The 54979-nt window shown below is 66.5% G+C and carries 60 protein-coding genes and 6 pseudogenes (1 of these 66 cut by a window edge); 25 read left to right on the forward strand and 41 right to left on the reverse strand.

Translation table 11 applies throughout. The features are described 5' to 3' along the window. Positions 1 to 1123: 1123 nt before the first annotated feature. Positions 1124 to 1484: pseudogene (locus tag GFS60_RS34555) on the reverse strand (thioredoxin family protein). Between the two features lie 41 nt (positions 1485 to 1525). Further along, positions 1526 to 2905, reverse strand: a complete 1380-nt coding sequence (locus GFS60_RS34560; protein WP_159929172.1) for an MBL fold metallo-hydrolase — start codon at positions 2903 to 2905, stop codon at positions 1526 to 1528. 377 nt (positions 2906 to 3282) lie between these two features. On the opposite strand from GFS60_RS34560, the pseudogene GFS60_RS34565 reads away from it, so the two are divergent. From GFS60_RS34565 to GFS60_RS34600, 8 genes and pseudogenes are all read left to right on the forward strand, one after another. Beyond that, positions 3283 to 3598, forward strand: a pseudogene (locus GFS60_RS34565) (rhodanese-like domain-containing protein). A 76-nt stretch (positions 3599 to 3674) separates the two neighbouring features. Continuing rightward, complete coding sequence (locus GFS60_RS34570) at positions 3675 to 5831, forward strand: MMPL family transporter (protein ID WP_159929174.1); 2157 nt, start codon at positions 3675 to 3677, stop codon at positions 5829 to 5831. Positions 5832 to 5926: 95 nt separating this feature from the next. Beyond that, positions 5927 to 6196: a metal-sensitive transcriptional regulator gene (locus tag GFS60_RS34575; protein ID WP_054249022.1), complete on the forward strand. Its 270-nt coding sequence runs from the start codon at positions 5927 to 5929 to the stop codon at positions 6194 to 6196. A gap of 46 nt (positions 6197 to 6242) precedes the next feature. Further along, positions 6243 to 6491, forward strand: coding sequence for a YgaP family membrane protein (locus GFS60_RS34580; RefSeq protein WP_054249023.1), 249 nt, complete (start codon positions 6243 to 6245; stop codon positions 6489 to 6491). Positions 6492 to 6551: 60 nt separating this feature from the next. Further along, positions 6552 to 6965, forward strand: coding sequence for a DUF302 domain-containing protein (locus GFS60_RS34585; protein ID WP_128644098.1), 414 nt, complete (start codon positions 6552 to 6554; stop codon positions 6963 to 6965). 40 nt (positions 6966 to 7005) lie between these two features. Then, a complete protein-coding gene (locus GFS60_RS34590) occupies positions 7006 to 7779 on the forward strand; it encodes a sulfite exporter TauE/SafE family protein (protein WP_159929176.1) in 774 nt (257 codons plus the stop codon). Positions 7780 to 7866: 87 nt separating this feature from the next. Beyond that, entirely contained in the window at positions 7867 to 9219 is a 1353-nt protein-coding gene (locus GFS60_RS34595) for an MBL fold metallo-hydrolase (protein ID WP_128644096.1), read from the forward strand. 386 nt (positions 9220 to 9605) lie between these two features. Next, positions 9606 to 10135, forward strand: a pseudogene (locus GFS60_RS34600) (DinB family protein). Positions 10136 to 10157: 22 nt separating this feature from the next. On the opposite strand, the gene GFS60_RS34605 reads toward GFS60_RS34600, so the two are convergent. Then, positions 10158 to 10811, reverse strand: coding sequence for an ArsR/SmtB family transcription factor (locus GFS60_RS34605; RefSeq protein WP_128644095.1), 654 nt, complete (start codon positions 10809 to 10811; stop codon positions 10158 to 10160). 89 nt (positions 10812 to 10900) lie between these two features. Here GFS60_RS34605 and GFS60_RS34610 point away from each other — a divergent pair, with 89 nt between their 5' ends. Together GFS60_RS34610 and GFS60_RS34615 are read left to right on the forward strand one after the other, a co-directional pair. Beyond that, positions 10901 to 12262 (forward strand): MBL fold metallo-hydrolase, encoded by a 1362-nt coding sequence (locus GFS60_RS34610; RefSeq protein ID WP_128644094.1) that lies wholly within the window; start codon positions 10901 to 10903, stop codon positions 12260 to 12262. Continuing rightward, positions 12259 to 13557 carry an MFS transporter gene (locus GFS60_RS34615; protein ID WP_159929179.1) on the forward strand — a complete coding sequence of 433 codons (1299 nt, stop codon included), beginning with the start codon at positions 12259 to 12261 and terminating at the stop codon, positions 13555 to 13557. Before GFS60_RS34610 ends, GFS60_RS34615 begins: the two co-directional genes overlap by 4 nt. A 27-nt stretch (positions 13558 to 13584) precedes the next feature. On the opposite strand, the gene GFS60_RS34620 is transcribed toward GFS60_RS34615, so the two are convergent. The 6 genes and pseudogenes from GFS60_RS34620 to mihF form a co-directional block, all read right to left on the reverse strand. Next, complete coding sequence (locus GFS60_RS34620; protein WP_159929181.1) at positions 13585 to 14043, reverse strand: SRPBCC family protein; 459 nt, start codon at positions 14041 to 14043, stop codon at positions 13585 to 13587. Next, entirely contained in the window at positions 14043 to 14528 is a 486-nt protein-coding gene (locus GFS60_RS34625) for an SRPBCC family protein (RefSeq protein WP_201453718.1), read from the reverse strand. The genes GFS60_RS34620 and GFS60_RS34625 overlap by 1 nt, the downstream gene beginning before the upstream one ends. A gap of 18 nt (positions 14529 to 14546) precedes the next feature. After that, positions 14547 to 14846: pseudogene (locus tag GFS60_RS38830) on the reverse strand (ArsR/SmtB family transcription factor); the annotation flags it as partial. 101 nt (positions 14847 to 14947) lie between these two features. Beyond that, a pseudogene (locus GFS60_RS34630) lies at positions 14948 to 15564 on the reverse strand (hypothetical protein). A gap of 416 nt (positions 15565 to 15980) precedes the next feature. Next, positions 15981 to 16487: a hypothetical protein gene (locus GFS60_RS34635; RefSeq protein WP_063786613.1), complete on the reverse strand. Its 507-nt coding sequence runs from the start codon at positions 16485 to 16487 to the stop codon at positions 15981 to 15983. A gap of 87 nt (positions 16488 to 16574) precedes the next feature. After that, complete coding sequence (mihF, locus tag GFS60_RS40205; protein ID WP_063786612.1) at positions 16575 to 17384, reverse strand: integration host factor, actinobacterial type; 810 nt, start codon at positions 17382 to 17384, stop codon at positions 16575 to 16577. Positions 17385 to 17633: 249 nt separating this feature from the next. Between mihF and GFS60_RS34645 the strand changes: the two genes are divergently transcribed. Both GFS60_RS34645 and GFS60_RS34650 read left to right on the forward strand, forming a co-directional pair. Beyond that, positions 17634 to 17945, forward strand: coding sequence for a hypothetical protein (locus tag GFS60_RS34645; RefSeq protein WP_054247271.1), 312 nt, complete (start codon positions 17634 to 17636; stop codon positions 17943 to 17945). A gap of 383 nt (positions 17946 to 18328) precedes the next feature. Further along, on the forward strand, positions 18329 to 18535 hold the full coding sequence (locus GFS60_RS34650; RefSeq protein ID WP_054247269.1) for a hypothetical protein: 207 nt from the start codon (positions 18329 to 18331) through the stop codon (positions 18533 to 18535). Positions 18536 to 19064: 529 nt separating this feature from the next. On the opposite strand, the gene GFS60_RS40525 is transcribed toward GFS60_RS34650, so the two are convergent. Next, on the reverse strand, positions 19065 to 19472 hold the full coding sequence (locus GFS60_RS40525; protein ID WP_054247268.1) for a hypothetical protein: 408 nt from the start codon (positions 19470 to 19472) through the stop codon (positions 19065 to 19067). Between the two features lie 7 nt (positions 19473 to 19479). On the opposite strand from GFS60_RS40525, the gene GFS60_RS34660 reads away from it, so the two are divergent. From GFS60_RS34660 to GFS60_RS34680, 5 genes are all read left to right on the forward strand, one after another. Further along, the gene (locus tag GFS60_RS34660) at positions 19480 to 19722 is read left to right on the forward strand and encodes a hypothetical protein (RefSeq protein WP_054247266.1); all 243 of its coding nucleotides are present in this window, start codon (positions 19480 to 19482) and stop codon (positions 19720 to 19722) included. Positions 19723 to 20103: 381 nt separating this feature from the next. Next, complete coding sequence (locus GFS60_RS34665; protein WP_054247264.1) at positions 20104 to 20322, forward strand: hypothetical protein; 219 nt, start codon at positions 20104 to 20106, stop codon at positions 20320 to 20322. 211 nt (positions 20323 to 20533) lie between these two features. After that, complete coding sequence (locus GFS60_RS34670) at positions 20534 to 21505, forward strand: hypothetical protein (RefSeq protein ID WP_159929183.1); 972 nt, start codon at positions 20534 to 20536, stop codon at positions 21503 to 21505. Between the two features lie 225 nt (positions 21506 to 21730). Then, the gene (locus GFS60_RS34675; protein ID WP_236603670.1) at positions 21731 to 23521 is read left to right on the forward strand and encodes an IS30 family transposase; all 1791 of its coding nucleotides are present in this window, start codon (positions 21731 to 21733) and stop codon (positions 23519 to 23521) included. 351 nt (positions 23522 to 23872) lie between these two features. Further along, a complete protein-coding gene (locus tag GFS60_RS34680; protein ID WP_054247260.1) occupies positions 23873 to 24166 on the forward strand; it encodes a hypothetical protein in 294 nt (97 codons plus the stop codon). Between the two features lie 93 nt (positions 24167 to 24259). Here GFS60_RS34680 and GFS60_RS34685 read toward each other — a convergent pair whose 3' ends face one another. Genes GFS60_RS34685 through GFS60_RS34695 form a run of 3 tightly spaced genes read right to left on the reverse strand, consistent with a single transcriptional unit; the run spans position 24260 to position 25661 of the window. Further along, entirely contained in the window at positions 24260 to 24796 is a 537-nt protein-coding gene (locus GFS60_RS34685) for a universal stress protein (RefSeq protein WP_054247257.1), read from the reverse strand. An 11-nt stretch (positions 24797 to 24807) separates the two neighbouring features. After that, positions 24808 to 25173, reverse strand: a complete 366-nt coding sequence (gene crcB, locus GFS60_RS34690; RefSeq protein WP_054247256.1) for a fluoride efflux transporter CrcB — start codon at positions 25171 to 25173, stop codon at positions 24808 to 24810. Continuing rightward, positions 25170 to 25661 carry a fluoride efflux transporter FluC gene (locus GFS60_RS34695; RefSeq protein WP_054247254.1) on the reverse strand — a complete coding sequence of 164 codons (492 nt, stop codon included), beginning with the start codon at positions 25659 to 25661 and terminating at the stop codon, positions 25170 to 25172. Before GFS60_RS34695 ends, crcB begins: the two co-directional genes overlap by 4 nt. A 496-nt stretch (positions 25662 to 26157) precedes the next feature. Here GFS60_RS34695 and GFS60_RS40040 point away from each other — a divergent pair, with 496 nt between their 5' ends. From GFS60_RS40040 to GFS60_RS34715, 5 genes are all read left to right on the forward strand, one after another. Beyond that, entirely contained in the window at positions 26158 to 26280 is a 123-nt protein-coding gene (locus GFS60_RS40040) for a hypothetical protein (RefSeq protein WP_268962676.1), read from the forward strand. A 240-nt stretch (positions 26281 to 26520) separates the two neighbouring features. Further along, a complete protein-coding gene (locus GFS60_RS34700) occupies positions 26521 to 28020 on the forward strand; it encodes a SulP family inorganic anion transporter (protein ID WP_054247252.1) in 1500 nt (499 codons plus the stop codon). Between the two features lie 40 nt (positions 28021 to 28060). After that, entirely contained in the window at positions 28061 to 28468 is a 408-nt protein-coding gene (locus GFS60_RS34705; protein ID WP_054247289.1) for a MerR family transcriptional regulator, read from the forward strand. 280 nt (positions 28469 to 28748) lie between these two features. Next, the gene (locus GFS60_RS34710) at positions 28749 to 29003 is read left to right on the forward strand and encodes a hypothetical protein (protein ID WP_054247250.1); all 255 of its coding nucleotides are present in this window, start codon (positions 28749 to 28751) and stop codon (positions 29001 to 29003) included. Between the two features lie 111 nt (positions 29004 to 29114). Beyond that, positions 29115 to 29696, forward strand: a complete 582-nt coding sequence (locus GFS60_RS34715; RefSeq protein WP_236603671.1) for a recombinase family protein — start codon at positions 29115 to 29117, stop codon at positions 29694 to 29696. 430 nt (positions 29697 to 30126) lie between these two features. Here the strand turns inward: GFS60_RS34715 and GFS60_RS34725 are convergent, their stop codons facing one another. The 5 genes from GFS60_RS34725 to GFS60_RS34745 all read right to left on the reverse strand — a co-directional run bounded on the left by GFS60_RS34725 (position 30127) and on the right by GFS60_RS34745 (position 33379). Then, positions 30127 to 31425, reverse strand: coding sequence for a vWA domain-containing protein (locus tag GFS60_RS34725; protein ID WP_054247248.1), 1299 nt, complete (start codon positions 31423 to 31425; stop codon positions 30127 to 30129). Positions 31426 to 31600: 175 nt separating this feature from the next. Then, positions 31601 to 31942 (reverse strand): hypothetical protein, encoded by a 342-nt coding sequence (locus tag GFS60_RS34730; RefSeq protein ID WP_054247246.1) that lies wholly within the window; start codon positions 31940 to 31942, stop codon positions 31601 to 31603. Between the two features lie 80 nt (positions 31943 to 32022). Continuing rightward, positions 32023 to 32268 (reverse strand): hypothetical protein, encoded by a 246-nt coding sequence (locus GFS60_RS34735; protein WP_236603672.1) that lies wholly within the window; start codon positions 32266 to 32268, stop codon positions 32023 to 32025. Positions 32269 to 32318: 50 nt separating this feature from the next. After that, complete coding sequence (locus GFS60_RS34740; RefSeq protein ID WP_082359791.1) at positions 32319 to 32921, reverse strand: 3'-5' exonuclease; 603 nt, start codon at positions 32919 to 32921, stop codon at positions 32319 to 32321. A gap of 56 nt (positions 32922 to 32977) precedes the next feature. Next, complete coding sequence (locus tag GFS60_RS34745; RefSeq protein ID WP_054247242.1) at positions 32978 to 33379, reverse strand: hypothetical protein; 402 nt, start codon at positions 33377 to 33379, stop codon at positions 32978 to 32980. 332 nt (positions 33380 to 33711) lie between these two features. On the opposite strand from GFS60_RS34745, the gene GFS60_RS34750 reads away from it, so the two are divergent. Next, positions 33712 to 33957 carry a helix-turn-helix transcriptional regulator gene (locus GFS60_RS34750; RefSeq protein WP_054247240.1) on the forward strand — a complete coding sequence of 82 codons (246 nt, stop codon included), beginning with the start codon at positions 33712 to 33714 and terminating at the stop codon, positions 33955 to 33957. A 46-nt stretch (positions 33958 to 34003) separates the two neighbouring features. Here GFS60_RS34750 and GFS60_RS34755 read toward each other — a convergent pair whose 3' ends face one another. Beyond that, the gene (locus tag GFS60_RS34755) at positions 34004 to 34282 is read right to left on the reverse strand and encodes a hypothetical protein (protein WP_054247239.1); all 279 of its coding nucleotides are present in this window, start codon (positions 34280 to 34282) and stop codon (positions 34004 to 34006) included. A 145-nt stretch (positions 34283 to 34427) separates the two neighbouring features. Here GFS60_RS34755 and GFS60_RS34760 point away from each other — a divergent pair, with 145 nt between their 5' ends. After that, positions 34428 to 34568, forward strand: coding sequence for a hypothetical protein (locus tag GFS60_RS34760; protein ID WP_159929187.1), 141 nt, complete (start codon positions 34428 to 34430; stop codon positions 34566 to 34568). A gap of 100 nt (positions 34569 to 34668) precedes the next feature. On the opposite strand, the gene GFS60_RS34765 is transcribed toward GFS60_RS34760, so the two are convergent. The 5 genes from GFS60_RS34765 to GFS60_RS34785 all read right to left on the reverse strand — a co-directional run bounded on the left by GFS60_RS34765 (position 34669) and on the right by GFS60_RS34785 (position 37996). Beyond that, positions 34669 to 34998 carry a DUF2510 domain-containing protein gene (locus tag GFS60_RS34765; protein ID WP_054247237.1) on the reverse strand — a complete coding sequence of 110 codons (330 nt, stop codon included), beginning with the start codon at positions 34996 to 34998 and terminating at the stop codon, positions 34669 to 34671. A gap of 138 nt (positions 34999 to 35136) precedes the next feature. After that, on the reverse strand, positions 35137 to 35565 hold the full coding sequence (locus tag GFS60_RS40530; RefSeq protein ID WP_082359786.1) for a helix-turn-helix domain-containing protein: 429 nt from the start codon (positions 35563 to 35565) through the stop codon (positions 35137 to 35139). Between the two features lie 224 nt (positions 35566 to 35789). Continuing rightward, positions 35790 to 36305, reverse strand: a complete 516-nt coding sequence (locus GFS60_RS34775; RefSeq protein ID WP_159929189.1) for a hypothetical protein — start codon at positions 36303 to 36305, stop codon at positions 35790 to 35792. Between the two features lie 111 nt (positions 36306 to 36416). Beyond that, complete coding sequence (locus GFS60_RS34780; protein WP_054247231.1) at positions 36417 to 36704, reverse strand: hypothetical protein; 288 nt, start codon at positions 36702 to 36704, stop codon at positions 36417 to 36419. Positions 36705 to 36748: 44 nt separating this feature from the next. Further along, positions 36749 to 37996 (reverse strand): hypothetical protein, encoded by a 1248-nt coding sequence (locus GFS60_RS34785; protein ID WP_236603673.1) that lies wholly within the window; start codon positions 37994 to 37996, stop codon positions 36749 to 36751. A 364-nt stretch (positions 37997 to 38360) separates the two neighbouring features. On the opposite strand from GFS60_RS34785, the pseudogene GFS60_RS34790 reads away from it, so the two are divergent. Continuing rightward, positions 38361 to 39290: pseudogene (locus tag GFS60_RS34790) on the forward strand (phosphatidylserine/phosphatidylglycerophosphate/cardiolipin synthase family protein). A 290-nt stretch (positions 39291 to 39580) separates the two neighbouring features. Here the strand turns inward: GFS60_RS34790 and GFS60_RS34795 are convergent. From GFS60_RS34795 to GFS60_RS34870, 17 genes are all read right to left on the reverse strand, one after another. Beyond that, positions 39581 to 39724, reverse strand: coding sequence for a hypothetical protein (locus GFS60_RS34795; protein WP_159929191.1), 144 nt, complete (start codon positions 39722 to 39724; stop codon positions 39581 to 39583). A 53-nt stretch (positions 39725 to 39777) separates the two neighbouring features. Further along, positions 39778 to 40101 carry a hypothetical protein gene (locus GFS60_RS34800; protein ID WP_236603674.1) on the reverse strand — a complete coding sequence of 108 codons (324 nt, stop codon included), beginning with the start codon at positions 40099 to 40101 and terminating at the stop codon, positions 39778 to 39780. A 15-nt stretch (positions 40102 to 40116) separates the two neighbouring features. After that, a complete protein-coding gene (locus GFS60_RS34805; RefSeq protein WP_054247229.1) occupies positions 40117 to 40476 on the reverse strand; it encodes a histone-like nucleoid-structuring protein Lsr2 in 360 nt (119 codons plus the stop codon). A 338-nt stretch (positions 40477 to 40814) separates the two neighbouring features. Next, positions 40815 to 42125: a CopG family transcriptional regulator gene (locus GFS60_RS34810; RefSeq protein WP_054247226.1), complete on the reverse strand. Its 1311-nt coding sequence runs from the start codon at positions 42123 to 42125 to the stop codon at positions 40815 to 40817. Between the two features lie 212 nt (positions 42126 to 42337). Then, entirely contained in the window at positions 42338 to 43429 is a 1092-nt protein-coding gene (locus GFS60_RS34815; protein WP_236603675.1) for an ADP-ribosylglycohydrolase family protein, read from the reverse strand. Beyond that, on the reverse strand, positions 43426 to 43593 hold the full coding sequence (locus tag GFS60_RS38835) for a hypothetical protein (RefSeq protein WP_164709553.1): 168 nt from the start codon (positions 43591 to 43593) through the stop codon (positions 43426 to 43428). Before GFS60_RS38835 ends, GFS60_RS34815 begins: the two co-directional genes overlap by 4 nt. A gap of 91 nt (positions 43594 to 43684) precedes the next feature. Beyond that, a complete protein-coding gene (locus GFS60_RS34820; RefSeq protein ID WP_082359785.1) occupies positions 43685 to 45832 on the reverse strand; it encodes an ADP-ribosyltransferase in 2148 nt (715 codons plus the stop codon). A 493-nt stretch (positions 45833 to 46325) separates the two neighbouring features. Next, positions 46326 to 46667: a hypothetical protein gene (locus GFS60_RS34825; protein WP_236603676.1), complete on the reverse strand. Its 342-nt coding sequence runs from the start codon at positions 46665 to 46667 to the stop codon at positions 46326 to 46328. A gap of 330 nt (positions 46668 to 46997) precedes the next feature. Next, positions 46998 to 48998 carry a cutinase family protein gene (locus GFS60_RS34830; RefSeq protein ID WP_054247224.1) on the reverse strand — a complete coding sequence of 667 codons (2001 nt, stop codon included), beginning with the start codon at positions 48996 to 48998 and terminating at the stop codon, positions 46998 to 47000. A 203-nt stretch (positions 48999 to 49201) separates the two neighbouring features. Continuing rightward, positions 49202 to 49393, reverse strand: a complete 192-nt coding sequence (locus tag GFS60_RS34835; RefSeq protein ID WP_054247223.1) for a hypothetical protein — start codon at positions 49391 to 49393, stop codon at positions 49202 to 49204. 60 nt (positions 49394 to 49453) lie between these two features. Continuing rightward, positions 49454 to 49732 carry a hypothetical protein gene (locus GFS60_RS34840; RefSeq protein ID WP_054247221.1) on the reverse strand — a complete coding sequence of 93 codons (279 nt, stop codon included), beginning with the start codon at positions 49730 to 49732 and terminating at the stop codon, positions 49454 to 49456. Positions 49733 to 49749: 17 nt separating this feature from the next. Beyond that, positions 49750 to 50235, reverse strand: a complete 486-nt coding sequence (locus GFS60_RS34845) for a hypothetical protein (RefSeq protein WP_236603677.1) — start codon at positions 50233 to 50235, stop codon at positions 49750 to 49752. Between the two features lie 79 nt (positions 50236 to 50314). Next, positions 50315 to 51022, reverse strand: coding sequence for a hypothetical protein (locus GFS60_RS34850; protein WP_122975598.1), 708 nt, complete (start codon positions 51020 to 51022; stop codon positions 50315 to 50317). Between the two features lie 24 nt (positions 51023 to 51046). Then, positions 51047 to 52261: an insoluble domain protein gene (locus GFS60_RS34855; RefSeq protein WP_159929193.1), complete on the reverse strand. Its 1215-nt coding sequence runs from the start codon at positions 52259 to 52261 to the stop codon at positions 51047 to 51049. A gap of 49 nt (positions 52262 to 52310) precedes the next feature. Beyond that, on the reverse strand, positions 52311 to 53804 hold the full coding sequence (locus tag GFS60_RS34860) for a ParA family protein (RefSeq protein ID WP_063786591.1): 1494 nt from the start codon (positions 53802 to 53804) through the stop codon (positions 52311 to 52313). A 2-nt stretch (positions 53805 to 53806) separates the two neighbouring features. Then, positions 53807 to 54154, reverse strand: a complete 348-nt coding sequence (locus GFS60_RS34865; RefSeq protein WP_054246128.1) for a hypothetical protein — start codon at positions 54152 to 54154, stop codon at positions 53807 to 53809. Between the two features lie 88 nt (positions 54155 to 54242). Next, a protein-coding gene (locus tag GFS60_RS34870) for an FtsK/SpoIIIE domain-containing protein (RefSeq protein WP_054246129.1) crosses the window boundary here: on the reverse strand, positions 54243 to 54979 show its final stretch. Its footprint extends 1408 nt past the window's final position; the window shows 737 of its 2145 coding nt (coding positions 1409-2145); its start codon lies beyond the right edge, outside the window; the stop codon is at positions 54243 to 54245.

Raw genomic sequence — 54979 nt, forward strand, 5'->3', positions numbered from 1 at the left:
CCGCGGCGCTGCTCCCGGCGCTCCGCGCCGGGAGACGGAGCGAGTCGCTTCGCTCCCCGCCAGGGAGCCGCTGCGCGGCTCGCAGTGAGCTGTCCCGTTGCCGTCGATCGAGTCGCTTCGCTCCTCTGAGTTTCCAAGATTAGGTTCTCACCTGCATCTTTCATCGTCCCGTTCGATCCGGTCCCCCACACCTCAACGAGGCTGGGGAAGCGGGGGTGCGCCCGACCCACCGCCAACTCGCCTTCCCTCACCGCTCCATGTCATACCCACAGCATACCACCCCACCCTCCACCAAACCCAAACAGACTAAAATCTCGAAACACCCAAGCTTGTTGATTAACAAGAGATTCCGAACCTTACAAGCTCACATATGTGCACAACACACGTAAACACCTACTCACCAATCTATTACCGAAACATGTTGTAAATCAGCATATTTCAAAAACACCACCAAACCGGATGAACCGGACACCGGCGCGCCGCCGACACCCCGGCGCCGGCACTCCCCCGGCACCCCACATCACAAACCGGGGACATGTCATCACACCAGGTCACAGCACCATCACACCCGGTAAAACCGACCCGTCACCCCCTAGCCTGGAAAGCCTGGGAGAACAAACATCGGCACAGAAACTCCGAATTACCTCCGGAAACCGCGTCCGCAGTGGGGCACCCTGTGAAGGTAACTCCGTCAAGGCCGACATCGCCTGCAACACGCCTAGACCTTCGGGGAACGTCGGTGAGCAGCCGAGAACCTGTGTTGGGTCGTGGGAGTTCCAGGCGTTGCCCCAGCGCTCGGCGAACTCGTCCTGGTCCGAACGTTCGCTCGCGCGTTGCACGTGCTAACCATCGAGAACGACAACCTCTGCCGCGGCTCACGCAGCCGACCGTTCGGCTGGCGGTCAGCGGCGGAAGAATGAACGCAGGGTGTGGCGCTGGTCCTAGACCGGGGTGGTGTCCTGACGGCAGGTGCAGCGATCGGCGGTAGGCACGGAGCGCATGACGGTGTCGACGTGTCGGCCGCAGCCGCCCCATCCGGTGTTGCCGCAGTTCGGGCAGGTGACGGGGTAACACATGGGGATCCTCCTGGGTACGGGTGCGGGGCTCGGGTGAACGGTTCGGGTCAGGCGCCGGCGACTGCGCGTCGTTCGGCGACCGTCGCGTGCACCCGAGCCATGTCGAGGGCCTTCACCTGGCCGATCAGGTCGTCGAGGGCGGGCAGTGCGCCGGCCGGGAGTAGACGAGCACGCCTTCGCGGAAGGCCATGATGGTGGGGATCGACCGGATGTTCGCCATGGCGGCGAGTTGCTGCTCGGCTCCGGTGTCGACCTTGGCGTGCACGATATCTGGATGCGTGGCCGAGGACTTCTCGAGTGCCGGGCGAAGACGCGGCAGGGTCCGCACCAGGAGGCCCGGAAGTCAGCGAGCCCGCTGTCGGCGATCGTGGACTCGAAGTCCACGATCGGTGAGGTTTTCGTTGCGATCGGTTGGGCTCCTTCGTCGATCGGGACTGCGTGTGGCCTGATCAAGCGGGGACGTGCGCCTCGGCCCAGGAGTTGTAGCCGCCGAGCAGGTCGGACACGGTCTCGAAGCCCTGCGCCCGCAGCAGCGACGCGGCGACACTCGACCGCCAGCCGCCGGCGCAGTGCACCACGATCGGCTTGCCTGTGGGTATCTGCTCGAGCCGGGTATGCAACTGCGCCAGCGGGATCGGCACCGCCCCCGGTATCGTCCCGAACTCCCGCTCACCCGGATTGCGGATGTCGACCAGGGTCACCGTATCGGCGGTGAGCAGAGCGTCGAGCTCGTCGATGGTGGTGCGGCGCGCCGACTGCACGAGATCAGTCAGCTCGGCGGGAAAGAGTCCGTCGCGGCCGACGGTGAGGTAGCCGATCGTATCGTCCGAGCCGATCCGCGCCAGCCGAACTGCCGCGTCCTGCTCCTCGCCCGGGTAGGTGATCAACACCAGCTTCTCGCCCACTTCGGCGACCATCCCGCCGGTTTCGGCGAACCGGCCGTCGAACCCGACATTGACCGAGCCGCGCAGATGCCCTGCTGCGAAGTCGTCCACGCTGCGCGCGTCGACCACCCGGATACCGGCGACGAGTTCGGCGCGCACCCGCTGTGGCGAGAGTTCGGGGATCGCCCGGTCTCGGGCGAGGAGAGGATGAACCCGCTTGTTCATCGCGACGTCGACGGAGAAGTAGGACGGCGCCGCGGGTTGGCCCTCGGTGACCAGCGCGACAAAGACGTCCTCACTCATCGGCTGCACCGACGGATTGGTGGCGCGCTGCTCCCCGATAGTCGAGGTCAGCTCGGTCGAAAGGTTCTTCCCGCAGGACGAGCCGGCACCGTGGGCGGGCATGACGGTAACCCGATCGGGCAAGGTCAGCAGCTTCTCGTGCACCGTGCGGTACATCGCCCGGGCCAGGTCTCTGTTGAATCCGTGGCCGAGGTTGACCAGGTCCGGCCGGCCGACGTCGCCGATGAACAGTGAGTCGCCGGTCAGCACCGCGGTCGGGGTCGCACCCGCCCGCTCGCGCACCAGTACCGAGATCGACTCCCAAGTGTGTCCCGGGGTCGACAGGATCTCGAGCTCGACCTCGCCGAGGCGGATTCGCTCGCCGTCGCGTAGGCGGCGGATCGGGTAGTCGGTCTCGGCGGCCTCGCCGAACCCGATCCACGCCCCGGTTGCCTCGACCAATTCGAGGTGGCCGGAGACGAAGTCCGCGTGGAAGTGGGTGTTGATCACACCCACGATTCGCAACCCGTGCTGGTCGGCGTCGTCCAGGTACTCGCCGATGTCACGGCGCGGATCGACCACCACCGCTCGGCCGGCGCTCTCGTCACCGATCAGGTACGACGCGTGCGACAGGCACTCGATGTAGTACTGCTCGAGAATCATGCGTTCCTCCATCGGGTCGATGTCCTCGGTATAAGCAACATGGTGCCATATACCCCATAGGGTATGTCAAATACCCCTTGGGGTATCAATCCTCGCTCGATTCGCCGCCGGGCGAAAACGGCGCATGGCTGCGCGACGGCCGCCTGGGCCGAAAACGCTGACCCTTTCCTATTCGATCCCTCACCCGTCCAGCCCCGTATCCGCACGCCTGCGCGAGGTTCCCATGACTGCACCGCCGAGCCGAACCGCCGCGGATCCTCCTCATCCCGTTGCTCGCTCACGTCGCGGGCAGCTGGCACACTTGCGTACCGGCATACCCCCTGGGGTACAGTGAGCGAGCTGCCACAGATACCCCCTAGGGTATGAAGGAGTTTGATATGCGCGAGGTAGACCTCGGTGAATTCGCCGTGCGCTGGGCCGACGGAATTCCCGTCGTGGATGTGCGCGAGCGGTGGGAGTACGTCGACGGGCACGTACCTGGTGCGCTGTTGATGCCGCTCGGCCAACTCGCCGCTCACACCGCGGAGATTCCCGCGGGGGGACGTCGTCTACGTGATTTGTGCGTCCGGTAACCGCAGCCGGGAGGGGGCCCGCATCGTCGAGGCCGCCGGCCGCGGCGCGGTCTCGGTCGCCGGGGGCACCTCGGGCTGGGCCGCCCTGGGCCGGCCGCTCGACACCGGAGACGGATCGTGAGCAAACCCTCACGCCCGACCTCGCCGATACGCGCTGCCAGCGCTTTCGTTCGGCCATCACCTCGAGGAGGACTTGTATGACCCGCAGTACGGCATTGGACGGCAACGCCCCGACGGCCGAGCCGATCACCAACGGCGGTGTGCTCGGCCGCATGGGCGCCGCCATGGCCGGGCACGCGAAATGGGTGTTCGCCATCTGGCTGATCCTGCTGGTCGCGCTCGGCGCGGCCGCGCCGTCGGTGTTCAGCTCGCTGGCCGGTGCCGGGTGGCAGGCCAACGGATCGGAGTCGGTGCAGGTCCGTGAGCTCGCGGAGCAGCATTTCGGGGGTAACTCCTCGGCCGCGGTGCAGGTGGTCGTGCACTCGGATACCCAGACCATCGACAGCCCGCAGATGCAGCAGACCCTGGCCGACGTCGGGACCGTCTTCGCGGGCGACCCGCGGTTCGGTGCGGTGATCGCACCGCAGCCGGGAATGTCGATCAGCCCGGACGGGCACACCGGCATTCTCATTGCGGGCGCGAACGCGAGCACCGACGACATGGTCAAGGCCGTCGACGAACACAAAGCGGAACTGACCGCCCTCGCCGGCGACGGAATCGAGGTGTACCCGACCGGCGCATCCGCACTGTGGAGCGACTTCAACAAGGCAAACCACGACGCGATGATTCAGGCCGAATTGTTCTCCTGGCCGGTGACGTTGGCGATCATGGTGCTCGCGTTCGGCTCGCTGGTCGCCGCCGGGCTGCCGCTGCTGTTGACCCTGGCCGGGCTCGTCGCCTCGGCGGGCGGCCTGGTGCTGCTCAACCAGGTCACCCCGATCTCGGTGTGGGCGATGAACTTCGCGATGATGTTCGCCCTCGCCCTGGGTATCGACTACGCGTTGTTCGTCGTCGCCCGCTTCCGCGACGCGATCCGTCACGCCTCCTCACCGCGTTCCGCGGTGGCCGAAACCATGGAGACCGCGGGCAAGGCCGTCGTCCTGTCCGGAATCACGGTGCTGGTCAGCCTGTCCGCCGTTCTCCTCGTGCCCGCGCCGGCCGTGCGGACGATGGCCGTCGGGATCATGCTCGCGGTGTTCTTCGTCTTGCTGGCCTCGATGACGCTTCTGCCCGCCGCCCTGGCCGCGCTGGGCGGCAAGGTCAACGCCGGCTCCCTGCCCTACTCCAAGCGGCAAACACACCGTTCGCCGCGGTTCGCCGCCTGGGGCGAACTACTGCATCGTCACCCGTGGCCGTTCGCGATCGGTTCCCTCCTGGTGCTGATCGCGCTGTCGATCCCCGTGCTCGGACTGAAGGTCGCGATGCCCTCGATCGAGGTCGTTCCCACCGACGCCCCGGTCCGCCAGGGCTATGAACTCGTCCAGGCCCAGATGGGCGAGGGCGCACCGGGCATGCTGCAGATCATCACCCCCGCCGCCGAGGGTGCCGAGACCGCCGCAGCGGCCGCGGCCACGGCCGGTATCGCCATGGTGACCCCGCCGCAGCCCGCACCGGACGGCAGTGGCTACGTGATGCTGCAGGCCATGCCGACCGTCGATCCCTCCGACGCACGAATGGGCACTATCCTCGCCACCCTGCGCGCGGATCTGCCCCCAGACGCGTTGGTCGGCGGGGCGCCCGCGGAGAACCTGGACCTGCAGCAGGCCCTGAACGACTACCTCCCGCTGATCGTCGCCATCATCCTGATCCTGGGGTTCGCGCTGCTACTGGTGGCGCTGCAGGCCCCGTTGATCGCGCTCCTCGGCACCGTGGTCAGCCTGCTCTCGACCGCCGCCGCATTCGGAGTCGCGAAGCTGATCTTCCAGGACGGTCACGGTGCGAGTCTGCTCGGCTTCACCCCCCAGGGCTTCCTCGACGGGTGGGGACCGGTGTTCTTCTTCGCGATGATCTTCGCAATCGCCATGGACTACACCGTGTTCCTGCTGGCCACCGCGAAGGAACACTACGAACGTTCCGCGGATCCGAAGGTCGCGCACGTCGACGGTCTGGCGCATTCGGGACGGGTGATCTTCGCTGCGGCCGCGGTGATGGTCGCGGTATTCTTCACCTTCGCCCTCGCCGACCCGTTGCCCCCGAAAGAGATGGGCATCATCCTCGGCGTCGCCGTCCTCCTCGACGCGGTGTTGATCCGGCTGATCCTGCTGCCGGTACTGCTGCGCCTGACCGGGCACGCCGCCTGGTGGTCACCGGCCTGGCTGCGCAAGGTCCTGCCGAAGATCAATTTCTCGCACTGAGGCCGGTGCGGAGGCGGGCCGGCGCGCCCCTTACCCGCCCCCGCACCGATACCCCGGGGGGTACAGTGGTGGAAGGTCTAGGAAAGGAAACCGCCATGGTCGGCGACGAAGACAGCATTGCATTGGTACTCAACCGGCTCCGCCGCGCCCACGGGCAGCTCGCCGGGGTGATCTCGATGATCGAGCAGGGACGCGACTGCAAGGACGTCGTCACCCAACTCGCCGCAGTCTCCCGCGCCCTGGATCGCGCCGGGTTCAAGATCGTTGCCACCGGGCTACGGGAATGCCTCACCGGCGAGCCCGAGGACGGCAAGAAACCGATGACCGAGGCCGAACTCGAGAAGCTCTTCCTCGCCCTCGCCTGAGCCTCGTTCACCCTGACCTCCCGTTCGACGTCGACGAAAGGTGACCATGACCGACGAACTCCCCGCCCGCGACTGGACGATCGAGCGGGTGGTCCCGTTGCTGGCCGGAACGATGGTGCTCGCGAGCGCCGCGCTCACCCTGGCCTTTTCGTCGTGGTGGCTGCTGCTCACCGGGTTCGTCGGCGCCAACCTGCTGCTGTTCGGCGCGGTGGGATGGTGCCCGGCGAGTCTGTTGCTGCACCGCCTCGGCGTACCGCGCCTGGCCGCGCCGTGTCCCGCCCCATCGGGACGATGACCGGCTCAGGTGACCGACCGATCCCATCCATATTCTCCGAGAGAAGGGCAGCACACGCTCATGACGCTCGCACTGTCGACCACCCTGCACACCTCGTTCGCCGACGCGGTGGACCGCACCCGCAAAGCCCTGGCCGACCAAGGCTTCGGGATCCTCACCGAAATCGACATGAAGGCCACCCTGAAGCAGAAACTCGATGAGGACATGGAGGACTATCTGATCCTCGGTGCCTGCAATCCGCCGCTGGCGCATCGCGCGGTCACCGTGGACCGGCAGATCGGGCTGCTGCTGCCGTGCAACGTCGTCGTCCGCGCCGACCCGAATAATCCGGGTGCGGTGCTGATCGATGCGATGAACCCGCAGGTGATGGTTCAGGTCGCCGACCAACCCGGGCTCGGGGCGGTCGCCGACGACGCCACCGCCGCATTGCAGGCCGCCATCGACTCCTTGGGCGCGGGCGCAGCGAAGGACTGACACCGCACCTGCCCATTCCCGTTGACGGAAAGGAGGATCGGTGACTCTGACCGTCGCGCTCGCCCTCGGAGCGATCATCGGCGTGCTGCTCGGACTCCTCGGCGGCGGCGGATCAATTCTGGCCGTCCCCGCGCTGGTCTTCGGCCTCGGTCTCGACCTCGAACAGGCCATTCCGATCTCCCTGCTGGTGATCGGCATTGCCTCCCTCGCCGGCGCCGTCCCGAAAATTCGCGAGCACCAAGTGAATTGGCGCATGGCCGGGGTATTCGCCGCCTGCGGCATTCCCGCCACCTTCGCCGGCAGCGCGGTCGGGCGCCTGCTGCCGCAATCGGTGGTGATGGTCGGTTTCGCCGCCGTGATGGTCGTCGCCGGGATCCGGATGCTGATGGATCGTGGTGACACCGGCACCGCCTGCGAGGTCGGGGACTCGGGGATCGACTGGCGCCGCTGCGCCCCCCGATCCATCCCTGCCGGAGTCGCGGTGGGCTTTTTGACCGGCCTGTTCGGTGTCGGCGGCGGCTTCTTGATCATCCCGGCCCTGGTGCTGATGCTCGGTCTGGACATGTCGGTCGCAATCGGCACCTCGCTGGTTATCATCGTCGCGAACTCGGCGGCCGGTCTCATCTCGCACCTGAGCGGCGCGAGCATCGACTGGGCGATCACCGCCGCGTTCGCGGGCACTGCCATCGCCGGGTCCCTGATCGCCGGTCATTTCGGCTCCAAGGTCGTCACCGACCGGCTGCAGCGGTGGTTCGCCTATCTCGTCTTCGCCGTCGCCGCCTATGTGCTGGTCGACACGATCTTGCTGCGCTGATGCCGCGGGCGGCTTGCGTCACACCGTTGCACCTATGCCCTCCCGGGTATGCGAACACCAGAGAATATGTGAGGAAGGAAACGAGTCATGGACGTGTCGATCATCGAGACCTCGAGCCTGGGCGATCGCAGTTACCTGATCAGCGACGGTGCCGTCGGCGTCGTCGTCGACCCGCAACGCGACATCGACCGGGTACTGGCCCTGGCCCACGACCGCGGCGTGCGGATCACCCACGTCCTCGAGACCCACATCCACAACGACTACGTCACCGGCGGGCTCGAGCTCTCCCGCACCACAGGTGCCGAGTACGTCGTCCCCGCCGGTGACGACGTCGGATACCAGCGGCGCGCCGTCGGTGACGGCGACGTCATCGACGCCGGACCCATCCTGCTACAGGTCATGCACACCCCCGGCCACACCCACCACCACGTCAGCTACGTGCTGCGCGAGACCACCGGCGGCATCCGCGGAGTCTTCACCGGTGGATCGATGCTCTTCGGCACCACCGGCCGCACCGACCTCCTCGGCAACGATCACACCCGGGAACTGACCCACGCCCAGTACCACTCGGTGCGCCGCTTGGCGGACGAACTCCCCGCCGACACCAAGGTCTACCCCACCCACGGATTCGGTAGCTTCTGCGCCGCCACCCCCGCGAGCGGGGACTCCTCCACCATCGGCGAAGAACGCACCACCAACCCTGCCCTGACCCAGGACGAGCAAAGCTACGTCGAGGAACTGATCGCCGGTCTGTCCGAGTATCCGGCCTACTACGCGCACATGGGCGTAGTCAACACCCAAGGACCGGCCCCGGTCGACCTGTCGCTGCCCGCACCCGTCGACCCGGACGAGCTCCGCCGCCGCATCGAGGCCGGGGAATGGGTGGTGGATCTGCGTGAGCGCACCGCCTTCGCCGCCGGCCACCTCGGCGGCACCCTTGGCTTCGAATTGTCGGACTCGTTCGTGACCTACCTCGGCTGGCTCTACAAGTGGGGTGCACCGCTGACCCTGATCGGCGAAAACGAAGACCAGGTCACCGACGCCCGCCGAGAACTGGTCCGCATCGGCATCGATGACCTCGCCGGTGCCGCGGTCGGCGAAATCCACACCCTCGTCGCCGGCACCGAACTGCGGTCCTACCGGGTCGCCGACTTCCCCGCCCTCGCGGAGAGACTTCCCGAGCACGACATCACCGTCCTCGATGTACGCCAACGCAACGAATACGACAGCAGCCACATCGACGGGGCGATCAACATCCCGCTCCACGAACTCGCCGACCGACAGGGCACCCTCCCCGACGGGGAGATCTGGGTGCACTGCGCCTCCGGCTACCGATCCTCCATCGCCGCCTCGATGATCGACCGCCCCGACCGCACCACCGTGCTGATCAACGACGAGTACGACAACGCGAAGGACACCGACATCACCAGCACCCCGTAGGTATCCGTGCGCACGCAGTGACCGGGGTACGACGGATCGCCGAGATCCTCACGCCCGCATGGCCTCGACCCGGATGGATGAGTCCGCATCATGGCCCCTCCGGAATCCTTGTGCGCCGAGCACCGACGCCAATGACACCGGGCAGCACCCCCGACCAGCACGGCCACGGCGAGGGTCGCGGCCCCGCTCTGATGTATGTCGGCGACCGCGTCGTGGGCCCGGCGCTGATCGCGCTGGAATCCCGAACTATAAATTCAAAGATCCCTCATCAAGAGCTTCAAGCATCTGCTGACGCTGCGACCTGGGCAGTCGATCGCAATGGCGCTGAGGCCGGAGGAAGATGGTCCGTACCGAGGGTGCTGAGGCGATCGCAGGCGAAGGCAGTGATGTCGAGGTCAAAGCGTGTAGACCGACGGGAGATCGCCGGAGAATTCGAGCGGGTGAGGGCTGAGTTTCATCGATTGGTCGGCGGCGCGAGCTCCGAGTGCTTCGACCGGCCCTCCGCGGGCACCCGCTGGACGAACGAGCAACTGTTGTTTCACATGGTGTTCGGCTACATGGTGGTGCGCCGTCTACTGATCCTGGTCCGGATCCTCGGCCGGCTACCGAACGGCGTCAGTTGCCGCTTCGCCGCCGCCCAGAACGCCTCGACGCGATTGTTCGACGAGGTCAACTATCGGGGAACGTGCCAAGCGGCCGGGTATTCAACCGTCACCGCATGGTGCGGCAATGCGACAAGGTCATCGATTCACTTCTGCGGAGTCTGGTGGAAGAGGCCGAGAACGACCTGCAGCGCGGCATGCACTTCCCCGACCGGTGGGATCCGTTCTTCGCGGACTACATGACCCTCGAGGACCTCTACCGCTGCCCCGCACAGCATTTCGCCTTCCACCGGCGGCAGCTCACCCTCGACTGACGATCGCCGGAAGAAGGGACATTCAGGTCGCGACCGGCAGGTCGGCCAGGCGCCACTCGAGCATGCCGTCGGTCAGCCGCGATGCCTGCCGGTCGTGGTCGGTCAGGAGCCGGACCGCGTCGTGCGCGAGCACGCAGTAGGCGCCGCGGCAGTAGGCGACGATCTCCTGATCTTCGGGCAGGTCCGCGAGACGATCGGCCAACTCGTCCAACGGAATCGACACCGCTCCGGGGATGTGCCCGGCCTCGTATTCCTCGCGGGGACGCACATCGAGGACCGTCACCTTCCCGGACCGGGCCCGCTCGAGCAGCTCGTCCCGGCTGACCTGGTCGGTGTCCGGACCCAGGTAGGCGGTGCGGGCGGCCTCGACATCGGGCAGGTGCTCGTTGGCGACTGTGCGGACCAGCGCGAACAGCTGCGCCACATCCGCACCGGCGAGCCGGTAGAACACCTTGGTGCCCTCGCGGCGGGTGGCGACCAGATTGGCTTGCTTGAGGGTCTGCAGATGCGCGGACGCGGTGGTCAGCCCCAGCTCGCTGGCGCGGGCGAGGCCGTCGACGGTGCGTTCGCCCTGGGCGAGCAGATCCAGCAGTTCGAGCCGCTTGCCGCTGCCCAGGGCCTTGCCGACCCGGGCGAATTGGTCGAACAGTTCCGTCTTCGCGATCCGATCACCCATGGCATTCTCCAATCATCTTTGGAATAGTGTAGAACATGGATCGGGTGTTCCGCCCGGGATGCCCTCAGCGCCGAGGCAGGGAGAAGGCCATGGCCGGGATCGATCTGGTACCGCTCGTCGACGAGGGGCTCGGCAACTCTGCCTACCTCGTGGATCTCGGCGACGGGCGGGCGTTGGTGGTCGACGTCAGCCGGGACCTGCGGGCGGTGCATGCCGCTGCCGCACGCCGCGGGCTGACCGTGGCGTTCGCGGCCGACACCCACCTGCACGCCGACTTCCTTTCCGGCGCCCGCCAACTCGGCGCCACCGGCGGGACCCGGGTGCTGGCCTCGGCGGCCGGGGACCGGGAGTTCCCCCACACCGGGCTGCGCGACGGCGACGAGGTGGACCTGGGTGGGTTGCGGTTGCGGGCGCTGATGACGCCCGGGCACACCCACGAGCACCTGTCGTTCCTGCTGCTCGACGGCGACACGGAGGTCGGGGTGTTCACAGGCGGCTCGCTGCTGGTGGGTTCGGCCGCGCGGACCGACCTGCTCGGCCCTGATCGCACCGAAGTCCTGGCTCGCGAGCAATACGCCTCGCTGCAGCGCCTCGTCGCATTGCCCGGCGACGTCGCGGTCTGGCCCACGCACGGGGCGGGCTCGTTCTGCTCCGCCCCACCCGGCGCGGACCGCACCAGCACCATCGCCCGCGAGCGCGCCACCAACCCGTTGCTCGCCGCCCCGGACGAAGACGCGTTCGTCGCCCAACTGCTGGGGTCGCTGGGCAGCTATCCGCCGTACTTCCGCCGGCTCGGCGAGATCAACCGGGTCGGTCCCCCGCTACTCGACCACGATCCGGTGCTGCCGGCCCTGACCGTCGACACCGTCCGGGCCCAATTGGCCGAGGGCGCCGCCCTGATCGACGTGCGCCCACTGGCCCGCTTCGCCGCCGCCCACATCCCCGGCGCCCTCTCGATCCCGCTGCGGCCGGTGTTCGCCAGCTGGCTGGGCTGGCTCGCCCCGGCCGACCGGCCCCTGATCATCGTCCGCGACCGAGACCAGGACGTGAACGAGATCGTCTGGCAGGGCTTGAAAATCGGGTACGACAATCTGATCGGCGAACTCGACGGCGGCCTCGCCGCCTGGACCGCCGCCGAACGGGGGGTGGCCGCCACGGCGCTGACCGGCCCCGACGGGGTCGGCAATGTCCGGGTCCTCGACATCCGTCAACGCCCCGAATACCTGGCCGGGCACCTGCCCGGCGCCGTCCACATCGAACTCGGCGCCCTCCCCGGCCGGGTCGACGACCTGCCCCGCGAGCCCACCGTGGTGATGTGCGGGCACGGCGAACGCGCGATGGGCGCCGCGAGCCTGCTCGAACGCGCCGGGCACCGGAACCTCACGGTGCTCGAGGGCGGACCCGACGACTGGGCCGCCGCCACCGGCCGCACCCTCGAGACCGGCGCATGAGCACGCCCGCGCCCCGGCCGATCCGGCTCGGCCTGGGCGCCAACCTTGCCCAGTTCAGCCTGCTCGTCGCCGTCAACGCCCTCGTCGGTGGCATGGTCGGCCAGCAGCAGACCGTGCTGCCGCTGCTCGCCGCGAACGAATTCGCCCTCACCGGTTACACATTCATCTTCACCTATGTGGCCGCGTTCGGGATCACCAAGGCCGCCGCCAACTACTTCGCCGGGACCTGGTCGGACCGCTACGGCCGCAAGCCGGTACTGCTGGTGGGCTGGCTGTTCGCCATTCCCGTCCCGTTGATGCTCATCGCGGCCCCCAATTGGTGGTGGGTGGTCGCCGCCAACGTGCTCCTCGGCATCAACCAGGGCCTGACCTGGTCCACCACCGTGGTGATGAAGATCGACCTGGTCGGCCCCCGCCGCCGCGGCCTGGCGATGGGCCTGAACGAGGCCGCCGGCTACGGCGCCGTCGCCGTCAGCTCACTGATGGCCGGCTACCTGGCCGAGCAGTACGGGCTACGGCCCGCCCCGTTCCTGCTCGGACTCGCCTACACCGCCCTCGCGCTGCTGCTGTCCGGGGTGTTCATCCACGAAACCCGCGACTACGCGCGCCTCGAGGCCGCCCAGCACATCCCCCGCGCGGACGGTCGCCGCGATCACCTGCACGCGGACCTGACCGACCGCCAGATCGCCATGGCAACCAGTTTCACCGAGCCCGCCATGTCCTCGGCGAGCCAGGCCGGCCTGGTCAACAACCTCAACTTCGGCCTCTCCTGGGGCCTGTTCCCCCTGCTGTTCGCCACCGCAGACCTCAGCGCCGGACAAATCGGGTTGCTGTTCGCCCTCTATCCCGGGGTGTGGGGCGCCGGACAATTGGTCACCGGCGCCCTGTCGGACCGTATCGGCCGCAAGCACCTGATCACCGCCGGCATGACCCTGCAAGCCGCAGCCCTGGCGCTGATCGCCGCCTCCCACGGCTTCCTCGGGTGGGCCGGCGGCACGGTGCTACTCGGAGCCGGCACCGCCATGGTCTACCCCACCCTGCTCGCCGTAATCGGCGACGTCGCCCACCCGGCCTGGCGCGGCCGCGCCGTCGGGATCTACCGGGTCTGGCGCGACAGCGGCTACGCCGTCGGCGCCATCGCCGGCGGCATCGTCGCCGACCTGATGGGCATGCACGCCGCCGTCTGGGGCGCCGCCGCCGTCAGCGCCGCCGCCGCCCTCGCCGCCGCGGCCCGCATGTACGAAACCCACCCCAACCCCATCCGCATGAGCACGGAGCGTGCGCCGAAGGGGTGAGACCCATCCGGCGAGGACGTAGGCCGCCTAGTTCGGCTGCGCCGGTTGCGCCTCCAGACGCTGCTTGAGCGTGGCCAGATTGCGCGGCATCTCCTTGCGGGCCTGCGGGCGCACAGCCAGTGGGACGAGAACCTTCCCGATCCCGTGGCCTACGAAGTCCACCGCGATCGTCACCCGGGAGCGATGTGCGGAGTCGAGCGGATCGACCGTCACATCCACGACCGCCCGGATCGGGCCGTCGACACCGTGCACACCCCACGTACTCGGTGGGTCGATATGCGTGAGTTCGGCGGTCACCGAACGTTCGGCGAAACCGATACGGCGCGCGGTGCGGCATTTCTCACCGACCTGCGGGGTCCCACTGCCGTCCATGTGCCCGCCGACGACACCCTTCTGCCACTCGACGAAGCGGGTCGGGTCGGTGACGTAGGCGAACACCTGCGCCGGTGGGCGGGCGACGTCGATGCTGGTCGTGATCGGCGCCATCAGCGCTGCTCACTGTCGACGGCGTCGAGGTAGCGCTGCAGGTAGAGTGGCCACCCGGCGTCGTGCCCGACACCGTCGCGGACCGCTTCCCAACCCTCGCCGTGGCGCTCGAGGTTGCGGTGCTCGAGCTCGACCCGGGTGCGATTGTCGGATTCGGCGATGAACCGGACCTCCACCTCGCTGGTCTTGTCCGGGTCGGTCTCGATCTGCCAGTGCCCGTTGATGTCCCAACTGAACACCACCCGGTTCGGCGGCTCATAGGCCAGTACTCGCGCCCACCGGCATTGTGTGCCGTCTTCTCCGCGGTCGTAGATGTGGCCGCCCACCCTCGGTTCGAACACGGTCTCGGCGATCGGGACCGCCATGATGTTGTGCTCACGCGGCTTGATCGCATCGAATCGCTCGATGAACAGCGCGAACGCGCGCTCGAGCCCTGCGTTCACCACGATCTGCTGTTGCACCGGTTCGGCGTGTGTTTGTGTCATGACCTCTCCTGCGGGTTGTTCGACCGCGTCCTTGTATGCGGTCAGGGCCTGTGCCCAGAACCGGTCGAGCTGGGTGCGCAGCACGCTGATGCCGGCCGGGTCGAGGTGATAGATGCGGCGTGTTCCGACTGCCCGATCACGGACCAGTCCAGCGTCTTTGAGCACCTTCAGGTGCTGCGAAACCGCTGGCCGGCTGATCGGCAACTCGCGGGCGAGCTCACCGACCGCGCACGGTCCCTCGGCCAGACGCTCGAGGATCGTGCGCCTCGTTCGATCAGCGAGGGCGCCCCATTCGTCTCCAGCTTGGTAAGTATCTACGAACGGTAAGTCTCTGCTTACGAAGAGTTGTTGTCAACAGTGTCCCGCGCACCGTTTGGCTAATCGGCGATTGGCCTGGTCCGGCGTTGTGCTGCTGACGGTTACCAGAGCATGAGAGGCAGACCGGCGGCTTCGGCACACCGGATCCGCTCTTCGATGCTGTCGGGATCGTCGCCGCGCGCGAGTCCGGTACGAATGGCGGCGGCGACCGCGCGGATGCGCCCGGCGGGGGCGCGGACATCGGCGAGCGGGTTAGCGAGGTTGCGGCGGCGCAGGTCGGTACTCGGTGCGGTTGACGGCGTTAGTCCCCAGCTGCATGTGCGCGGGTTGGTGCAGCCGGCGAAGTCGCACTGGTGACACAGCACCGTGTCGTCGGCGCCGGACCACCCGAGCCGCGGGATGATGCCGTATTCGAGCTGGTAGGCGAACAGGTGGGCGGGCACGGTGCCCCGGCGGGACGGGCCGGGCAGGCTCGCCGCCCTGAAGGAGCCGTGCCCGGTGGACGAGACACTGCCGAGCCACACCGTGCACCGACCACCCGGGCGTCGGTAGGTCTTAGCTTCGAAGCGCGCCACGACCGCGGGTCGTCGAGCCAGGACCTCCACAGCCGTTCGGGGACCCGGATCGGTTGCGGCTGGCCGATCAGGGCGAGTTGCTCGACTTCGCGACCCGTCGTGGTCGCGGGCATTCCGGGCAGCATCGGTGCGGCGGTGACCATGGGTTATCTCCGCTCTCCGGGCTCGTCGGCGCTGTTACCGGTGTTACCGGTGTTACCGGTGTTACCGGTAAGGCTAAGGAGGTATTCCTGTCAGGTTGATGGGGGACCGGAAGTTCAGCCAGGAAGTCGTCGACCCCCGGCGAGCGCGCTGTTGACTATTGCGATGGGCAGCTGTGGGCGTCTATTGGAATTCGCGGATCGAGAGAGTAATCGGTAACGGTGAAAAAACTCGAGAAGCAGAGATCCGGCCGAGAATGTGAAAGCATTCCCGGCCGAACCCCTGTCTGGGGAATTCTCGACAGCAAAGTACCCGCAGACGTTCGTGCCGTGGTCGTCGTCTTGCCCTTGCACGCCGGCGCAGCCGAGACCTGGTTTTGCCCGCCGGGCAACTTCTTCATTTCTTGGGTGTTGTCTACTCAGCCCGTCTTGTGCGGGTCCCCGTGTTCCGGTCGGGGGTTCCCGGTCAGGTACGGGTGGGTGTCTATGTCGATGCTCTCCTGGATCGGTTCGAGTCCGATCTGTGGCCACCCAGCCGTCACCGTGAGTTCGGAGTCGAGGTTGTCGATCCAGTAGCGCGGACATGTGCGGTACTGCGTTGTCGAGCAGGGACGGGGTGGCCGGGTGACCGGGAGGTATGGGTCCGCCTCACCCTCGAGGTCCCCGACACGCACCCGCACACAGAGATACGACCAGCTCCCGGAAAAGTCGTCGGGGTTGGTCAGCGGGCGAGTCTCGTGGTGCGCGAGCTCGGCGCAGAGGTTGGTCGCCGCCAACGTCAGACGCAGTTGCATTCCGGTGGGGTAGGCGGTGATGCCGTCGAGCTGCAAGGTCACACCGGGGTGTGCGGCGAGGACCCGCCGGCCGCCCGCGTGCACCCCGCCGGTGCTCGGGGGTGGCTGCGCCGGCCACCGGTGTCTGCGCATGTCTCGATCGTCTCACCGCTGCCCGACGAAAGTCACGACCAGTTCCAGGCGAGTCACACCCGACAAGCGCGGGAGCTCGTGTGTGGTTTACGTGCCGGCGGCGATGAGTTCGGCCACCCGGGTACCGATCTCGGTTGTCACTGCCGCTTTCCACGACACCACTTCGACCTGCAGGTGCGGCATGCGGATGACGATGTCTCGAATGCTGGAGGGTTCATCGAGTATCCCGGTCGGGTCCGAATCGACCAGCATCGCGCCCACCGCGTTCACCGCCCGCAGCCGGGAGGTGTCGACAATCTTGTACTGGGGGTAGTCACCCGTATAGACCCTGCCCGCGCGGATGAGTTCCATCTGCTCCGGCGTTGTCGCCCGCTCCCTGATGACAACATGGACTTCTCTGTTGTCCTGCTCATTCGCCCAGAGGCCTTCGAGGAGGGCCGACTCGTCCTCCCGAGGATTCATACTGTGTGCCGGTGACAGTCCTTCCAGGAATTCCGGTATGGCCGCCGCGATCGTCGAGGGATCCAGCGCAGCCGCGGCCGGTGCTGCGGGCCGCTCCTTCTGTGTTGTGTCCTCAGGTGAGCTGCCTGCGACGAGGTCGAGCAAGGTGCGGCGTTGATGCGGGCCGAGGCCACCGATCCGTTGAGCCTCGGCAATCGAGAGCCCGCCGAGAATGTGTGCTGCCCGCACCGCATCCACCCCGGGAAGAGCCTTCACCACCACACTGACGCGGGTCTTGCTCACGATCGTGTCGGTCTCCGCCCGCGCGAGGACAGCGGCGATCGGAAGCTTCCCGGCCTGGATTGCGGCAAGAAGGTCGCCGCGGGCCTGGCGGATCGCGGTGGCCTTCGCCCACGCCTTTGCTCGCTCTTCGGGGGTCAACTCCGGAAAGTCCATAACCTGCTGCTCTCCTCTACGGCCCTATTTTTGTCGCCCGCCTATCTCACCATCACCGCACCGAGATACGGCGCGATTCGCGGGATCCAGCATGCGCCCGCCTAGTGGGCAGTGGTTGAAAGTGAACCGATACACCGAATACCAGAATGTGGCATAGGGAGGATGCGGCAGAGAGACAGCTGTGTCTGCGACCACCGGCTCACGCTACGGTGTCACCACTCACCTGATCTGTTCACGAAGGAAAGACCTGTGCCTGAGCGCTCTGCTGCCACTGAGGGCCAGGTTGTCGATCTGGCCGCAGCACGTGCCGCCCGGACCCGCGCATTACTCTCCGGCACCCGCCCGGTCTCGGACGTGCTGGCCCGCGCGGGCAGCCCGGGGGTGCGGAATCTTCGCGTCGATCAGCTGATCGCCACGTACCTACCGGGGGCGGCGCTCGGACCGGCCGCGATCATGGCCGTGTTGGGCATCGCGGAGGACAGCCTGGTGGGTGATCTGACGGCCGAGCAGCGCCGCAAAGTGCAGCAGGGAATCGAAATCCAGCTCACCCACGGCTGGTAACCAGCAGCCAAGCCTTCAGCACTACCCCAAGGCTCGAGGTTCGCGAATGTGAGGACCCTCCGGCCGCAGGGGAGGCGGCCGGAGGGTCTGACTGTCGCGGCAGGGGTGCAGCCCGTGATCACGCGCCAGCACCCATTGAATACCCGTTGCCCCCTGGATTACTCCTCAATCGAACCGAGGCCTGCCAGCACGCGCCCTGGCGCTTGCTGATCTCCTCGGCGGCCCGATGCCCCGGGGGGTGAGGATGCTGGTGGGCGACTCACCGTGCCCGAAATCATGCGCGCGGGTGCTCGAGCGGATTAACTGGCCTACGGGCCGTCGCGTGATGAGGGCGCGGCTGCCCAACCATGGAACCGAACCACAACGAGTAGTGGAGGCAGCACATGGCAGGTATCGCCTCGAAATTCGACAAGGCCTACGAAACCCGTCCGATCGAGGAACTCGCGCAGGCCCCCGTCGCCGCGCTCGAGGGAGTCAGCGAGTCCGACGCCGAACACCTGAAAGCCGCGTTCAACATCAAGACCGTCGCCGACCTGGGCACCAACAAGTTCTTCCTCTGGGCGCAGGCAGTCGCGAAACTCGCCGAATAGACCCCGGACCCGGGTCGGCAACCGCCCCAACCCGGGGTGCAGAGGAATACCCCCGCAGACCCCTCGAGGCTGCGGGGGTATCTCCGTCACACGGCGGTGCTCCATTCATGCGGACGGACGGCGCCGCTTCCTCCGCTGTCCGATCTGCGCGACCTCCGAAGGGTGCGACCTTGAAGTCGCGTCCACGCTGCCCGCTCATGCGGTTCCTCCATCCGTCTCGATCCGATCCCCTGCCAAAGCCAGCTGGTCGCCGCTGCCCCACACAAAAATCGAGGACGACACCCTGGGGCGGAATCGAAACGGTTGATCCACCCGGGGAGGCTGCGGCACGTGGATACACTTGTGCCACACGCTCATTGCCACTTCTGAAGCCGACCACGACAGACCTCAGGAATCTCCCGGGTGGGAGCGCGGCGACAAGACCACCAGCGCACCGAATCCCGGGGCAGGGGTGTGTGTGCTGTGCGCCATTTCCGCTGGTCAAGGAGAATTCAGGTGCGGATTCGGCACCACTACCCACCGCCGAGCATCAGGCAGCGGTGCCACAGTGCGGCAGAGTTGACGTGCGCCTGAGGGCGGGCGGTGAGCCTCTGGAACTCAGCGACACGAGGCCGCCGCCCCGGGATGGGTGCGATCGAGCTCCTTCGCCAGCGCACGCAGCGCGGTCTCGGCCTCGAGCGCCCGCGGCGTGGTAGGCGTCGGTCATCTTGCGGCCCACATCGCTGACCGCACCGATCGCGGTAGCCAGGCCACGACCGGCAGTCTCGAGCACAGATCCGAGCTTGTTCAGGTCGCTGCCATTCGCCAGCACCCCGCTGGCCTCCTGCGTATGCACCTGCTCGAGTTCGTTGGAGACGTCCGCGTCCTCGACGGCCTCTGCGGTGTCCTCCTTGTCGTACGGGACTTCTTTATCGAGGTCGATCTCGGAGGTCCCCACTTCGGCCGTGGAATCAGCCCTGTTCCGGGTGTGGGCTCGCGTCGAGATGGGGCACCTCGCCTACCAGCCAGCCGTCGGGGTATCTCCCCGGTGGCTGGGTCGCTTCGATCGTCTGCTCGGGTTCGGGGCCCGGCTTGGCGACAAGGTGTTCGTGGGACAGCTCGATGAGCTTGTCGAACGAGGGCAGGCTCTTGACCGCGACGTAGCTCAGGGCGAGGCGACGACAACGATGTCTTCAGCAGCGGACTGAAGGGTTTTCTCGACGAAGTCGTGGTCACCTCGCGTCACTGATGCCACCACGACCTCACACGTGACCGGTCATGGGCTCCTCTCGGGTCTGCCCCCGTCGCGGGGTGTCACGCGTTCTCGCCGTACCCAGTCGCAGCCGGGGCGGTGCCGATACAGTTGCGGCAGCGCCGCACCCGCCCGTGATCGGCGATCGCGGCGAGGCAGCGGAGCAGCTGCCACGGCGGTGCGCACCCGGCCCGGTCGCTCGACCGGGTGGTCGCCGGCATCCGGCCCTGTACGCGAACGGGGTCGCGGTCATAGGGGTTGGTCGCTCGACGCTCGATCGCCGACCGACGTCCCGTATCGCGCGATCGACACGGCGCGCGACGAATACCGTGCGCGGATGACGTACGGATTCGATCCGCTGGGTCCGTCGATGGCGAACGATATTCCTGTCGACGCCGCGGTGCTGTTGCGAAGTGTCGCTCCGGATCTGACCGACGACGAGCGCCTCGACATACTGCGACGCACCGCGATTTCCGCGGGTTCCCCCCTCGATCGTGCCGACAGCGACGGCGGGTGGGTCCGGATCGATCTTGTTGCCGCGTCCGCAGCGGCATAGGGCGATGTACGTACCCGAACGCTGTTGCAGCGCTTGACCGTCGTATGAACGTTCCCGGCCTGTGAGCTCACTCCGGCCGAGTCGCATCAGGGTTCGAGTTCCGGGTCTTCCCCGATGTTGCTTACGGCATGCGGGTGATTGACTGGAAAGCGGCTCGGACATCTGGCCAAATTCCGCTTTTGCGTACTCGAATTCGACCGGAAGGTTTGTCATGAACCTGATCGTGTGCCCTTCGGGCCCTGATGATGTATCCGTGCTTCGGCGCGGGATATGCATCGCAACCGTGGTGGCATGCCTGCCGTATCTTCTGCTGAAAGTCGCATGGATCATGGGTTGGACGATCGGCGTCGAAAATGCCGGTTTCGCCGACACCACCCGGGTCGCCAATCTCGCTACCTCCGGTATGGAACTGGTTGCGATCGTGATCGCGATCGGGCTGGTCGCCTCGTGGGGGAGAAGGATCCCTGCCTTCGCAATCGCTTTCCCCGTCTGGGTTGCGACCGGTCTGCTCGTCCCCGTTGCAGTCGGTTCGGTGCTGGGCGGTGTGATCCAAGCGGTGACCGGTGGCGGAAACGCATACAGCGGCAACGACGAAATGGCCGGGTGGGTATTCGGTTTGGTGTACGGAGGCTTTGCGCTGCAGTCCGTCCTACTGTTGGCCGGTTTCGTTCTCTACGCGCGCGATCGCTGGGCGGTCGTAGCCGACGGTGGCCGCATGCGCGATGGCGCCGGAAAGACCCGTCCCCTGCAGAATCTCCTGGGGGCGGTCTTCGTCGTCGCTGCGGCGATCTTCGCCCTTCAACAGCTGAGTTGGGCGGTATGGGGTGGTGGGATGTTCTCCGATCTGACCACCGCTCAAAGGGTGTTCCTCGTAGCGGGAGCCCTGTCCGCTGTCGCAGGTGCCGCGGCCGTGGTCGGTCTACTCAGGGGGAAGCGACTCACAATCTCCGGGCTGACGCTCATCTGGTTGGGCACCTCCGTGACGTTCACCAGTGCGCTCAAAGACACGTTGACGACCCTCGCTGTAGACGCCGAGGCGTGGGGCGCGTCCCGCCAAGATCCGGGTAATGCGTCGCTGACCCTGCTTGTCCTACTCGGCGCATTCGCTGGCGCCATCGGAGGTGCGCTGCGTCTCGTCGAGGAAGTGTCTCCGGCGAGCGAGGTCTCGAAGGTCGCGGCGTGAGTAAGTCAGACCATGAATCGTCGGCGTTGCCGCGCTTCGCCGCAGAGAAAGTTGTCCAACTCCAGACCCGCTCGGGGTTCGTCTTGTACACCGATTGGTGCGTATCCCGACGCTGCACTACGAACTTTCCGGCGTCGCGGACCTACCCCAATAAATAAGCGGAGAGTTCAGCCCCCCCCAGGGTTCTATCGGTCATTGCAACACCTTCGGCGAGGTGGTGTTGGAATGGCGAAGAATGCGGATGCTGCTGCTCAGGCCCGATTTCTGGGGTTGGTTCGCGACGGACGAGGTCTCAAATACTCCGCCCGCACCGCCGGAGTCCATCTCGATGTCGGTTATCAGTGGTTGCGCGCGGAGTTCTTATTTCTCCGTGAAGGAGGTCTCGACTGCGAGCAGTCTCGAGCCACCTTGGGGTGTGTGACCTCGAAGATCGCTGTGTGGGAGGCGTCCTTCATCTCGGGTAGCTACAACCGGCACCACTTGAGGGTCGAGCGAAGCCGAGAGAAGACCTTCTGGTCTGCGTTTGCGGTGCGCCGGACGGTGCGGCAGTCAGCCGTGATCGCCGGGGTGGGTAGCTCGACAGCGTATCGGTGGATCGAACAGCGGTATTACCAACTCCGTGCGGACGGTGTTAGTGAAACCCAGGCTCGGCGCCGGCTGCGGCTGAGCAAGACCAGGGCAGGGGCGTGGGAGTCCCGGCGTGCACTGAGAAACAGAAAGGCCGAGCGCGGCCGGGATGAGTCGATCCAGGTGGCGGTGCGTGAGTCCGCTGCGCGTATCGCCGCAGAGCTGGCGACGAAAGCAGCGTCGAGACTGTCGCGGTCCGCGGTCCGCGACACGCGGTATTGGGAATTGATCACCCAAGGGGAAACGAATATCGCAGCCAGCACACTCGTCGGTGTGACTCGCCAAACCGGGATCAATATTCAACGAAGGGCGCGACAGCGCAAGACTCTGACCGGCGCCGACGTGCCGTCGGAGCGGTATTTGTCTTTGGTGGAACGGTTGCAGATCGCCGACCTGGACCATTTGAAACTGTCGATCCGCGCCATCGCCAGGGAGATCGATCGGGCGCCGTCGACGGTCAAACGTGAACTCGACCGGCACCGCGATAGCCAGGGCCGTTACCTGCCTCATGTCGCCGATGAGACGGCCCGTCGAAACCGCAGCCGGCCACGTGAACACAAGCTGCTCGCCAACGACGTGTTGCGCCGGGTCGTACAGCGCAAGCTCGATCGGTTCTGGTCGCCGGAGGAGATCGGCGGCTGGCTGAAGCTGAAGTATCCGGAGGACAGCTCGATGTGGTTGTGCATGGAGACGATGTACCGGGCGTTGCTGGTGGCAGGCGGGAAGGGTCTGGACAAGAAGTACACCGCCAAATTGCGCAGTGGTCGGAGCGTGCGTAAACCTCGGTGGTTGGGGTCGGCGAGATCACTCGGTGCGGTGCGGAACATGACGATGATCGGTGACCGCCCGGAGGAGGTCGACACAAAGGTCGAGGTGGGTCATTGGGAAGGGGATCTCATCCTGGGGTTGCGCTGTCGATCGGCGATGATGACCCTGCGGGAACGGAAAACCCAGTACGGGATCATCGTCAATCTCCCCGTCGATCACACCGCCGAATCGGTGAAAAATGCTGTCATCAAAGCCTTTGCGGGCCTACCGAAACGAATGCGCAGAACGTTGACGTGGGATCAGGGAACGGAGATGTGTTTGCACCGAGAGATCTCCGCGGCCCTGGATCTGAAGATCTACTTCGCCGAACGTTCCAGTCCGTGGCAGCGGGGTGCGAACGAGAATTTCAACGGGCTCACTCGACAGTATTTCCCGAAGGGCACCGATCTGTCGGTGCACAGTCACGCTCATGTGCGGTCGGTAACGCGTGAGCTCAACACTCGCCCACGGAAGAACCTGGAGTACGCAACTCCCGCCACGGTGTTCAATGCCGAGCGACGGGCCACAGCTCACCGGCGCCGCACTGCGCTGGAACTCGCGATGGCGACTGCGGTAACGTAACCCGTGAGCTGGGAAGACCCAGATTTCAATAGACTTGTGTTGCAACGACAGTGAGAATCCGCCCCCCATCACCGGACATTTTGGGGGGCGGGGTCTTACGGGAATCCGCAGGTCGGGCGCGGCTACGAAAACCGTTGGCGGTCGGCGACGACGGGTGTGTGCTGTGGGATTCTTTCACCGGTGTCATACCTCGCCATGCTGTTTCGTAGATCCATGACGGTCGGCGGCATCTGCTGCAGAGATAGCGGCGCGCAGCTCGGACACATCGAGTGCGGGCACCTGGTCCTTCGCCGAGCTTCCCGCCGAGCTGGCCGGTCTGCCGCTCGATCAGGTGCAGCTCAAGGCACCAACATGGTGGGGATCAGCGCACTCGAGAGCCTGTTCACCCCGAACCCTGCGACGGCGCCGCAGGCCATCGCCGCAGAAGCACCGCCGTTGCCCGATGCGCCGCTGTCCGCCCCGATCGGCGAACTCGCCGAATCCGACCACGGACTGATCATGTGCATGGGCAAAGGCGGGGTCGGCAAGACCACCATCGCCGCCGCCCTCGCCGAGGGCGTAGGCGCGTGCATTCGAACATCGGATGCCGTAGCGCGGTGCGGGTCGGTCGGGCTTGACCGTCGAGTCGGCTCGACGGGATGGTGACGCACCCGAGTGCACCGCGATGACGGCTGGCCGGTCCATCGAAGCCGGTTCACCCATGGATCCTCACCCCCCTCGGTGACGCCGTGCGGTCACTCAGGCTCCTGTCGACGGTGCGGGGACGAGTAGCACGGGTCGGCGGGCGTGGTGGACCAGTTTGGAGGACACCGATTCGCCGAGGAACCGCTCGAACAGGGACATCACGCCGCCACGGGAGGTGCCGATGATGATCATCAGGGCGTCGTTGGCTTCCGCGATCGTGGTCAGCAGCTGCGCCGGGTCTCCTTCCCGCGAGTAGTAGGCCCAGTTCCCGGGCATCGTTGCCAGCATGGTGCAGGCCTCGCGGCGTTGCTGTTCGACGGAGTCGGCGAAGCGTTCTTCCCAGTCGTCGCGGTCGGGTTCGATGGGCATGTCGTCGATGTCGACGATGTGCGCGACGTGCAGAAAAGCATCGAGGCGGCCGGCGAGGTCCATCGCGTATGTCAGGGCGGCGTGGCTGGCGGGGTGCCGGTCGAAGCCGACCACCAGATGACACACCGCCGGGGTCGGGGCGGCGGGTCCGTCCACCCGCAGCGGGGTGCGCCAGTCCCGCAGGTTGTCCCGGGTGGCGTGGCGGTTTTCCTTCTTGGTCATTGCTCTTCTCCTCACACCGAAGCCAGGGCGAGACCGGCACCGCCGGCGACGATCGTCAGCAGCAGGGCGCCGACCGCGTTCGCGAGACCGGCGGCGTATTGCTGGTGTTGGATCAACCGGGCGGTCTCGAAACTGGCGGTGCTGAAGGTGGTGTACCCGCCGCAGAACCCGACACCCACGATCAGCTGGATCTCTCGTGGAACACCGTGGAAGAGGATCAGGCCGGTGACGAACCCGAGGAGCAGTGACCCGGTCACGTTGATCGTCGCCGTCGCCCAGGGGAATTCCGACGCCTTACGGTGTTTGATCGCCCCATCGATCACGAACCGGGCGATCGCGCCGAGGCTGCCGGCGCAGGCGATCCACAACATCATCATCGCTCCGCCTCCGTGCACCGCAACCGAAGTTGCGCGCCGACCGAGATCCCGGCGGTGGTGGCCACCAACCCCACCAGCACGGTGCCGGCCGCGTAGCTGCCGGCGGCCCACCACTGGTGGCCGCGCAACAGGAGGTCGGTGTCGACGGCGAGGGTGCTGTAGGTGGTGAACGAGCCGAGGATCCCGGTGCCCACCGCCAGGCGCACGCGTTGCCGCCACCGATCGTCCGGGCCGAGCCGGGTCAGTGCCTCGAGCAGCAACCCGAGCAGGAACGCCCCGATGATGTTGATCGCGAACGTGGTCACCGGCCAACCGCCCGCGACGGTGGGGAACCACACCGCGAGCTGGTAGCGCAGCGGGGCCCCGATCAGGCCCCCAGCTCCGACTGCGGCGATCGCGGCCGGGCGTACATGCAGCGGTCCCGGGGTGCGGGGCGCGGTGTCGGGATCGACCGGCAGGGTGGGATTCGGGTCGCGGCGACCGTCCACGGGCAGGCTCCTTCCACAAAAGGGAAAGGAGCCATCAGCCCCGAGGTGGGGCGGTTCAGACAACCCCTTCGCAGGGTGGTCTCGGCGGAGATCCATCGCCGCCAAAGAGCATAACCTGGCGGCCGGCGCCTGTCCGTGAGGCACACCCGAGGCGGGTTGGCCGCCGCCCTCCCGGTCACCAGGCCACCCCGTCCCTGCTCGACCACGGGCTATCCAGTACCGCACCTGTCCGCGCTACTGGATCGACAACCTCGACTCAGACACCCTCACGGTGACGGCCGGATGGCCACAGATCGGACTAGAACCGATCCAGGAGAACATAGACATCCACCCGCACCTGGGCTCGAACGCCCGGCCTGGACACGGGGCCCGCACAAGACGGGCTGAGCGGCAACGCCCAGAAATGACATAGCGGCACCACAGGCGGACCCCGATCCCGGGGACCCGTTCGGGCAGACGCGCGACGACGGCACGACCGTCTGCGGGTGCTGTGCGGTTGAGCATTCCCCAGACAAGTCTCAACGCCGCGGCCGCCAAACTCGCCGCACTCGACCGGACATCCTCGCACGGTTCCGGAACGGCGGAGTTGGGCATGCCGATACTCGGCCGAAGCAGCTGACCGGGAGGCCGGGCGCCGAGGCGGTCACTGTCCGAGACCCACAGCACCCGATTCGTACTCTACCCTCCCGTGAGGGTAGGGTTCCGGGTTGTCGGTGATGCCACCGCAGGATCGTTCCTGCGTGGGTCGGTCGTGGGCCTGTGTCGCTCCGAGCCACCGCATCAATTCCTGTGACGCCTCTTTCGGCGTCGTTGACGTCTAGGGCATCGGCGTGTGCACGCCGGTGCGAACGGAGCTGTGATGGCAGGAGAACTCGATACGCCCGCGGAGACCATGTCGGTGCGGGCCGCGTTGCGGTCCCCGCGCCGCCTCAAAACCGAGGTCCTCGCCGGAATCGTGGTCGCGCTGGCACTGATTCCGGAAGCGATCTCGTTCTCGATCATCGCTGGCGTGGACCCCCGCGTGGGTCTGTTCGCCTCCTTCACCATGGCGGTGACCATCGCTTTCGTCGGCGGCCGCCCCGCGATGATCTCGGCTGCGACCGGTGCGATCGCCCTCGTCGTCGCGCCGCTGTCGCGTGACTACGGCATGGACTACCTGATCGCCGCCGTCCTGCTGGCCGGTGTGCTGCAGGTCGTCCTGAGCCTGCTCGGCGTCGCGAAACTGATGCGATTCATCCCGCGCAGTGTGATGGTTGGTTTCGTCAACGCCCTCGCCATCTTGATCTTCACCGCGCAACTCCCCCACCTGATCGACGTCCCCGCCCTGGTCTATCCGATGGTCGCGGCCGGACTGCTGATCATGGTGTTCCTGCCCAAGCTCACCACCGCGATCCCCGCCCCGCTGGTGGCCATTGTGCTGCTCACCGCCGCCACCGTGATCTTCGCGTTGAACGTCCCGAACGTCGGCGACGAAGGCGAACTCCCGTCCAGCCTGCCGACCTGGGTGATCCCGAACGTGCCGTTCACCATGGACACGCTGTCGATCATCGCGCCCTACGCGTTGGCGATGGCCCTGGTCGGGCTGCTCGAATCGTTGATGACCGCGAAGCTGGTCGACGACATCACCGACTCCCACTCGGACAAGACCCGCGAAGGCTGGGGGCAGGGTGTGGCGAACATTGTCACCGGAATCTTCGGCGGCATGGGCGGCTGCGCCATGATCGGCCAGACCATGATCAACGTCAAGGTCTCCGGAGCCCGCACCCGCATCTCCACCTTCCTGGCCGGGGTGTTCCTGCTGATCCTCGTCGTCGGACTCGGCGACGTCGTCGCCCTGATCCCGATGGCCGCCCTGGTCGCGGTGATGATCATGGTCTCGGTCGGCACCCTGGACTGGCACAGCATCGCCCCGAAGACGTTGCGGCGCATGCCCCGCAGCGAAACTTTCGTCATGCTTGCGACCGTCGCGGTCACCGTTGCCACCCACAACCTCGCCTACGGGGTGATCGTCGGTGTCGTCACCGCAATGGTGCTCTTCGCCCGCCGGGTCGCGCACCTGACCGAGGTGGTGGACGTCGCCCACCCCGACGAGAACACCCGCATCTACAAGGTGCGCGGCGAACTGTTCTTCGCCTCGAGCAACGACCTGATCTACCAGTTCGACTACGTCGGCGATCCGGAGAACGTCATCATCGACCTGTCCGACTCCCACATCTGGGACGCCTCGACCGTCGCGACCCTCGACGCGATCACCACGAAATACGCTGCCAAGGGCAAGAACGTGGAGATCGTCGGCCTCAACGCCGCCTCCGCCGAACGCCACGTGCGCCTGAGCGGGCAGATGGGTGCCGAGCACTGACATCATCCGTGCCCGGACGAATGCAGAGAAAGGTGAGCAGATGACGGACCGCATCGAAGGTTCGGCATTGCGGCACATGCAGATCGGTGAGGTCGCCGAACGCACCGAACTGTCGATCAAGACGATCCGCCACTACGACGAGGTCGGCCTGGTACGGCCTTCTGAACGCAGTGCCGGCGGCTTCCGCCTCTACACAGATGCTGATGTCCAACGCCTGCTCGTCATCCGGCGGATGAAGCCCCTCGGATTCACCCTCGACGAGATGCGCCAGCTCCTCGACTCCCTCGAGACTCTGGCCTCGAGCCGGCCCGCCGAGGACAAGGCAGCAGCGCAGGCATTCGTGACCGAATGCCATGCGCGCGCCGAAGAAAGCTGTCGCAAGCTCCGCAAACAGGTGGCCTACGCCGAGGAGCTCACTTCGCTGCTCGCCGACCACGCGGCCGGGTAGTTCGTAGTCCGGTAAAGCAGGTCGAAGGCGAAGAAGTTGACGGTGACCTGGCGGCGCAACACCGCCGACGGGCGTACCACGCCGGTTCCCCGATTCCAGCTGTCGCGCCAGCGAGGATTCCATGTCGTCGCCTCGACTGCTGTGTACACGGCGCGATAGAAGGAACTGGACGGTTTGGTACTCGCAAGTAGCACTGGATCAATCGTAACCTGCACGGCGCAATGCAATTCCACAGGCAAGGTCGTGAGTTCGACAGCGATCGATAGCGAAGGAAGATTCCATGGGCATGCGCGACACGGTCAACGGTGCATTCAGAGTAACGCGCCTAGCATTCGACGCCGCTGCTGCCGTCGCATCCATTGTGGTCGCCATTCCTGTCGCGTTTGCCATCGGCGAGGCGACCACCATGGCGCGCGCCGCACGCGGCGATCTCACTCCCGCCACGACCGAGGCGACGATCAGCGGCAGAACTCGTCTGCGCAGCGCGCCCCTCGGTGACATCGACCGGGCGTTCCATCTGGCTGATCATCCGTAGATCCTTCTTCGATCCCCCAACGACGGTTCACAGTGCCCCTGTGGGCGTACCTGAAACAGGCGCGCAGACCAGAACCCCGACCATCAGGTCGATGCGCTGCGCCGTGCCGGGGTGGCCGCCGAGAACATCCACGTCGATCATGCGGGTGGAGCGAAAGCGTCACGGCCCCAGCTCGATCTGGCGCTGGCGCGGCACCGCGGGGGCGACGTCCTGGTGATCACCCGGCTCGACCGGCTCGGACGGTCGATGCTGCACCTGATCACCCTCGGCGCCGAGCTACGTGAGCGCGGCATCGGTCTGAAGGTGCTCGAGCAAGGCATCGACACCGCCACCGCCGAGGGCCGCGCCATGTTCGGCATGCTGTCGGTGCTGGCCGAGTTCCAGCGCGAGCTGACCGCGGCCCACACCCGGGACGGGTTGGCCGCCGCCCGGGCCCGCGGCCGTAAGGGCGGCCGGCCGTCGAAGCTCAGCCCGGACCAGATCGAACTCGCTCAACGCCTCTACGACGCAGGAGACCACACCGTCGCCCAGATCGCGGGCATGCTGAAAGTGCCGCGCACCACGGTCTATGGGTATCTGGAACACACGCCGTGCTGCAGGCGCCGCCCGGTGACCGGTTCCGCCGAGGTTTTCACGATCGCCCCACCGTTGCGGAGGGTGTGCGCGACCGCCAGTGGCAGCTGGTTCTCGTAGCCGAGGACATCGCGCAGCATTTCCTCACCGATCCGGCGCAGCACGCCTCGGAAGGAGTTGCCGGAGATGACTGGTACCAGCTCGGCCGACCCGTCTGGTTGCAGGATCTTCATCCGCCGGCCGATCGCGGTGGTGCCGATCAGCTCCCCGCGGTGCGAGATCGGGGATTTCGCGGTCATTTCGATCCCCCAAGGCGGGCGGACCGACCGCGGAAAGTAGGGGGGCGTGGCAGACGGAAACGTTCCAGTTGGCGTCTGCCACGCCGGGCGAGGAACACTGGTGCCGGTAACCAGCCGGCGGCGCCCCCGCCCCGCAAGCATACCCGAGAGCCGCGAACACCGATCGCAGGAGACTACCGCCGGGGACATGTCATCTGTGCAGGTAGAATACCTATTTCGCAATCGCGCCATGTCATTTGGGGACAACGGGATCAGCTGAGGACGCGGGCCTGCCGGGCCGCGCGTAACCAGTCCGGGTACTCGCTGAGGAGCAGTTCGTACAGGGCTGTGTCGGTGAGCGTATCGACGTTCTCGACCGCGAAGAACCCGGCGTTGTCGACGAGCCGGCCGGTCAGGGTGTCGAGTTTCTCGAGAACCCCGAAGCTGGACTTGCCGATTCCGATGAACTGCCAGAACGCCGGAAACGCACTGGCTGTCCGCATCAGGGCGGTGATCTGCGCCCGCGCATTGAATCCGCCGTCGGTGAAGAACAGCACCAACGTCGGGACCGCAGTGGCTTTGTCGAGGGTGCCGATGATCTCTTCCATGACCGGGATCTCGTTGTTGGTGCCGCCGATCGCATCGAAATCGATACCGCCGTGCCGGCCACGGAGGTGGACATAGGTGTTCACCCAGGTGTCGGCATCGGCGACGGTGACGTCCGGCAGCTTCACGAACCGCTGCGCGTAGGCGTAAGCCTCGAGGTTGCCGTCCGAATCGAGCTGCGTCGCGACCGGCACCATCCGCTCGATGATCCGTTTGACCTCACCGGACCGGTACCGCTTGGACATCGACCCGGTGTTGTCCATCACCAGGACGACCCGGCCGACCGGGCTTGCGGCACCCTTGCTCAGCAGGACTTTCGCGACCTCCCGTTTCTGCAGATTCAGCTTCTCCCGCTTGACCAAAGAGAGCGTCGCTTCGCCGGGCACCGTCCGCACCCCCTCCCCGTCGACGGTCGCCGAAGTCGCCGCCGCGACAGCGGACTGTGCGGGTTCGGGTGCCTGTGCAGGGGTTTCGTCGACGCTGACACCGTGCTCGGTGACCAGGGCGTCGAGTCCGCCGCTCCAGCCGGCCGACCGGTTGCGGACCTTCCAGGACCCGTTGCGCCGGTACACCTCGAGCAGTACCGCGGACCACTCGGTCGTGAGGCCTTCCGCCGGGATCGCGAACGAGGTTCCGCCCGCCTGGGTGAGAGTTACTGACAGGCCCGGGACTTCGGCGAGGCTGCCGGGCACGTTCTCATCGAGCGCGACGGCCACGGCGAGGGTGTCGATCGCCGCGGGCACTGCCGCGAGGTGCAAGGTCACCTGCCCGCCGGTGAGGGTGACCGCCCCTTCCAGGGTGCTGGGGTTGTTGAAGAACACCAGATCGGCGTCGGTCCGGACCTTCAGATCGGCGCCGAGCTGGAAGACGAACAGATCGACCGTTCCCTGCCGGGCGCCGGTCACCTCCACCGTCGTGGTTGCCGTGTCGATCGGGCTGTTCGCCCCGCGAGTCAGAGAGGTCATGGTGTGTTCCGGCCCGCCAGGGTGGGGCCGAGTCCTTTCGTCAAGTGCCGCGAGGCGGTCGGTACGCCCGCGAGCAGGAGCCTAGTAACCGGATTCACCGGGTACGCACGTCGGCGCGCCCACAGACACGTGGGGTTGTGGGCGCGGGAGTGCCCGTGCGGGATTGGCTGTGCGGTTACCGCAGCACCGCGACGTGGTTGCGGCTGGTGTAGCGCGGGCTGTCGTGTTCGGTGCCGTCGTCATCGCGCAGACGCAGAATCCACACCGTCCCGCCGCGCGGTGACTCGGTGCACGCCTGCGCCCGGACACCGATCAGGGTGCGGTAGGCGCCGGTGCAGGTCTGCGGATCGGCCCCGGTCTTCGACCACACGCTCCGGCCGATGCAGCGACCCAGCATGACGGGTGGGACGACATTGTGCGTGCGGAAGAACTCCGCGAGCCGTGGATCCGTTGCCGGCAGCGGCGGATACGCGTCGAGCTCGGGCACACCGAACTCGTCGAACAGGGTGGCGTTCATGGTCGCGGCCCGGTGGGGTGCCGCTCCCGTGCTTCGGTGAGGACCGCGGTGTAGAGGTCGAGGTGCCCGCAGGGGTTGTCCTAGTGATCGCAGGTCAGCCAGTGGCCGTCTTCGTGGAATAGGTGTTCCTTCGGGAGGCCGCGCGGTCCTTGGCAGGCCGGGCAGACCCAGGTGAGAGTGACCGTGCGGATCTGGGGGTAGGCGGTGCTGGTGCCCCAGCCGCTGCGGTCGATGACGCGGACAGCGCGTTCGGTGAGGTCATGGTCTACGGGCACGGGCATGGGCATGGGCAGGTCAGCCTCTTTCATGAAAAGGGGACGTGTCACCTATGCAGCTAGAGCAGGTTTTCTGGATTCTTGCTGCGCTACGGCGGGATTCAGAACCGGCCGTCCGCGATGCCCTGAAGAACACCGCGAGCGGCTTCGGCATCGCCGCGGGCCCGGTGGGCGCCGCCGAGCCGGATGCTCTTCTCGACCCCTTCTGCCTGGGAGCGGGCCAGCATGATGCACCCCCACCCGCGCGGGTCAGCGAGCTGCGCCGGGTCGAGCCCGTGCCGGTGGCAGTCGTGCAGGATGCGGCCCATATCGAACCCGGCGTTGTACGCCAACGCAATCTTCCCCGCCGTCGCCGCCACCAATTCGGGGAAGACCGCGGCCCAGTCGGGGGCGCCGACCAGCTGGGCGGCGGCGATTCCGTGCACCGCGGCGGCGGCCGGGTGGATCGGTACGGCGCCCGGATCGACGAGGGTGTCGAGGAGCACGGCCCCGGTGGCGGCGTCGATCACGGCGATCTCGAGGATCGAGCCGTCGAAGTCGGTGGATTCGACATCGCAGACCACCGCCCGGCCGGGCCGCAGCATCTCCTGCGCCCACTGGCGGGGACTGAGCGCAGGCGGCACCTGCCCCACTCGCGGGCTCGTCGCTGGTGACTCGGATGCGGTCATGGTGGCCATCGTGACCGCACCCTCCGACACACTCATCCACGCACCAACCGGTCGATCGGACATCGAACCCCCTCCAGTTGCCGGCATTGCTTTCACTGGTCGGCTTTCTGGTCGCGCTGGTCGCGCTGGCCGCGCTGGGCGAGCTTCGCGTCGAGCCATCCGTCGACGAAGTCGGACATGATCTTCCGGCCGCTCTCATCGCCGACGGCCAACCCCGACAGTGCCCGGCGGACCACGCTGCTCAACGCCGGAGAGAGCGGATCTCCCTCGTCGTGGGCAGTGCGCCCGACCTCGGCGAAGTCGACTTCCCGCAGCTTCGACGGATGCGTGAACCAACCCCCTTCCGGGGTGGCGTACCGCTCGGGCGCCGCCGGCATCAAGGTCACCGACCCCCGCGAGCACGCGGTCACCACGTACACCCCGGGACGCACCGTCCACGACACCATGCCGCCGATGGCAGGTTCCGTCGGGACTGCATTCACTGTCTGAACCATCGAAGATCCTCTTTCCCTGCTGCACTGTGACGTTCTGCCCCGACTTTACATCGCTACATTGTGATGTAGCAATGGGGGACACGTCATTCGCCCCTTCGGCTCCGAGCCATTACCTGACAAGGTGTCGTTGTCTAGTCGCCGTCATGCGGCCGTACCACAGCCCCCGACACGAACGACAAGCGTTACAGCACGGCGTTGTAGGGTCTAGGCATGGACACCTCATCCGGCGCGGCACCGGCACGCCGCCACCTTTGTCACTCGGAGGCGACGTCGTGCCGTGGCCGGTCTGCGCCCCTCACCGCTGCCGACCCGGACGGGAAGGCCTGAGAAACATGGTCAGCCCGCACCGCCTCACCACCGACCAAGTCATCGACCTGATCAAGGAGGAAACCGGCACCGAGCTCTCCATCTCGACCTTCCGCGGGTACGTCTCACGCGGGCAAGCACCGGCACCGGTAGAAAAGATCGGCCGCACCCCACTATGGAAGCGCTCGGACATCATCAAATGGGCGCACAACCGGCCCGGCCAGGGCGCCCGCACCGACATACCGAAGCAGCGCAGACGACGCACCCAGTGACCGGCCGCCGCCATACCGTGTGACCATGGGGACGGCGGCGGTGAGCTCAGGTGGCGGTGTCCACGCGCAGCCGCGGCAGCATCCGGTGCACCGCACGGGCATCGCGGCGCCGCAACGACCCCTCCGCCAGCAACTCCCGCACCGCCTCGACCACACGAGCCGGAACGGTCACCTCGTGCTTGACCGCCCCACCCAGCGCTTCGATCAGCGCCTTGTGGACCTGACCGGTCTCGAGCGAGAAACTCACATGATCGAGCGTCTGCGCCGGCAGTACTGGACGCAACGCGGAGATCACCTCACGTGCAAACTTGTTGGCCCCCTCCATACCTCGAGTGTGACACACCACCCCGACACCCGCAGGTACTGCGCCGCTCCGCTCCACCCTGCGCGCAGCGTATGCCCCAAAAATCGGATCAGATCGCCAATGACCGACCGCCGCGCGCCTGTCTCGCCAGGTTCCTCGTCGTTCGATGCGGAACGTAGAAAGCACCACACAACGCCAGATTGCGGACAAGACTGCGGGTAACGCCGCAGCGGCGCCACAGGCCGAGAACGCCGACGCCATCGATCGCGCCGGTCGCGGCATGAGTAGGTATCTGCACGGCGAGTAGGTTCTAGTGCGCGATCGTCGATCTGAGCGGGTGTGAGGCCGGGGAGGCTCAGGTCGGCGCTGGTGTCTTAAGCGCAACGCGCATCGAGGGAGGGGTCTCACTACTCGCGGGGCAGCGTTGCCGAGGTCCATTCTGAACCGTTGTACCAGCGGTTCAGCTTCGGATCACGCTGATCTGGATACCAGCCCGGAGTCATACCCTGAGTTGATGGAGTCACCAGTTGCACCGGTGGCGGACGCTTGTCCCCGACACGGACGAGTGCGCGGATCGCGAGGACGATGACCGCGCCGACACCGATAACGATCGCGTAGAACACCAGCTCAACCGAGGTCACGCCGTTACCGACGCCAGAGAGGAGTAGGACCACGGCCGCAATACCACCGAGTACCCAGAGGATTCGCCGCATCCGGGTGCCCTGTTCATCATCCATGCGAAACACATACCACGCAGATTGGTCTCGACGAGGACGAACCCCTGGGGGGAGGTCCCCGGCGCCTCGCCGTCGAGGCAGCCCCGTATTGCGTCATGGGACGGCGCAATGCTCTCGTTCGGCTTCTTCTCATATTCGTCAGCGCCCGGGAGCTCGGAGACCCGAAGACGCCCGCAATGGCTTCCCAGGCTGCCGCTGACGGCGTTCCGTCACCGGAGGGTAGATAGCCTCGACCGCCGGCAACGGTGCCGGTCTGTGCCGTTTACTCAGCCTCTTCTCCAATTGGCGCATCAGTTCGTCGTCAGTCAACAGGTCGGGGTCGGGAGCCACCACTGGCACAATCCCGAGTTCATCCGCTGTAACCGCACCGGCAGCGAGCAACGCCCTGGTGACCGGAACCCCGAACGCCTCCGCTACCAACTTAATTGACTTGATGCCAGGTTCCATCCCGTCATTGATCCAACGCGTGACGATAGACGGGTGGAGACCAATCTCCTTGGCTAACCGATTCCGAGTCCAGCCGTTCGCTTCGAGTTGCGAACTGACGAATGAAACCCATCTTGACATGCTCGGAGCGTAGTCGCGGTCTCCCGACACCCCGGCAGCGAGACCCTACAACGCGATGAGAGCTACCGGGCAGCGGACACTGGTTGCTGCACAAGGAGGGGACGTGTCATTTCTACCGGTAAACAACCTGATTCGGGGAGCTGGGAAAGGAGTCGGGAGTTGTCACCCGCGACCTCAACCCCACCGCGGGTAGGCCCGACGACCAGCGCATGACCCGGAAGCTCTCACCACCCGTAGAAGATCAGGCTTGCCCACGCCACGATTGCCGTGACCGCGGCCAGGGCGACGGCGCCGATGGCAAATACCCGCGTGGCTCGCACAGCTTGCTGAAGGCTCCTGTCCGAGACAATGTCACTGGTCGCGCCGGTGATGGCAACGTAACACCCAGCAATCACTAAAAGTGCGCACACGCACACCACCCAGAGTCCCCATCCGACCGAGATGCCGAGCGGCGAGTCGATCTCAGCGAAGTTGCGAATGCCGGAAACGAGATCCCAAAAGCTGACGATGGCGGCAACTGAGCCAGCGAGGAGGGCAGCGAGCCACGTCCATGCGACTTTGGACACCGCGGCAAGCAGAAGCGCCAATGCGGCAACCGCACCGGCGACCAGGGTGATGTATCCGTCATCGACTTCAATCCCGGAAGCGGATACCGGTCCGGCTACGGCCCACGGTCCGAGGCTGCCGACGATAACGCCGATGCTGGCTATCCATGCGATGACGTATCCCGGCGCGTTCACGGCGGAGAGGAACGGAACCGGGGGGCTCGTGACAACCATCGAGTGTCCCTTCTGCACGAGATCTGCACGCCTGCGTGCGCGTCGAATGGTGATGGTCAAGTGGACTTCAAGCTATCTTCCTCCGGCGGGCACGGCGTAGGAACTCTTGCACAAACATTGATCCGCACGTAAACACCGGTTGCCCATCGCCCTGCACGTGGCATGCACCCGATGCTGAAACCTTCGAGGCGCCAGACTCGCCCGGAGAACGACGGTGCACACGGCGGCGGTGCCGAGGGATCCGGCGTCGGCGAAGTCGTCGACCCGCAGGGAGCGGATCACCGTGCGGCGGGGATCGTCGAGCCAGATCTGGCCGATGCGGATTTCATCGCCGTGCCGGTTGGTCATATCCGCGGTCATCGTGGTTCTCCTGTCGATAGTTGGTTGCTGACGAAGCGGAGTGCTTACGCGGCCGAGGCGGCGGTTGCCGGAGCCGTGTGGTGAGCGGTGAGGGCCTCAGCCCACCACAGATCGAAATTCGCGTGTTCCTTCGCTGCGGCCAGGGCGGGGGCGACGACGAAGTACCGTTCGATCGCGGGGAACAGCGGGCCGCGCCGGTGCTGATACACCCGCACGATGCCGTCCTCGCCCACCTGGCGCTCGATCAGCCCCTTGGCCTTCCCCTCGGCCGCGAGACGGTCCAGAACGGTGTGCAGGGACGCCTCGGTGCCGCGGCCGCGGATCCGCACCGAGCGGACGGCGTTGCCGAGCTTGGCCGGGTCACTCTTCCGCGGCCGCAGGATGCGCCGCACCTCGTAGAGGGCGTGCGGCGCTGCGGCGAGGACACCGTCGAACGCCTCGAGCACCCCGGTCATCTCCTGCGCGCGGAGCATGTCGATCAACCGGCGACCGCCCACCAGCCCCTGCGCCGGATTCAGGGCCAGCGCTAGGTGTTCCATCAGCAGGGTCTTCGCCCCCACCGCCGGATCGGCGGCGTACCGGGCGAAGATCTCCGACCGATTCTGCTTGTTGGCGAACGCGAACGGGCAGAAGGTGCAGGCGGATTTACCGACCCCGGTGCCGATCACCGACTCGGTGAAGGCGATCGCGTCGCCGCGGAACCAGCCCCACTCGATCAGCGGGTACTCCCCCGTCCGCAGGTCGGTGTTGTAGCCGGCGTCCTTGTCCGCGCGGCGGCGTTCCCCGGCCTCGAAGCCCATCACGTGCCGGTACGGCCGGCCGCGGGTGAGGCGGGCGATGACCGGGTCGAGGGCATCCCCCTTTGCATGAACGGAGCAGATTCTGGCGCCACCGGACTGGGGAATGGTGCCGGCCTCGACCATCTCGTCGTAGAGCGTGTACGCGCCGTCGAGGCACAGGCGGGTCGGGCTGCGGGAATCGTCGAGGATCACCACTCCGTCACCAGCGATAGTGACGTGCCGGCGGGCGCGGGCGACCTGCACGAAGCGCACACCCGCGGCCGCCAGCCGGGGCAGCACCCGCTCCTCGATCACGGTGCGGGTGGAGTCCCACTCGTCACCGGTCATCGCCGACACCACCACCAGTTCGTCGAGACCGAAGTCGCGGCTGGTCGAGTCCTCGAGCCACCGCAGCAAGATCGCGGTCGAGTCCTCGCCCAGCCCGTAGCTGAGCACGACCTTCGGTGTGGGCTCGTCGTCGTTCACCGACAGGTCAGTGCAAGCAATCGTCAAGTGCATGTTCCTTTTCGCTGATTGCGTGAGGTAAGCCGGGTGAATGTCAACGTGGACTGTTCGAGAACCGACCTTACAATGTGACGTTGTATGGATCAAGTGGGGAGACCCTGCCGTGCAGATGCTTCCACCCGGTTGCACTCTTTCGTCGCGTTACTTCCCCCGTCGATACATGGGATGGGGACATGTCATCTACCCAGCTCAGTGGGTCATTTTTGGGATCCAAACAAGCCCCGGATGACCTCAACGCCTGTGGGTGCAGGGACACCGATCGTGGAATGGGATCGGGCGCTACCGGCCCCGGGCGTCTTGCGGCCGCGCTACCGGCCCCGGGCGTCTTGCGGCCGCGCTACCGTTCCCGGGTATGGGGACGACATTCCACGGGCCGAGCCCCTGGCCGCATATCACCGCGGCGATCCGAACGAAAGGCTCCCGCTGGGCCGCGATCGCCTACCTCGGCCAGGACGCCCCCCTCCTGCTCCCCCTGCGCGCCGGGGACGTCCTGGTCGTGAACGCCTCCAAAGCGGCACTGCGCGCACATGCCACCTCACCGGCCGCCCTCGCCCACTACCTGGGCGCCGGGGTGCGGGTGCTGTCCACACCGAACCTGCACGCGAAGGTGATCGTCACCGACCGTCGGGCGGTAATCGGCTCCGCGAACGCCTCGCAGAACTCCACCGTCGTCGACGAAGCCGTGATCATCACCGACGACCCGGACCTGCTCGCCGCCGCCGGCGCATTCATCGACGCAATCGACGAGACCACCGAAGTCGATGCGGTGTTCCTCGACAACGCCAACGCCGAATGGGCGAAGGGGCGGGCGCTCACCATCCCCGGGGTGACCGGCCGGATCCGGACCGAACCCGACTTCCTTCCCTCACCGGTGACCCGGATGTTCGTCTGGCAGACCGAAGAGTACGACCCCAGCGCGTCCGAGCAACGCGAATGGACGACCCAACAACGGCGCCAGCGGCGCCGCTGCCGGACCGACCGCGAGGTACCAGCTCGAATGGTTCCGCCTCGACGAGCCCGGCCACCTGAAACTCGGTGACGTCCTGATCCAGGTCACCGACGACTGGGTTCATCCGCCCGCCGTGGTGCACTCCGGGCCCGTGACGATTCCCCGTTCCCGCGGCACTTCCTCCGCACCCGGAACGATCTCGAGCCCATCGCGTTGTCGGACGCGGAGAAGACGCTCGCCGACCTCGGGAACCGTAACCCGCGGCTGCGGACCGACCACCGCATAATCTCCCCCACCCTGCGCGCCGCCCTCCTCGGACTCTGGAACCTCTGACCGCTCCCCAAAGAGAAGGGGACGTGTCATTTCTCCAGGTAAATCACCGTTTTGCTCCTGGAAGGTCAGACACGATGTGGCTGCGCCTAGCGCCTCGCACGACCTATTCGTCTTACGGATCGTTACAGCTGGATTCTCAGTTGAATGGAAGCGACTGCCACCACATGCTTATTGCCACGAGGGCGTCGGTGAACTGAGGGATGGCAGAGAAGAATCCCAGGTCTAACATGGCGCTCTCCTTGGTCGGAAGGATCGTGCACACGGAGTATCGCCCGTGCCCTCGGAGACTGTTACGTGCGAACAACCCCGTCGACGAGCGTGCGTGCCCGGATGAGCTCGTGCAACACCGCAACCCCGACGCCACACTCCTTCCCCGCTTCCGACAATGTCAGAGAGTCGGGATTGCCCTTCGGGTCAGCACCGTTCTGCGACATCCCAGCACCGTACCGAGCCCGACCCGCTCGCAGGAACCAACAGCTCCTCGGCGCTACCAGTCGGCCGAGGTCGCCGCGATCTCGCGGACGCGTGGCGGCCAGCACGGGTCAGTGGCCAGTGTGTGGATGACCTCGGCCATGTGGGGATGGTGGCCGGCGACGTCCAGGCGGGCCAGGAGCCGGGTGATGCGTCGCGGACGGTCGGGCCATCGCCCGCCCGTGGTTTCGACCAGGGCGGCCAGCACGGTCGCGGCCTCGGTGTCGTCGATTCGACTGGTTCCCCGGTCATCCCGCGCGTAGACCCCGGCTACCGGTGGTGCGCTCGCGGCCGTTCTGATCGACGCCCGGTACCAGGGATTGCGCAGCGACCGCCTCATCTTCCCGGGCTTTTTCTAGTGGGCGTCGCGGAACGCCTGCTCGACCTCGGCGGGGAACCGGCCGCGGGAGGAGATGTCGTAGCCCTGCTCGGTCGCCCACGCCCGGATCTCTTTGACTTCCCCGCGCCGCCGCTCCGGAACGTCGGCAACGGCTGGAACGACGGGGCGGTCGGAGCGGCGTTTGCGGCCACCGGTGCGCGTGGCGTAGTCGATGAAGTACCCGATCTGCTTGTGGAACTTGGTGGCGTGCTTGTCTTTCAGGTCGATTTCGTAGTCCACCCCGTTGACGGAAAAGGTGATGTTCTCCCCTTCTCCGTCACCGAAGATGGTGCCGTCGATGTCGTCGACGAGTTCGACTACTACCTTCCGCGCCACAGTTCCCCGATCTCATGTTTTCTTTCACATCAGGACCGAACCCTACTGGCGGTCGCGCCGTCACCGGGGGACCAGGTCCTGGGACGTGTCATTTCCGCAGTTCAGAGCGTGGCTATCGGGTGTGCACGGTAGGGCCGAGCCCGAGGTGGAGGGGCGGGCACAGCGCAATGGAGGGCAGGGGTGCGCATCCACTCGGAACAGGCGGTGGTGCTGCGTGTGCGGGTGCCGCGGTCAGGGAGAGGGCTGCGGCCGCCGTGGACGCGATGAGGGCCAGGCGCAGAAACCGAGACACGGAATCCTCCAGTGGTGCGGGCCCGACCCACACACATTCTCACAGGTCACGCACCATCGCCGTGGCCTGTTCGGCGCCTAGGCTCGCGGCGGGCATGTCTGGAGATCAGTTTCTGCCGGTTGCCCGGAGCTCGGTACATCTCGTCAAGCATCAGGGTTTCGATGCCGGCGTGCTGGCGCAGGATGCGTGTGGCGGCGAGAGACACCAGTTCCTGCCGGGTCGGGCCGAGCCGGCCGGCGAGGGCGTCGAGGTGCACGAGGAGTTCGTCATCGAGAGCGACAGCGTTCCTGGCCTTGGGCGGCTCGGGGCGCAGATCGTGCACGGGGGCAACGGTGGTGAGGTCGGCCGTCAGGTTGCCTGGGTTGTCGAGGAGTCGGCGGATCCCGACCCGCACCAGCGCCGAGACCCGGCGGGGCCCGTACTCGTCGGCGAGCTCGTGCAGTCGGCGTTTGGTGTCCTCGTCCACCAGGAACGAGTGCGGCTTCCCGAACGGGCGCCCCGCCGGGGACGGCGCCTTCACCGCTCCGGCGGGCCCAGTGGCGGCGGCGGTGGTGGTGGTTTTGCGGCATTCGTTGCGGGCGAGGAGCTGACCGCGGTTCGACTCCCCCCGGTAGATCTCGTCGGTCACCGCCTGCTCGAGATCACGCGGATGAGCCAGGAGTTGCTGGGCGGCCAGGCGCATCAGTTCGCCGCGATCGGACCCGAGACGGTGAGCAAGGGCGTCGAGTTGATCGCGGAGATCGTCATCGAAATGCACATTCGTGCGCGGGCCGAAGATTTCCGGTGCCAGATCCCGGACCGCCCCGATCGTGGTCAGGTCGGCGGTGAGATCGCCGGGGTCGTCGAGAAGCCGGCGCAGTGCGACCCGCAACGCCGCGGCGGTGAGGACGTCACCGTTGCGGCCGGTGAGCCGGTCGAGTGTGGAGGGGTTGACGTGCAGGCGGGTTCGGTGGGTGAGGTCGTCGCGGGCGTCCTCACGGAGCACGTGGGGACGGAAGCGGCCCGCCGCGGTGAGGAAGCGGTGTGCGGCGACGCGGACGATGGCGCTGCGTTTGGTGTGATGGGCCCGGGCCAGATCCTCGAGGCGCCGGTCGGTGGCCGGGTCCAGGTCGAAGAATATTTCCACGCGCGGGAGGCTCCGTGCGACGGCGGACACGCGGCGGTACTCATCGAGTGCAGTAGGTACGCGGTCCGGGTCGGCGAGGAGGCGGTGGGCGGCCACACGCACCAGGGCGCCGAAGCGGCGGGGGCCGATCCCGGCGGCTACCTCCTCGAGGTGTTGCTTGGTCTGCGGATCGAAGCGGAGCGGGATCGGATCGCCGACAGGGACGCGGCCCATGCTGGTGGTCTCGGGCATCGCTGTCATTCTCCGTGAGGATGGTTTGTCCGGAACTAGTTCGGATGGAGACCGAGCGCCGGGCAGACGGCTGGTCGATGGAACGCACTGCGCACAGACGCGCCCCTATGGGTACTTATCCGCTATGGGGGCTAGCGGCGCCTGCGGCGACTCAGGGACGTGGCATATCCCCGGGCCAATGACCCTTAGCCTGTTCGACCCAGGGTCTGTGATCACCGGGTGTTCGGATCTTCCGAAGGCCGGATCGCCGCGGCGGCGAGTTCAGCGGAGTAGCGGGGCTCGAAGAGCGGGTTCATACCGGCGGTGTGCCAGTAATCCTCGGTGGTGTGGGCTGCGCCGATGAGCCCGCCGGCAATGCACGCAATGGAGTCGGAGTCGCCGTTGCTGGTCGATGCCCAAGCGAGGGCCTCGGGTCCCGTCAGGGCGGCCACATCGTCCGCGGTTCCCAGGTCCGCGACCAGCAAGGCGAGAGCGATCGCGCTGGCCGACTCCCAGCCTTGACCGATCCCCACACATGGGTCGCCGAAGTCGGCCGGCGGAAGGGCGCGTAGTTGTTCGAGGCGTTCCGCTGCGTGGGTGAGGATCTCGTAGGTGCCGTCATCCAGCCCTTCTACCAGGTACGACGACACGTCCACGGTAATCGGGGCGAGGACATCGCGCAGGTAGGAGTCCTCGGTCCAGGAGCTGGTGCCGCCGTAGATCTGTGTGGCCGCCGTCAGGGCGTGTTCGAGGAACCGGCCGCGGCGTTCGGGGGCGTAGCGAGTGGCGTCGGCGAGGAGCAGCGCCGGGACGACAGCGCGCGGGTGCTTGTGGGTGATCACGGCCTGAAGAGCCGTCAGCCCCAACCAATACGGATCCGGAGCGAATGCGGCTGGGACCAACCGCATCACTGCCCCGCAGCCGGCGGATTCGACCGCCCCGTCCGTGTCGTACCAGCGGGCGCCGGCGCGTAGGTTGCGCAGCGACTTCATACAGGTGCGGCCGGGAGCCCGGGTGTTGTCGGGGTCGACCTGCCACAGCAGGAAGTGCCGGGTGATGGCGTCGGTCACCGCTTCGATGTCGCCGAAGTCGGTGACCTCGACCAGCGCGTGGTGCACGGCCAGGGTCATCTGAGTGTCATCGGAGATCACCCACTGCCCGGATGGCGGGGCGACCGGGTAGGTGGGCATCTGTGCGTAGCTGGTGAATTCGACCTGATACCCCCACGCGTCGCCGGCGGCGAGGCCGGTCAGTGCATTGGCGTACCGGATCGCGACGTCGTCGGTCGGGTTCGCGTCAGGGTTAATCGAGGGTGTCACGGTCACGGGGTCTGTCCTCGTGCGATGTCGTTGGCGGCGGTGCGGACAGTTTCGATGTCCATGAGGTCGAGGTCGGCGACGCGGCCGAGGTAGTCCGCGATCGCGTCGGGGGTCATGCCCTCATCGAGGTGCCGACGGATTTCGTCGAGCTGCTCGTCGTTGAGTGCCATTGTGGGGGTCGTCCTTCCGTCTCGCCCCTTCAGGAAGGGGACGTGTCATAGTGCCTGGTGATTGTCGGTCTATGCGGCTTTCGTGCTTGGTTTATGCGGCTTTCGTGCTGGGTCCGCTGCCGTGTTCGGCGTCGGCGACGAGATCTTCGGCAACCATGTAGACCGTTGGCCGGCCGCTGATCCCGTGGTGATCGACCTTCACGCACCGCAGGTGGGTTCCCATCGGCAGGACGACCTCGTCTTCGGACGAGAAATTCGAGATGGATTTGACGGGCAGGCCGTCCCGGGTGCGGACGACCATCATGTACGGCGGATGGCCGGCGAAGTTGTGGGCGGTGCTGTGGTTGGTGCTGAAGCTGGTGACCTTGCCGATCTCCATCCTAGAGCCGACGGTGAAGGCCAAGTCGATGTACTCCTCGGTGGTGCCTTTCCAGCCGCTGGGGATCTGGGTGCCGCGGACCAGGGTCATCGGCGTCTTGTTCGGGTTGTGTTTGCGGAACTTGTCGAACGCGGAGTCTAGTTGGGATACGACGGACTTGACGTGCCCGGAGGGGTTGGCGTCGCGTCCGGTGATGGCGGCGTTGATGGATCGGTAGCTGCCGCCGGTGTAGGTCGTCAGCGCGGTGCGTTCCTGGTAGCTCAGTACCTTCTGCACGAACGCCGTGTTGGAGGTGGTCAGCGCCCCGATGTTCGACGTTTGCACCTGGCCCCCCGGCCCGAGCTGGAAGCCCCACGACTTCAGGTCGCCGGCCCGCTGAGCGATCACGGCGTAGTCGTCGGCGGTCTCCTTGCCATAGGCGCGGATTCCGCTGCGCCAGAGGCTGGCGTGCTTGTCCGCGCCGAGGCTTTGCGGTGGGATGTCGTGCTCGAAGTGCGGAATCACACCCCCACCGGCCGTCGGTGTACCCAGGGCACGGGCGTGCGCTCTGGTGTAGGCGGCGTCGGCGGCGGCCTTGCTGGCGCCGTCGGCGAGAGCCTTCGCGCGCGCCTGTTCACCGGCCTTGATTGCAGACTGTTGCCGTAGCGTCTGCCGGTGCCGTTTGATGCCGTCGTGGATGTCCGCGCGGACCGGGCCGCCGCCGACGGAGTCGGTCAACTTGTCCTTCGCCTCGGCCATCTCCTCGTCTATGACCGCCTGCTGCGCGGCCGGAGTGGACGCGAGACCCGAGGCAGCTCGACGAGCCACTTCCAGCCCCACGTCTCCCTTCATGGCGTGCGCCTGTTTCTGCAGCTCAGTGGCGTTCGCGGGCAGCGGATCAGGATCAGCCAGTTTCGGGATGCGATTGGCCTTCGCGAGCGCATCGTTCTTGCTGGTGCCCTGGCCCACCGGATGGTAGGCGTCGCCGTTGCGCTGCAGGATCAAGAAATCCGAGGAGCCGCGCCGGTAGATCACGGTGCCGCCGTCGAGGATGCGACCCTCGACATCGGTGACACCGGACCCGGTTTCCATCGCGATGGTGCCGGCGGTGTAGACACTGGTGTCCCGCGGTGTGGATGCCAGGGTCGGCTGTCCACCTTCGGTGAGCGCCTTCGCCGCTTCTGGCGCGGCGCGGCGGTTGAGCGAGCGGGCGATCGCGTCGACCTCGTCGTCGGATAGGGAGGCGTAGTAGGCGTCGCGCTCGGCGTCGGTGGCCATGTCCTCGCGCAGACCGAACTTCGCGGCGGCCAGGTCCTCTCGAACCTCGACCTGCCGGCGCTTTGCCTCCAGGTGAGCCTGTTTCGCGTCGTCGAGCTCGCCCTGTTTCGCTGCGATGTCGCCTGATGAACCGGTACCGTCTTCGGCGGCCTTCTTCGCCTTCCTCAGCCGGGCCCGAATCCGGTTGACCGCCTTACGGGCTTCCTCCGCTTCCGCGTCAGCGGCGACAACGTTCTGCTCCGCTTGCTCAACTACCGCCTGCGCCGCAGTGACTTTCGGGGCGGTCAACTTCTCGCGCTCGCTCACGGCCTGGGCGATGAGCAGTTTCGCGCTGGGTGGGATGGCATGAACGCTGGGCATTGGTGTGCCACCGAGGATCTTCGCGTCGATCCCGAGCCCCTCCATGAACTCTTTGAGGATGCTCGGCGGGGCGGACTGCACTGCTGCCGCGGCGCCGAGCAGCCCCTGTTCCTTGAGGTGGGTGACGACCTTCTTACGGGCCTCACGTCCCAGCCGTCGGTTCGCGTTCGCCCTCGCAGCAGCCTTGTAACCGCCGCAGCCAGGGCAACGTCGGCCACTTCCATGAGCTTGTGAACGGCACATGAAGGCATCGTATCGGCGAAATAGACTGTCCCCCAACTGACACCAACTGTCGATACCGTTGCGGTCCCTGCCGTTCATGCGGACACACCCCCCTCCCCTGCTGCAGTTCCGCCACAAAGAATCCGTTGATGGATCACACAGTCGACCCTGCCAGCTGCCTACATTACAATGCCACATTGTATTCTACGCGCTCGGGCCGCGCCCGACGAAGACGGGCGCAGCCCGAGTGGCCACCTATGGCCGATAGCTGCCCACGGTGAGGCCCTTTCGGCTGAAGAGGGAATCCTCCTAGAACGGTCCGGTGCCGGGGACGCCGCCGAGGCCGAGCCAGTAGAAAATCCACATGAAGAGGGGCAATGTATTCACCTTTCGGGGTGTTGTGGACACCGGGCTGTGTGACCGGCGAGCGTCAAATGCGTTCGTGTGGGCTCCGATCCTGTTGCGGTCCTTTAGTCATCGGTCCACCGTCAGCGTGTACGAGGACTATGGCATTTCATGACTGACCGCGATCGACGATGTCGAGTTGAACACGGTTGCGGTGACTTATCGCCCACCGGCCGGCGTCGAGGTCGTCGACGAGGAGCTGGCATTGTTCGTCGGTGCGCACGTCCGAAGACTGCCCGATGACGTTGATGGGTCCGCGGACCCCGTTCCTCCAGTCGACGACGGTGTAAACGACGTCACCCGTGGGGGCGAAGTCGCGTTGGCGGGTGCAGACAACGAAGTGTTCGGACGTCGCCCGGACGGTGTAGGGGCGGCGTGGTTCGAGTCCGAAGCGGATCCGGTTACCGGGTTCGAAGGTGATGGGTGTCGTCGGCGTACCGGTCGCATTCATCAACGTCACCATGCACCCCCGGTTGCACGCTGCTGTTGAGGGAGGGAAGCTCTTTGGCTATCGACGAGAGTGGCGCGGCTGATGCAGCCCTGGGTAAGACTTTTCGGTCGGTGCCCGATGTGGAAGCCGTCGCCGGCATCACCTTGGTGGGGGCAGGGGTAGATCGACAGGCCCTGCCGCTTCTCGTGGTGTGTGCGGGCCGCGCGGGCGTCCTTGCGTGTGAAGTAGGTCCGCTTGCTGCAGTGCGGGCAGGTCGCCCAACGGGCGGTAGGTCGGTGGGCGCGAGGGGACAATTCGGTGCTCCTATGACTGGGGACGTCGTCGGGATGGTCAGACGGCGCGGGTGATCTGCAGGTTCAGCCAATCGGAGACCCACTCGATGGCATTGCGGCCGGCATTGTCGACGACCAGGGTCTGGTAGCTCTGGTGGGCTCCGGAGGCGAAGAAGCTAGCCGCGTTCAGGCCCTCCCCGACTACCGCGGCGAGATCCTCGGCTCCCTGCGAGCGCGCCATCGTCGATACCGACCCGGCGAGTCCTTGCAGGTCGAGGGTTTGCGCTTGCGTGGTGATCGTGTTTCCCACGGGGTTGCCCTGCTTGCCCAGTAGCGCGGGGTCGGTCTTGCTGGCTTTGCCGGTGAGCATGTTCGCGGCCACCGAGGCGAGTTCGAGGCCGAGGGGGATCAACGCCGCGGTCTGCGCCGCAGCACCGACCGGGTCGGGTAGCACTCCGGGCGGTGGGAAGAGTTTGTCCGCGGCGGCCCACGCGATTTCCTGGGCCTGGCCGGCGATGTTGGCCAGCTTGATCACGTCGACGTTGCCGAGAATGCTGGTGACCAGTGCTGCGATCTGGGTGTACCCGGTCGGGTCCGGGATGATCGCGAGGATTTGGGAGACCCACTTCAGGTCGACACCGGCGACCATCTTCACCAGCGGCGCGAAGTGCACGTTCAGCTCCCGGGCGGCGTCCCGGGCGCCGCGGACATCGCCGGCGGCGATCTTCTGCGGTAGCACCATCAGGTTGTGCAGGATCTTCGGAATGTCGAGGGCTGTGATGCCGGTGACCACGCCCAGGGCTTGGTCGACGACGACTGTCGGTTTGAGGACCGATAACACGCTCGACGCGGTCGACAGGGCATCTGCGGGGGTGGCGGCGACGGGCGCGATCTGGTTACCGAGCGATGCGGCCGTGTTGGAGAGCTGCGAGATGGGCGGGTCGGTGGCGGGAAGCGTGGTGGTGCCGCTATTGGCCAGCCTGGCTGCGGTGTTCGCGATCGTGGCTACCGAGTCCAGCGCACCGGTCAGGTCCGCGTGGCTGGCTGTGGTGAGTACCTGCGCGGCCGCGTTTTCCGGCGTGCCCGCCGGGGCTGCGGCAAGGCCCGTGGTTGCGGCACTGTTCGCGGCCCCGGACTCGAGCAGCTCGGCCAGGGGACGAAGAGTCTTGCCCAGCGCGGTCGCAGTGTCCGCGACCTCCGCGACATCGACCGAGCCGCCGGTGTCGAGGCCGGAGAGTTGCTTTCCGAGCGCGTCCAGATTCGAGCCGAGACCGGGCAGGTCGGCGTCGGTGAAATCCGAGGTCAGCGCGGTGGCGATTGCCGCGTTACCACCTCCGGCATCGGTGGCACCAGTGGTACCCGGGGTCTTCGACAAGATCGATCCGAGCGATCCGAGGAACGGGTTGGCACCCTTGTGGATCGAGCAGTACAGATCTTTCGGATCACAGATCGAGGCCACCCGCCCCGATAACTTGCCCATGCCCTGCGATCGGGGACCGGCGATCCCCTGCCCGGAGGTCTTCGGCCCGACCGTCGCGGCGCCCTTCGTACCGGTACCGGGATCGGCGAGCAGGGCCACACCGAGGACCCGGTCCGCGTCGACCGGTCCCTGGTCGTTTCCGATGGCCGACGCGAGATCACCTGCTGCATCGGAACCTTGGGAGTAGCCGGTGATGGTGATCTTCGCGTCCGGGCATGTGTCGGCGTAGTGGCGCAGCACGGCGGTGGCCTTGCTGACCGCGTCGGCTTTGCTGTCAGCGTAGGTGTGGCCGTTGTCGAACGCGCGCGCCATGTACGGCAGCGTGTATACCTGCGCTCGGGCACCGTTCTTCGCCTTGATCGCCTCCGCGACGGGGGCCAGCATGCCCACCGGCTGGTTTGGGTCGGCGTGCTCGTTGGTCTCCCACGTGCCGGGGATAAACAGGTTGAACACCGCCGCGCAGTTCATCGGGGCGGCGTTGACGATCGCGGGTGCAGTAAGCACGACGCCACCGCCAGCGACGGTCGCAGTGGCGATCAGCGCGACGGTGCGACGGGTTCTCGAACGTCTCGCGGGCATTGGCACCTCTATTACCGGAACGGACACTGACGCCTACCTTCACCCATTTCGGCGTTTCGTCCCAACGGGGTGTCGGCGTGACCCAGGCTCCTTTTTCGACCTCTGACCGGCGAGTATGTCCATAGGGAGGTTGTTTCAGCCGCGATGCGACAAGGGCCACCCAGTCGGTGCCGCAGCGATCCGGTAGTGGTGGCTTCCGGCGTTTAGTTCCAGTCGATATGGATGGATTCGAAGTGCGCACCGACGTCGGCGCCGTCACCTAGATACGGGTGGCCGTAGTACCGGGTCAGCGCCAAGGTCGCCTCGACATCGGAATCGGTCGCCAGACTCGTCGGAAACTGGAACCTGGCCGGCACCCGTTCGGGTGTTCGCCCGCCGGAGGCGGGCATGTTCATCGCTGGTCAAAGTCCACGGTGCTTTGACAAGTAGAAGTGCTATTCGACGCGGCGGGGTTGCTATTCGGGGAGTCCGAGTCTGGCTGTTAGCGTTGGGATGCCAATTCCCTGGATCACGTCGAGGCAGGCGCGCATGACCGCTGGGTCTTGCGCGCACTGCGTGCTGATGTCGAAATTGACGTATGCGGGTACGGGGTTGACGGGCGTCGATTGGACCGCGTTCGAGGGCTTAGGTCCGAAGTTCCAGAGGATGAGGATGGCGCCGGCCATCGCAGCGATCAGGGCCGCGACCCGGAACGGTGATACTCGGCGCGGAGTGTTGGTTGCGGTCTCGATCATGGTGTGCCCTTTGTTCCTTACTCGGTGCAGTCAACGTGCAGGGACAGGTAGATGCGACGTGGTTGGTCTGCCCGGTTCCAGTCCTGCGGGGCGTCGATGGTGGCGGCGATGTCGATGTGGTCGGGCTGGGACCAGTCCACGGCCTGCACGGTGTCGAGGTATTCGTTCTTGGTCTCGACGTCAGCGGGGGCGAGGTATTGGTCGGTGTTCTCGATCGTGAGTATCTGGGCCCCGTGGCGGGCGCGGATCTTCCAGCCGTGGGGGGCCGTGATGTCCACTGCAAGCTGTTTTCCACGGCCGTAGCAGCGGGCGGAGACCTCGTCGGGCCGGGGGGTGGTGATCTCGGTATCCGAGTGGGTCTCGCCCCATCCGATGACGATACTGCCCAGGTCGGTGCTTTCGTCGGTGACAACTGACCCGCTGATCGAGGCGGTGACCGCCGCGGCCGCGCGACCGTCGTCGTCACCGCAGGCGGTCAGTGCGGCGAGAGTGACCCAGGACAATGCTGCGATGGTGGCCGCACATCGCGGCCGTGTGCAGAACAAGGGCATCAATTTCGCTGAAGTCCTTTCGGGGCGATGCTCAGTTGAAGACGTCGACGTACCATTTGCCGTCGACCTCCTGGGTGGTGACGGTCTGGGTGCCGCGTTTGGCCGGCTGAGCCGGCTGCATTACCGACAGATCGACCAGGTAGACCCCGACGGACAGCTCGACGGTGCGGAGGCAATAGCTGGTGCCGATCGGGACCGCGTCGATGACCTTCTGCAGGTCGGGACCGGGCAGCACCGATGAGGTGGAGGTGGCGAGGGCGCGGGCAGCTTCGCCGTTGCGCAGGCTGTAGTACGCATGGTTGAAGGCTGCGATCACGCCTGCGCCGCTCTTCTGATCACCGCGGTCTGCCCGGCAATCCCCGTCCGACGCGGATGTCCTGTCGGTCTGCTCGGGTTCGGGCAAGTTGAGGATGGGCAGCCCATTCTCGTCAACTGCAACGGCGGCGGTGGTTGTGGCTGCCGGAGAGGCGGTTTCACTGTCTCCGCTACGCAGGTGGCTGATGGCCACCCCGCCGGCCACCACGACGGTGACCGCTGCAATGCCGGCCACCGCGTTCTTTCCAAGGCGACGGCCGCGGGGGGACGGTAGAGGAGACCGGGGTGGGGGCGGTGGTGTTGCCGGGCCGCCGGGCGCCATGGTGCGGGCGCCCGGCGGATGGTCGACGGTGGATGGGCTACCGAGAAGGTCGAGTACCGCGGGATGTCGCGGCGTCGATCGGCCGAGGGTCGGCTTCTTCATGGTTGTGCACCCGCCTTCGTGGTTTCAGTTCGCGGTCGGAATGCCGCCGCCGATGGCGCCCGACAACAGGTTTGCGGCCAGGCCGGGCGTGGCGTCGTTGAAGAACGAGGTCAGGGTGCCCTCGACCTGCTCGATGATCTGCTGCCCGCCGGGCTGTGCAGCGACGAAGTCGCGGGCCTGGTGGTCGATCGCGGGCGCGAACTCGACGGTGTCCTGCACGGCCGAGGCGGCTGCCTGCCCGATCGGGCCGGAGTTCTCCCAGTCGGTGAGGACCGTCTCGGTCTGAGCGGTCACGGCTTCGGAGTCGATGTCCGGAACGTCGATCTCCTTCGGTTCACCCTTGTCGCCGGCCGCGATCGGGGTGACCGCGGCCACCGCGATTCCGCCGCCGACCAGGGCCCCGGCAGCGGCGGCGGGGATACCCGCTGCCGCGGCACCGATTCCCGCCCCGGCGGCGGTGCCGACGATCCCGGCGGGCACCCACCCGATTCCGGGAAGGAAGACGGTGCCCGCGGTCATTCCGGCGAGGCCGCCGATGGTGCCACCGACCAGTGCGCCTGCGGTGGCCGCCGCCCCGCCTGCGGTGACTGCGCCGAGGGCTGCTCCGGCCGCTCCGGCAGCGACCTGCGCGGCGGCGATCCGGTCGGCCCGCGAGGTTTCCACACCGATCGACCGCCAACCCGTCGAGACCCCTGCCTGCACCACCGCCATCGTGTTGTTCGTCCGGTCCCGGTCCATGTCGGACACCCAGTTCGGCTGCTTGATGTGCAGCTCACCCAGACGAAGGGTGTCCCGGGGCGCGATGAACGGCTTCGTCGGCTCCACCGGCGTCGGAAGATGCAACTGCTCCCACTGCACCGGTGCGACGTAGTAGTCCTCCGGCGCCACATACGCGTTGGTCTCGTAGTCATAGTTCGGGAGGGGCTGGTACTCGATGTTCTGGTATGCGGCGGGCGGGTCGACCCAGTACACCGGTTCCGCCGGGGTCTCGGGCACGTATGCGGGCTCGGGTGCAGGCGTCGGGGTGGTCGTTCCAGTCTGGGTGTCACCGCCGGTGACCCCTTCCTGGTTGCTGTCGCCGGTGACGCCGCCCTGGATCGGTTCCGCGACCGCGGACGGGGTGAGGGTGAGACCGGAGGCGAGGGCGGCGGTGATCACCGCGAGCATGGTCGCGGCCTGGGTGGCGCTCTGGCGGCGGTGCCGGCCATGGCGGCGAGTGGCGCGGTTGGTGACGGGCATGGTGTAGCTCCTGTTCTGTGGTGCTCGAGAGTCCGACGTGAGCGAAGGATTACGAGCGGATACGGGTGATGGGCTGTGGGCGGGCGATCGAGTGCAATTCGGTGGTGTCGATCAGTCCCCCGGTGGTGGGGTCGATGGTGATCAGCAGCTCGACGACCTTCGCGGCGGCGGCGATCAGCGCTGTTCGGGTCTTCGGCTGGAGTTGCGGGTAGTTGATGCGGCCGCTGTGCAGGAGCCTGTCGTAGGGAATGCGCACGAACCTGTCCGGCGCGATGCCGCCCCTGATGAAGGTCTCCACGTCGTCGAATTCGGTTTCCGGGTCATCGTCGGGCCCTTCGGTGATCAGCATCAGCACTCGGTCGAGAACTTCTGGTGCCACACCCGCCAAGTCATCGATCATGTCGGCGACCGTGCCGGGAATCGTGCCGCGCAGGGGGACAGGAATGACGACGACATCGGCTTCGGTGGCCCACTGCCATGCCGAGGAGTTTGTGTTGTTGCCGGTGTCGACGAGCAGCATCTGTCGGTGTCGGCGCAGGACCGAGGCGAGGGTCTCGCAGGCGTGGCGGTCGATAGCCGCGGCAGCGATCCGCCGGTAGCCGGGCACGATCTCGACGCCGGTGGGCTGTCGGATCGTGAACCTTCCCAGCGCGCTGGCCCGCACTCCGGGGGCTGTCAGCTCTTCGGCGTGTTCGAGGACATCCCATACGTCGGGTCCGTGGTCGGCGCCGACTGCGGCCCGGTCAGCGAGGCCGCCGCCGGAGTCGCTGACGTCGAAGGCGACGATCGAGGTCGCCGGCCGGTACATCGCGAGGGTGTCGGCGATGCCGAGCAACAGCGGTGTCTTTCCGACGCCTCCTTTGGGGTTGAGTACCGCAATCGTCGCGTCGGCGTGCACCTGCCGGCCGATGGTAGCGATAGACCGACTGGTCACAGCGGCGGTGCGGCGTGCGCGTTCCTCGGAGGATCCCGATTTCGGGGGGAGCTTGAAACCGAGCGTGTTGAGGGTGCCGCGCAGTCCTTTGCGGGCGGGCGAAACCACGTCGGGTGAGTCGTCGGGGGTTACGTGCGGCGCGGAGAGCTGCGGGCGCACATCCAGTGGACCCTTGATCGGGTCTGTGACCGGCCCGGTCAGCCGCAGCCCCACCCGGGAAGGCGAAGAGGCATCGACGGGTTGCGGGGCAGCCTCGTAGGCCATCTGTTCGGCCGCCACCACCACCGGCCCACCCCTAGGCGTGAAGACAGGCTCCACAACCGGTCCAGGTGGGGCCTCCGTGATGATCGGCAGGGGCATGCTCGGAGCACGTTCCTCTGCCTTCCCGTCCGGGCCGACGGTCAGGAACCGAGTGTCCTTGGCTGTCCGGTAGACCACCTCGACATCAACGCCCTGAGCCTGCGCCATGTTGTGCAAAAACTCGTGCACAACAGTGGAGAGGGTCTTGCTTTCGTGCGCCTCCAGATTCATTGGAGGCACGTTGGCGTCCGCCAGGGTGGCGCGGGCTGTGGTCTTGGAGGTGATCTCGACATCGACAGTCGGCGTCATCTCTAGCTGACCCCGAAGGCGCTGGCTCCGGACAGCGCGTTGTCCATGTCGTCGACAACGGCCTCGGCCGTCTCCAGCTCGGCAAGGGCCTTGTCACGGGCGCTTCCCTCAGGCAGCGCCTCGATAACGACGCGGCGCTTCGACGAGGCGGCTCGAATCTCTGCGAGCCGGTCGCGGGTCAGCTCCTGCTCCTCGCTGAGCTTGGCCAGCCACGCGGGGACCGAACTCTTGAAGTATTCCCGCAGCGACTTGATGACAGGGTCGTTCGCACCCTTGGCAACGAACGGACCGCGCAGCGCGGCCACATCCTCGGTCGTCGGGGTGATCGACTGGGAGATACGGCGGCTCATGGGTGTTCCCTTTCGGTGATGGTGTTGGTGTAGCTGGGGGTCAGTCTCGGGAGGTGCCCTCGAGGAAATTTGGCGTTACCGCGAGTGGTCATACAGGCGCTCCGACGAGGTCGGGTTCTGGGAGGACGACGACGCCGGTGGCGTCGTAGGTGATGCGGGTCTTCACGCGGCCCGTGCCGACGGTCAGGACGGTTTCGATGACCTCGCCCTTGGTGCCGCGGCGAACATCGACCGAGTCGACGGTGACCGCGACGAGCTCGCCGTTGTCGTCGTCGACGAGGACGGTCATTCCGGCCTCGACTGCGGAGGCCGGAATGACGTCTGAGAAGTCGTCATCGTCGGTGGGCGCGACGTCCACCATCGGTGACGTGGCCGCCCGGTCACCGTCGGTGGCTGTCGTGCCGATGACGATCGGCTCGGGAGCACTGCCGTTGCTCCGTGCCCGCTTGGCGAGAGCACGCTCGGATTCGATGAACGAGGCCAGATCCTGCGAGTAGCAGGTGAACTGCGGGGCCTCGGCGGGCATGAGGCCGTCGATGATCGCCTTCTCGCTCTGGGCGAGCTGGTTCCACTTGTTGGGGTGGCGGTCGACGTTGGGGGTCCACCACATCTGCGCGTCGACGGGGATGCCGTCGTCGCCGAGCGCGATGCCGCGGCCCTTGACGGAAGTGTCGACCTCGCGACCGACGGTCGAGTCGCCCCACATCATCAGCGCGCCATCCTGCGACAAATTGCCAAGGCTGATGCGGGTACCGAAGTTGTCCCGCGCGTTGCCGGAGGCACCACCGAACAGGCTGGCGTCGGGACGCTGCACACCGAGCAACA

It is taken from the genome of Rhodococcus sp. WAY2, from assembly GCF_009859915.1.
In the GTDB taxonomy this organism is placed as follows: Bacteria; Actinomycetota; Actinomycetes; order Mycobacteriales; family Mycobacteriaceae; genus Rhodococcus_F; species Rhodococcus_F oxybenzonivorans.

What these genes read in the sequence shown, in the direction of transcription:
- GFS60_RS34610 (WP_128644094.1), top strand. Translation starts at nt 10,901, where the DNA reads ATGGCCGGGATCGATCTGGTACCGCTCGTCGACGAGGGGCTCGGCAAC.
- GFS60_RS34710 (WP_054247250.1), top strand. Translation starts at nt 28,749, where the DNA reads ATGGGCATGCGCGACACGGTCAACGGTGCATTCAGAGTAACGCGCCTA.
- GFS60_RS34835 (WP_054247223.1), bottom strand. Translation starts at nt 49,393, where the DNA reads ATGAACATGCCCGCCTCCGGCGGGCGAACACCCGAACGGGTGCCGGCC.
- GFS60_RS34840 (WP_054247221.1), bottom strand. Translation starts at nt 49,732, where the DNA reads ATGATCGAGACCGCAACCAACACTCCGCGCCGAGTATCACCGTTCCGG.
- GFS60_RS34635 (WP_063786613.1), bottom strand. Translation starts at nt 16,487, where the DNA reads ATGCGCAGACACCGGTGGCCGGCGCAGCCACCCCCGAGCACCGGCGGG.
- GFS60_RS34585 (WP_128644098.1), top strand. Translation starts at nt 6,552, where the DNA reads ATGACGCTCGCACTGTCGACCACCCTGCACACCTCGTTCGCCGACGCG.
- GFS60_RS34615 (WP_159929179.1), top strand. Translation starts at nt 12,259, where the DNA reads ATGAGCACGCCCGCGCCCCGGCCGATCCGGCTCGGCCTGGGCGCCAAC.
- GFS60_RS38835 (WP_164709553.1), bottom strand. Translation starts at nt 43,593, where the DNA reads ATGGCACTCAACGACGAGCAGCTCGACGAAATCCGTCGGCACCTCGAT.
- GFS60_RS34675 (WP_236603670.1), top strand. Translation starts at nt 21,731, where the DNA reads ATGGCGAAGAATGCGGATGCTGCTGCTCAGGCCCGATTTCTGGGGTTG.
- GFS60_RS34700 (WP_054247252.1), top strand. Translation starts at nt 26,521, where the DNA reads ATGGCAGGAGAACTCGATACGCCCGCGGAGACCATGTCGGTGCGGGCC.
- GFS60_RS34755 (WP_054247239.1), bottom strand. Translation starts at nt 34,282, where the DNA reads ATGGAGGGGGCCAACAAGTTTGCACGTGAGGTGATCTCCGCGTTGCGT.
- crcB (WP_054247256.1), bottom strand. Translation starts at nt 25,173, where the DNA reads ATGATGATGTTGTGGATCGCCTGCGCCGGCAGCCTCGGCGCGATCGCC.
- GFS60_RS34595 (WP_128644096.1), top strand. Translation starts at nt 7,867, where the DNA reads ATGGACGTGTCGATCATCGAGACCTCGAGCCTGGGCGATCGCAGTTAC.
- GFS60_RS34830 (WP_054247224.1), bottom strand. Translation starts at nt 48,998, where the DNA reads ATGCCCGCGAGACGTTCGAGAACCCGTCGCACCGTCGCGCTGATCGCC.
- GFS60_RS34570 (WP_159929174.1), top strand. Translation starts at nt 3,675, where the DNA reads ATGACCCGCAGTACGGCATTGGACGGCAACGCCCCGACGGCCGAGCCG.
- GFS60_RS34795 (WP_159929191.1), bottom strand. Translation starts at nt 39,724, where the DNA reads ATGTCGCAGAACGGTGCTGACCCGAAGGGCAATCCCGACTCTCTGACA.
- GFS60_RS34580 (WP_054249023.1), top strand. Translation starts at nt 6,243, where the DNA reads ATGACCGACGAACTCCCCGCCCGCGACTGGACGATCGAGCGGGTGGTC.
- GFS60_RS34745 (WP_054247242.1), bottom strand. Translation starts at nt 33,379, where the DNA reads ATGGTTCAGACAGTGAATGCAGTCCCGACGGAACCTGCCATCGGCGGC.
- GFS60_RS34825 (WP_236603676.1), bottom strand. Translation starts at nt 46,667, where the DNA reads ATGAATGCGACCGGTACGCCGACGACACCCATCACCTTCGAACCCGGT.
- GFS60_RS34705 (WP_054247289.1), top strand. Translation starts at nt 28,061, where the DNA reads ATGACGGACCGCATCGAAGGTTCGGCATTGCGGCACATGCAGATCGGT.
- GFS60_RS34780 (WP_054247231.1), bottom strand. Translation starts at nt 36,704, where the DNA reads ATGACCGCGGATATGACCAACCGGCACGGCGATGAAATCCGCATCGGC.
- GFS60_RS34560 (WP_159929172.1), bottom strand. Translation starts at nt 2,905, where the DNA reads ATGATTCTCGAGCAGTACTACATCGAGTGCCTGTCGCACGCGTCGTAC.
- GFS60_RS34865 (WP_054246128.1), bottom strand. Translation starts at nt 54,154, where the DNA reads ATGAGCCGCCGTATCTCCCAGTCGATCACCCCGACGACCGAGGATGTG.
- GFS60_RS34800 (WP_236603674.1), bottom strand. Translation starts at nt 40,101, where the DNA reads ATGAGGCGGTCGCTGCGCAATCCCTGGTACCGGGCGTCGATCAGAACG.
- GFS60_RS34765 (WP_054247237.1), bottom strand. Translation starts at nt 34,998, where the DNA reads ATGGATGATGAACAGGGCACCCGGATGCGGCGAATCCTCTGGGTACTC.
- mihF (WP_063786612.1), bottom strand. Translation starts at nt 17,384, where the DNA reads ATGGACTTTCCGGAGTTGACCCCCGAAGAGCGAGCAAAGGCGTGGGCG.
- GFS60_RS34650 (WP_054247269.1), top strand. Translation starts at nt 18,329, where the DNA reads ATGGCAGGTATCGCCTCGAAATTCGACAAGGCCTACGAAACCCGTCCG.
- GFS60_RS34670 (WP_159929183.1), top strand. Translation starts at nt 20,534, where the DNA reads ATGAACCTGATCGTGTGCCCTTCGGGCCCTGATGATGTATCCGTGCTT.
- GFS60_RS34820 (WP_082359785.1), bottom strand. Translation starts at nt 45,832, where the DNA reads ATGTGCCGTTCACAAGCTCATGGAAGTGGCCGACGTTGCCCTGGCTGC.
- GFS60_RS40530 (WP_082359786.1), bottom strand. Translation starts at nt 35,565, where the DNA reads ATGTCAAGATGGGTTTCATTCGTCAGTTCGCAACTCGAAGCGAACGGC.
- GFS60_RS34740 (WP_082359791.1), bottom strand. Translation starts at nt 32,921, where the DNA reads ATGAGTGTGTCGGAGGGTGCGGTCACGATGGCCACCATGACCGCATCC.
- GFS60_RS34750 (WP_054247240.1), top strand. Translation starts at nt 33,712, where the DNA reads ATGGTCAGCCCGCACCGCCTCACCACCGACCAAGTCATCGACCTGATC.
- GFS60_RS34605 (WP_128644095.1), bottom strand. Translation starts at nt 10,811, where the DNA reads ATGGGTGATCGGATCGCGAAGACGGAACTGTTCGACCAATTCGCCCGG.
- GFS60_RS34665 (WP_054247264.1), top strand. Translation starts at nt 20,104, where the DNA reads ATGACGTACGGATTCGATCCGCTGGGTCCGTCGATGGCGAACGATATT.
- GFS60_RS34725 (WP_054247248.1), bottom strand. Translation starts at nt 31,425, where the DNA reads ATGACCTCTCTGACTCGCGGGGCGAACAGCCCGATCGACACGGCAACC.
- GFS60_RS34730 (WP_054247246.1), bottom strand. Translation starts at nt 31,942, where the DNA reads ATGAACGCCACCCTGTTCGACGAGTTCGGTGTGCCCGAGCTCGACGCG.
- GFS60_RS34855 (WP_159929193.1), bottom strand. Translation starts at nt 52,261, where the DNA reads ATGCCCGTCACCAACCGCGCCACTCGCCGCCATGGCCGGCACCGCCGC.
- GFS60_RS34685 (WP_054247257.1), bottom strand. Translation starts at nt 24,796, where the DNA reads ATGACCAAGAAGGAAAACCGCCACGCCACCCGGGACAACCTGCGGGAC.
- GFS60_RS34760 (WP_159929187.1), top strand. Translation starts at nt 34,428, where the DNA reads ATGCGGAACGTAGAAAGCACCACACAACGCCAGATTGCGGACAAGACT.
- GFS60_RS34680 (WP_054247260.1), top strand. Translation starts at nt 23,873, where the DNA reads ATGGTGGGGATCAGCGCACTCGAGAGCCTGTTCACCCCGAACCCTGCG.
- GFS60_RS34575 (WP_054249022.1), top strand. Translation starts at nt 5,927, where the DNA reads ATGGTCGGCGACGAAGACAGCATTGCATTGGTACTCAACCGGCTCCGC.
- GFS60_RS34810 (WP_054247226.1), bottom strand. Translation starts at nt 42,125, where the DNA reads ATGCCCGAGACCACCAGCATGGGCCGCGTCCCTGTCGGCGATCCGATC.
- GFS60_RS34860 (WP_063786591.1), bottom strand. Translation starts at nt 53,804, where the DNA reads ATGACGCCGACTGTCGATGTCGAGATCACCTCCAAGACCACAGCCCGC.
- GFS60_RS34625 (WP_201453718.1), bottom strand. Translation starts at nt 14,528, where the DNA reads ATGACACAAACACACGCCGAACCGGTGCAACAGCAGATCGTGGTGAAC.
- GFS60_RS34850 (WP_122975598.1), bottom strand. Translation starts at nt 51,022, where the DNA reads ATGAAGAAGCCGACCCTCGGCCGATCGACGCCGCGACATCCCGCGGTA.
- GFS60_RS34620 (WP_159929181.1), bottom strand. Translation starts at nt 14,043, where the DNA reads ATGGCGCCGATCACGACCAGCATCGACGTCGCCCGCCCACCGGCGCAG.